A 57671-nucleotide genomic window follows, 5' to 3' on the forward strand; every position below is an offset into this window, starting at 1 on the left:
GTACAAGGTTCAGCAGAAGCATTATCTCAATCTTTAGAGAAGCAAAGTACTGATAGCGTTAAGGTAAGAGTTATACATTCAGCAGTTGGAGCTATAACAGAAACTGATATAAGTTTAGCTACTGCTTCAAATGCTATAGTAATAGGATTTAATGTAAGACCTGATAATAATGCAGCAGCATTAGCAGATAAAGAAAGTGTTGATCTTAAGTGTTATAGAGTAATATATGATGCTATAGAAGATGTTAGATCTGCAATGGTTGGATTATTAGAACCTGAATACAAGGAAGTTGTTCAAGGTAGAACTGAAATAAGACAGGTATACAAAATTTCTAACGTTGGTACAATTGCTGGATGCTATGTTTTAGATGGTAAAATAACTAGACACTCTAATATTAGATTATTAAGAGATGGAATAGTAATAGTTGAATCTACTTTAGCATCTTTAAAGAGATTCAAAGATGACGCTAAAGAAGTAGCAGCAGGTTACGAATGTGGATTAAATATAGAGAGATTTAATGATATTAGAGAAGGCGATATTATTGAGTCTTATATAATCGAAGAAATAAAACCACAAAAGCTATAATATAAGGAGAGTGTATTATGTCAAAATATAGAAATGGTAGACTTAATGAAGAAATAAAGAAATATGTAAGCGGCATAATTCAAAACAAAGTAAAGGATCCTAGAATATCAACTTTAGCAAGTGTTACTAGAGTAGATGTGACAAGTGATTTAAGTTATGCAAAGGTGTATATAAGTACTTTTGGTGATGAAAAGAGCAAAAAGGAAACAATTGATGCACTTAAAAAGTCTTCAGGGTTTATTAGATCAGAATTAGGAAAAGTTCTAAAGGTTAGACATATACCTCAAATAGTTATAGAGTTAGATCAAAGCTTAGAATATGGAATGCATATAGAATCTTTACTTAAAAAGATTGGAGAAGAATCTAAAAGTGAAGATTAGTGACATTGCTAATAAAATTAAAGAACTTAATGTTATAGGAATTACCTGTCATGTGTCTCCAGATGGAGATGCTATGGGTAGTTCCTTAGCATTATATGAAGCAATAAAAAAATTAGGTAAAAATCCATATATAATAAGTAAAGAAGAATTACCAAAGGGCTTTGAATTCTTAAAAAACTCAAATGAGGTATGTGAAGATAAACAGGAAGTATTAGAAGGTACAGAATGTGTAATTGTACTAGATTGTGCTAACAAAGAAAGAATAAATGGAAATATAAATTTTGAAGATAGAGATTACAAAATAATAAATGTTGATCACCATGTATCAAATGAATACTATGGTGACTACAATTATGTTGAAGATACTAGCTCTTCTACAAGTGAGATTATACACGAACTTATAGAGAATTTAGGAGTTGTTATAGATAGAGATATAGCTACCTGTATATATACAGGACTTTTAACTGATACGGGTTCATTTAGACATTCCGGTACTACGAAAAAAACTCATGAAGTAGCTGGTAAGTTAATTTCAACAGGTATAGACTTTTCAGAAATACATAGAATGATTTTTGATCGTAAAACAATAGAGAAGATAAAATTATACGGAAAAGTCATAGATACTATTGAACTAAGTTATAACAATAAACTTTGTATTATGTATATAACTAGAGCAATGTTAGAAGAATTAAATCTTTTAGATGAGGATACTTCCGATGTTTTAAGTTTTGGAAATAAAATAGAATCCGTAGAAGTGGTTGCCTTAATAAAAGAAAAAGAAGAGGGTGGAGTTAAAGCTAGCTTACGTTCAAAACAATATGTAGACGTAAATAAGGTATCTTCTCACTTTAATGGGGGAGGGCATGTAAGAGCTGCAGGATTTGCGACACCTATGAATATAGAAGAAACAAAAAATAAATTAAAGGAAATTTTAAGGGAAGAGTTGATATAATGAATGGAATAATTAATGTTTATAAACCCTTAGGAATAAGCTCCTTTGATGTGGTTCGTAAAGTGAAAAAAGTTTGTAATACAAAGAAGGTTGGGCATACAGGAACATTAGATCCTCTTGCTTGTGGAGTATTACCAATATGTATAGGTTCTGCAACAAAGGCTGTAGATTACATAATGAATGACTATAAGGTATACGTAGCAGAACTTAAGCTAGGTATTATAACAGATACCTATGATAGAGAAGGAAAGATACTTGAAGAAAATGAAGTAGATTTAAGTCAAGATGAAGTAAAAGAAGCTATATTATCTTTTGTGGGTAAGATAGATCAAGTACCACCTATGTATTCGGCATTAAAGGTAAATGGTCAAAAGCTTTATAAACTTGCAAGGGCTGGTATAGAAATAGAAAGAGTAGCAAGGCCAATAGAAATCTTTGATATAGAGATTCTTGAATTAAAGTTACCAGTTGCAAAAATAAGAATAAAATGCTCAAAGGGAACTTATATAAGAAGTTTATGTTACGATATAGGACAAAAACTTAATTGTGGTGCCATGATGTGGAGCCTTGAAAGGGAGGCTACAGGAACTTTTGTTAAAGAAAACTCTATTCATTTAGATAAATTAACAGAAGAGAATGTAGAACAATATTTAATTACATCAGAAAAGGTTTTTGAGGAGTATCCTTTCATAAGTATATCTGAGAGAGTAAAAAAATTATTATTAAATGGAGTGTCAATGAAAGATCCTGAGATTTTTTCTGAAACTCAATTTGATATAATATATAGAGTTTATTATGAAGATGAGTTTTTAGGTATTGCTAGTAAAACTTCAAAGGGATTTAAATTGCTTAAGTCTTTTAATTAGGAGTAAGGTCATGTTAGTTATCAGGGATAATTTCTGTGAAAATTTTAATGAGTCCACTATTGTTGCATTAGGAAGCTTTGATGGTGTACATAAGGGGCACATTGAGCTCATAAAAAAAACTAAGGAACTTGCAAGTAAAAATAATATTAAATCAATGGTATTTACCTTTGAAAACCATCCATTAAGTACTATAAATTATGAAATTATGCCTAAATTGCTTCAAAGCACGGAAGAAAAGATAAAGACTTTGGATAGTTTGGGAATAGATATATTAAATTTATGCCAGTTCAATAATGATTTTATGGAACTATCACCAGAAGAATTTATAAGAAAACTTGTTACACATTATAAAGTTAAGGGCATAGTGGTTGGATTTAATTATAGATTTGGGTACAAAAATCTAGGTGATGTAGAATTACTTATAGAGTTTTCTAAAAAGTTAGATTTTGAATTGCATATAGTTAGTCCTATAACAATGGATGGAGAAATTATAAGTAGTACTAAAATAAGAGCTTTAATTGCACAAGGAGAAGTTAAGAAAGCTAATGAATTATTAACAAGACCCTATTATGTGCATGGGAAAGTTATAAAGGGAAAGCAACTTGGAAGAACCTTAGGATTTCCAACAATTAATTTAGATTATGATAAAAAGTTTGCACTTCCTTTAGGTGGAGTATATTATACAGTAGTAGAATATAAGGATAAATTTTATAAAGGAATTACAAATATAGGGTATAATCCTACGGTAAATGGGAATAAATTAAGTGTAGAGACGCACATTATAGATTTTGAAGAAGTTATATATGATAAAGAAGTTAAGGTGTTTTTTATTGAAAGAATACGTAATGAAAAGTGTTTTAATTCTTTAGATGAACTTCAAACTCAATTGAATAAAGATAAATTATATGCGAAAAATAAAGAAATTAGAATGTAAATAATAAAAAATAATTTACATGAGTATCTTTATCTGATATAATCATTGATGAACCTTATACTAAGACTATCGAATGCCGGCGACTTCTTGGTATAACGGGGATAATTTTTGGAGGTGTATATTAATGGAAAAAGCTTTAAAAGAACAAATAATCAAAGAATATGCTATGCACGAAGGAGACACTGGATCTGCTGAAGTTCAAGTAGCATTATTAACTCACAGAATCAATCACTTAAATGAGCATTTAAAAATGCACAAAAAAGACCACCACTCAAGAAGAGGTCTTTTAATGATGGTTGGACATAGAAGAGGATTATTAAACTACTTAAAAGAGCAAGATATCGAAAGATACCGTGCAATAATTGCAAAATTAAATTTAAGAAAATAATCAATAGAGCGGCTTTGCCGCTCTATTCTTTTAAACAATTGTATTAAAATATTTACGAAAACATAATATATATATAAGTTTGAAGATTTTAAATTTATTAAGCGGAGGTACCAAATTATGAGTCATGTACTTGAAAGAGAATTTGGAGGAAGAACCTTAAAAATTGAGTATGGCAAGACTGGAAGGTTATCTGACTGTGCTTTATTTTTAAGCTATGGAGATACTGTTATAATGACAAATGTCAATGCTTCAAAGGAACCAAGAGAAGGAATAGATTTCTTTCCTCTAAGTGTTGAATATGAAGAAAGATTATATGCAGTTGGAAAAATACCAGGTGGATTTATTAAAAGAGAAGGAAGACCATCTGAAAAAGCTATATTAAGTGGAAGAGCTATAGATAGACCTATAAGACCACTATTCCCAAAAGGATATAGAAATGATGTTCAAGTTGTATGTACAGTTGTATCTGTTGAGCAAGATAACTCACCAGAAATTCTAGCTATGAATGCAGCATCAACAGCATTATCAATATCAAGCTTACCTTTTACAACTCCAATAGGAAATGTTTTGGTAGGATTAATCGATGGAGAGTTTATTTTAAACCCAACTACAGCTCAAAGAGAAGTAAGTGAGTTACACTTAGTTGTTAGTGCTACTAAAGAAAGAGTTATGATGATTGAAGCTGGGGCTAATGAAATAGATGAAGAAACAATGATTAAAGCCATAGAATTTGGTTTTGAAAAATGTCAAGAAATAATTGAATTCCAAGAAGAAGCAATGAAAGCTTTTGGAAAAGAAAAGCCAGAACCAGTTTTATATGTGGTAGATGGAACTCTTGAAGAAGAAATTAGAGCATTTGCAGCAGATATGATAAATGAAGCTATGCATATTACTGATAAAGATAAAAGAAATGAAGCTATGGATCTTGTAAATTCAAAGATTAATGAAGAATTTGGGGAGAAATATGCGGATAATAAAGGTGACATAGGTGACGTTGTATATAGAATGCAAAAAGAAGTAGTTAGACATATGTTACTTAAAGAAGGTAAGAGACCTGATGGAAGAGCCTTTAATGAAATAAGAAAAATTGACTGTGAAGTTGGATTACTTCCAAGAACTCATGGTACAGGATTATTTACAAGAGGATTAACTCAGGTTATGACAGTTGCTACCCTAGGAGCTTTAGGGGATATGCAAATGATAGATGGAATAGGTGAAGAAAGCTCTAAGAGATATATGCACCACTATAACTTCCCATCTTATAGTGTTGGAGAAGTAAGACCTCTAAGAGGACCTGGAAGAAGAGAAATAGGGCATGGAGCTTTAGCAGAGAGAGCTTTAGAACCACTAATTCCTTCAGAAGCGGAGTTCCCATATACTATTAGATTAGTATCAGAGGTTTTAAGTTCAAATGGTTCAACTTCTCAGGCAAGTGTTTGTGGTAGTACTTTAGCATTACTAGATGCAGGGGTTCCAATTAAAAGACCAGCAGCAGGTATAGCGATGGGATTAATCACTAATGAAGATTTAACTGAGGAAAAAGTTATTACAGATATCCAAGGAATAGAAGATTTCTTTGGAGACATGGACTTTAAGGTTGCTGGAACTGAAAAAGGAATAACATCAATACAAGTAGATACTAAGATAAAAGGTTTATCTAAAGATGTAATACATGACTCTATTCATGGAGCAAGAACAGCTAGATTGTTCATTTTAGATAAGATAAATGCTTGTATAGAAGAACCTAAGGAACTTTCACCATATGCTCCAAGAATGATAACATTAAAGATTGATCCAGAAAAAATAAGAGATGTTATAGGTGCTGGTGGAAAGACAATTAAGAAGATTATTGCTGAAACTAATGTAACTATAGATACTAATGATGATGGAACTATAGTAATTATGTCAGTTGATAGTGAAGCAGCAGCAAGAGCTCAGAAAATGATAGAAGATATAACTAAGGAAGTTGAAGTTGGAGAAATTTACTTAGGTAGAGTAACTAAGATTGCAGCTTTCGGAGCATTCGTTGAAATATTACCAAATAAAGAAGGCTTAGTTCATATCTCTAAATTAGATAATAAGAGAGTAAATAAAGTTGAAGATATAGTTTCAGTTGGCGATGAGATTTTAGTAAAAGTAACTGAAATCGATAATCAGGGAAGAGTAAATCTTTCTCGTAAAGATGCTATGCAAGAAGCAATTGAAATGGAAAAATAAGAAAGAGGCATGAAAATGCCTTTTTATTTATATAGGAGTAAATTTTATGTATGAGATGCTTAGCTTAAACAATGGGTTGAAAATTGCTCTTGAACATATTCCCCATGTGCAATCTATTAGTATAGGCATATGGATAAAAAATGGTTCGAGAAATGAAAGCAGAGAAAATAACGGTATATCACATTTTATAGAACATATGCTTTTCAAAGGAACTGATAAAAGAAGCGCTAAGGAAATTGTTGAATCTATTGAGGATATTGGTGGCCAATTAAATGCTTTCACTGGAAAAGAAGCTACGTGTTATTATGTAAAGGTTTTAGATAGTCATTTAGATTTAGCCTTAGATGTTCTTTCTGATATGCTATTTAATAGTAAGTTTGATGAGGAAGAGATAGAAAAAGAAAAATCAGTTGTTTTAGAAGAAATAAGTATGGACGAAGATAATCCAGAGGATGTTCTTTCTAATATACATTATGAAGGATTGTTCGGAAAGGACTCAATTGCATATCCAATTTTAGGTACTAAGGAAACTGTTAAGTCCTTTACTAGTGACGAATTAAAGCAGTTTTTGAAAAAACAGTATACACCTGAAAATTCAGTTTTATCAATAAGTGGTAATTTCAATAAATCAGAAATTTATAATTTGGTGAATAGATATTTTGGTCATTGGAACAATAGTGTATCTCATATAGATTATAATAAGCCTGATATAGTAAATAAGAATTATTTTGTTAAGAAAGATATTGAACAGGTACATTTAAGTGTAGCACTTAAGGGATTCCCTATAGGTCATGAGGATGTATACACATTGCTTATGTTAAGTAATCTTTTAGGTGGAGGCTCATCTTCTATATTATTTCAAAAGTTAAGAGAAGAATTAGGAATGTGCTATTCTATATATGCTTATCCTAATAGCATGGTTAATATAGGAAACCTATATATATACATGGGTTTAAATAAGAGATATGTGAAGGATGCTCTTGATGCTATTGAAGAGGAAATAAAAAAATTTAGTAATATAAAGTTATCACATGAAAAGCTTTTTAAAGCTAAAGAACAAATGAAGGGTAATTATATTTTAGGGCTAGAAAGTACTAGTAGTAGAATGTTTGCTAATGGGAAAGCTGCTTTATTTTTGAATAAAATAAATACTCCTGAAGAAATATTAAGTTATATAGAAGATATAAATCATGAGAGTATAGAGCGTGTTATGAAAGAGATATTTATACCAGGTATACAAAATATAGCTTTAGTTGGATCAGATTATGACTTAGTATTAAATGAACTAAAAGATAAATATGAAATTTTAAATTATAAAATATAATTTTAATAATAAATAAAGGTTCTTTATATAAGATTAAATTCAGTATAAAGAACCTTTATTTAACTTAATATTATATTCAAAACTATAGATTTTGTTACAATATAGTCATATACTTTATTTTAGCTGAATATATAATAATAAAAGGCTAAGGGAGGTACTTATTATGGAAAGTAGCATGAAATATTATAGTGACATGGAGAAATACGAGATAATTAACATAAATGACGGAGATCGATATAGCTTTTTAGGTAATAATGATATTATAATAGATAATGAAGGAAATTTAAAACTATTAGTTTTGAATAATAATAAATCAAGATTCACATTTTTTTCAAGAAACGACTATAATGAAATATCTTGGGATTCTATTAAAAAAATAGGATCTAAGACTATAATAATCGATGTGGATAATAATATTTACTAATAAAGTATTAGGATAAGGTGATATTGGATGAAAATAGTAGTACAAAAGTTTGGAGGAACTTCAGTTTCAACTTTAGAAAGAAGACAAAGAATTGTTGAAAAGGTTAAAAATTGTTTAGAAGAAGGTAATATGCCAGTGGTGGTAGTATCAGCTATGGGTAGAAAAGGTGAACCCTATGCAACGGATACTTTGCTATCTTTAGTAAGTGCAGATTTCACTAAAGATAATTTACATGCAACAGACTTATTGATGAGTTGTGGTGAGATATTAAGCACAGTTGTTATGTGTGATGAATTAAAAAAGGCCAATATTGAGGCAATGCCACTTACTGGTGGGCAGGCTGGAATAAGAACAGATAGCAATTTTGCTAATGCTGGAGTTCTTAATGTGAATACTGAGAATTTAGACGATTTAATTAGCAAAGGTATTATACCTGTCATTGCAGGATTTCAAGGTCAAGATAAGAATGGTTATATAACTACTCTAGGTAGAGGCGGAAGCGATGTTACAGGGGCTCTTATAGGTGCAGCTTTAAAAGCGGAGAGAGTAGAAATATATACAGATGTAGATGGTATGATGACTACAGACCCTAGAGTAGTACCAGAAGCATCCTTAATAGAAAAGATAAGCTATGAGGAAATATTCCAATTTGCTGATCAAGGAACTAAGGTTATTCATCCTCGTGCTGTAACTATAGCGCAAAAATATAATATTCCTCTTTTAATTAGAAACACAATGAACGATTGTGAAGGAACTTTAATTAGTAATGTAGTGGACTATGCAGATAGACCACCTGTTACAGGAATAGCTTGCATGAATAATAGAACTCAAATAAGAATTTCTTATAATTCAAATGAAAATTACTTTAAAATCTTAGAAAGCTTAGCAGAAAACAATATAAGCTTAGATTTAATAAATGTATTTCCAAAGGAAAAAATATTTACTATAGATTCTAAGGATTTAAGTAAGTTAAAAGAAATTTTTGAGGAATTAAATTTGGATTGCAGTGTTACAGAGCATTGTAGTAAACTTTCTATTATAGGTAGTGGAATGAAAGGAACTCCTGGAGTCATGGCTAAAATTTTAATAGCACTTACAAGAAGTAATGTGGAGGTTTTACAAACAGCAGATTCACACATGACTATTTGGTGTCTTATTAAGGAAGAGGATGCTACTAAGGCAATAGCTGCTATCCATAAGGAATTTAAACTTTAGTGTATAGATACACCTCTTAATGTGCAAAATAATTGCAGATTAGGAGGTGTTTTTCGTGGATAAAATAAAAAAAGAACAGAAGATAATTATAAATGAAGTAGAGGAAGAAGATAAAGAGGAAAATAAAGATTTAGAAAATTTAAAGGAACTAGGAAATACTGAAATACCAAAGGCTCAAGATGATATATTTGTACTTCCTATAATAGGGCAAATTGAAGGGCATATGGTGCAAAATCCACAAACTAAAACTACAAAATATGAGCATATGATTCCTCAACTAATAGCAGTGGAGAGAGATCCTAAAATAAAGGGAGTCTTAATTGTACTTAATACTGTAGGAGGAGATGTTGAAGCAGGGCTTGCAATTGCTGAGATGATAAGAAGTATAAGCAAACCTACTGTATCTTTAGTTATTGGAGGAGGTCATTCTATAGGAGTGCCATTAGCTACTTCAGCTGAATATTCATTTATATCTCCATCAGCAACAATGATTATACATCCCGTTAGAATGAATGGATTAGTTATAGGTGTACCTCAAACCTTTGAATATTTTAATAAAATGCAAGAAAGAATAAATGACTTTATTACACGAACTTCAAAGATTACAAATGAAGCTCTACATAAGCTTATGCTTCAGACAACAGAACTTTTAAATGATATGGGAACTATTCTCATAGGACATCAAGCAGTTGATATAGGGTTAATAGATGAGGTTGGTGGATTAAAGGAAGCTATAGAAAAATTAAATACCATGATAGATGAAAATGAAAAGGAACATAATAAAGAAGAAAAATAATATAAAACATCAAGATAAGCTTTATCTTGATGTTTTTATTTTGTGTAAATAAGTTAAAGTTTTAGTTTTTTAAAGAATCCTTAGGATTTTTAGCAATTTCATTCATAGCCTTTGTGAAAGCTAAACAAGCCTCTCTGCAAGTTGACTCTGAACCACCTAAAATTGCACCGCTGAAATTTGTGGCAGTAGGTGGTGCAAAATTATAGCGTAAATGTGCACTAGTTGCTTTTAAGGCAGCATCAATAGCATAAACAGCTTCTAATGGAGGAGCTATTAAAAAACATAAAGCTTCGTCATTAGAATTTGCTATATTTGAGAAATAAGAACCAGGTTTAGAAATAAGCTTACAGTAAAAAGGGATACCTTCATCATCATTAGCAAATTGAATTTCACCAGCGCCTCTATCCATATAATGAGAGATGAAATTCAAAGCATTTTTTATTTCATCTGGATTTTCTCCACATATAATACCTATAAATTCACCAGCTAATTTTGTAGTAGCACGTTGGTGACCACAGTAAGTAGATTTAGCATAAATTACTTCAACATCTAAGAACTTAGTTACTTCATCAAAGGCAGTGTAAGCTAATAAATCTGTTTCCACTGTCATAATTCCCATAGAGTTATGGCTCTTCTTAATATTTAAAAATTTCCTAAAGTCATAAGAAATATTAGTTATAATTTTTGAACTCAATATATTATTACTTAAAGTTAATAAATCCAATTTTACTCTCCTCAGTTTTGAAATTAAAGTATAGTTAATATTTATATTTGTTTATTATACAAGATTTAAGTATATAATTCCACAATAAGCCCTAAATAAACTGTAATACTTAATTATCTTTTATAAAAGTTTGAATTAAACTAAAAATATTGTATGAAAGTTAAATGGAATTAAAATATTGAATTTAAGTAATTAATGAAGAGAAATTATAAATAAAGTGTAAAAAATAACCATAATTTTCAAGAAACTTAATTTTGAATTTTTCTTTAAGGAGTTTTATGGTAATATATATTTATGCTATTAATGAAAAATAGTATATTGTATATTTTGGAGGTGTAGAAATGGGTAAAAAAACTTCTAAAGGGTCTAAGACGAAAAGTGTTAATAAAACTGGAATGAGAAGTGACCTTAAGGGGATTATATATATCACCATAGGAATTTTATTATTAGTTAGTATATTTTCAGCAGTATTTTCTCAATCGTCCGCTGGAATTTTAGGAAATGTTGTTAGAAAGACTTTGATAGCAATTATGGGAGCAGGAGCTATTCTATTTCCTTTCATAATAATTTATATAGGATTTAGATATATTGTTTACAATAAAAGTGGAAAGTTTGTAAGCTCTAAGTTCTATGAGATTATAGGGATAGTAATAAATACTCTTTTATTATTTCAAAATGTTACTATGCCTAAAATGATTAATATGGATATAGGTTTTATACCAGTTAGTTATTTTTATAATTTAGATTCTATATTTCATGGAGGAATTATAGCATATATAATAGATTATCCTTTATATAGTTTATTTGGAAAAGTGGGAAGTTACATACTTATAATAGCAATGTATTTTATATTAACAGTGTTGCTTTTAGATATTTCTGTTAAAGAGCTTATAGGTGCTATAATTGTAAGTTTTAATAAGAATAAAAGCAAAATGAAGAAGAAAACACCAAAAAAGGATAAAAAGGAAGGTGTTAATGTAGTTACCTTAGAGGATGAAGGAGAAACTATAATAGCTGATCCACAGGTTAATATAAATGATTTTTCAAAGGATGATAAGGCTTCAAATAAAGGAAACATAATAAATATAGATTTTGGTGAAGAGTGTGAAGTTGTAGCAGATGAAAGCACGGAAATAAGTAGTGTTTATGAAGAGGATCCTAGTATTTATAGTAAACCTAAGGGTACGAGATCTAAGGGGAAAAAAATAGAAAATGAAAATATAAAAAGAGAAGTAGAGGATGAAATAATAATAAACTCTTGCAATCAAAATAAGGGGATAGAGTATGAATTTCCTAAAATAGATTTTCTGAATGAAAATGAAAGCATAAAAAATAAAAAACTTGATAAAAAAGAATTATTAAGTAATGCTAATAAATTGCAAGAAACTTTAAGTAGTTTTGGTGTCAATGCTAATGTATTACAAGTAACTAAGGGACCCTCAGTTACAAGATATGAAATACAACCAGAAGTTGGTGTTAAGGTTAGCAAAATAGTGAATTTAGCAGATGATATAGCTTTAAATTTAGCTTCAGCAGGTATAAGAATGGAAGCACCTATACCTGGCAAAGCGGCTATAGGAATTGAAGTTCCTAATAGAGAATTAACTTCTGTGTGTGTTAGAGAGGTTATAGAGTCTGAGGAGTTTGTGAATACTAAAAAGAATTTAGCTTTTTGTTTGGGAAAAGACATTGGTGGTAAATGTATAGTTGGTGATTTAAGTAAGATGCCACATGTACTTGTAGCAGGGGCAACGGGTTCAGGAAAGAGTGTATGTATAAATACATTAATATGTAGCTTGCTTTATAAGTACTCACCAGAGGAAGTTAAACTTCTATTAATAGACCCTAAGGTTGTAGAGCTAAATGTTTATAATGGTATACCTCATCTTTTAATACCAGTTGTAACTGATCCTAAAAAGGCATCAGGAGCTTTGAATTGGGCAGTAAATGAAATGACGAGAAGATATAATACCTTTGCAGAAAATGCAGTTAAAAATATTGCTGGATATAATGAGCTTTATGATAAAGGATTAGTGGAAGAAAAGATGGCTTCAATAGTTATTATAATAGATGAACTTGCAGATTTAATGATGGTATGTCCTAAGGATGTCGAAGATTATATAGCAAGATTAGCTCAAATGGCAAGAGCTGCTGGTATGCATTTAGTAATAGCAACACAAAGACCTTCAGTAGATGTTATAACAGGTATGATTAAGGCTAACATACCATCTAGGATTGCTTTTGCAGTTTCAAGTCAAATTGATTCTAGAACTATAATTGATTCAGCAGGAGCGGAAAAGCTTTTAGGAAAGGGCGATATGCTTTATTATCCTTCAGGAGCGCCTAAACCTATAAGAATACAAGGAGCCTTTATATCTGAGATAGAAGTTGAGAGAGTTGTTGAGTTTATTAAAAATCAAAGCAATGAAATTGAATATAAGCAAGAAATTATAGAAGAGATAGATAAAGGTGCATCTAAAGAAGCTAATGAGTCAGGTGAATGTGATGAGATTTTAAGTGATGCTATAGAGTTTATAATCGAAAGCGGATATGCATCTACTTCAATGTTGCAAAGAAAGTATAAAATAGGATATAATAGGGCAGCTAGATTAATAGAAGAGATTGAAGAAAGAGGAATAATATCAGGTAGAAATGGAAGTAAGCCAAGACAGGTATTAGTTTCTAAAAATGATATTTAACAATAAATATATTTGTGGTAAAATAAAATTCTGCGGATAAAATTTATAAAAATGCTTTTTAATGCATAGGAGGAACATAAGTGAGTAAATTAAAATTGGGATTGGTTAATCTTGGTTGTGATAAAAATAGAATTGATGGCGAAATAATGCTATCTACTTTATACAATAAATATGACTTAGCTAAAGAACCAGAAGATGCTGATATAATATTAGTAAATACTTGTGGTTTTATTGAATCATCTAAACAAGAATCTATTGATACTATACTTGAAATGGCTAGATATAAAGAAAATAAGTGTAAGGTGTTATTAGCAACAGGATGTTTAACTCAAAGATATGGTAAAGAGTTATTAGAGCTTATGCCAGAGTTAGATGGAATACTAGGGGTTAATAATTATTCAGATATAGATAGACTTATAAAAAATGCCTTAAGCAAGGAAGAAAAATTATGTTGCTGCAATTACAGTGACACAAATATAAATGAAGGAGAGAGAATTTTAACTACAGATAGTCACTATGCTTACATAAGAATATCAGAGGGCTGCGATAATGCTTGTGCATATTGTGCAATTCCTAAGATAAGAGGTAAGTATAGAAGTAGAACTATGGAAAGTATTCTTAAGGAAGCTAATAGTTTAGCAAATCAAGGGGTTAAAGAGCTTATAATTGTAGCTCAAGATACTACAAGATACGGAGTAGATATATACGGAGAAAAAAATCTTCATGTGCTTTTAAGAAAACTTAGTGAAATAGAAAAGATAGAGTGGATAAGAATATTATATTGTTATGCTGAGGAACTTACAGAGGACATTATTAATGAAATAGCTGATAATGATAAGGTGTGTAAATACATAGATATACCTCTTCAGCATATAAGTGATGATGTTTTAAAGGCAATGAGAAGAAAAGGACGAAGAGCTCTTATAACTAAAAATATAGGTAAATTAAGAGAAAAAATAAAAGAAATTAATATAAGAACAACATATATAGTAGGTTTTCCGGGAGAGAAGGAAGCTAATTTTGAAGAACTTATGAAATTTACCGAAGAAGCTAAATTTGATAAATTAGGGGTTTTCAAGTATTCAAGAGAAGAAAACACTGCAGCATATGATATGGAAAATCAAATAAGTGAAGAAACTAAAGAAATAAGAGAAGCAGAAATTATGTTCCTTCAACAAAGAATTTCAAAAGAAATTAATGAAAAAAAAGTTGGAAAGGTATATAATGTGATTGTAGATAATTTCGATGGTGAAATGTACCATGGAAGAAATTATGAAATGGCACCAGAGGTTGATGGTGAAATAATATTTACTAGTGAAAATAATATAAAACTAGGTAGCTTCATAAAGGTGAGAATTACTGAAGCGCTAGAATACGATTTAATAGGAGTTGTGGAGAATGAACTTAGCGAATAAGCTTACAATGATTCGTATATTCTTAATACCTATATTTATAATTTTTATAACTTTCCCTATTTCAAATGGAGTTATAATAGCAACAGCTATATTTATAATAGCTTCACTTACTGATAAACTAGATGGATACATAGCTAGAAAAAGAAATGAAATAACCAACTTTGGAAAGTTCATGGATCCATTAGCAGATAAATTATTAGTTACAGCAGCACTTCTAGCTTTAGTTGACTTCGGGTTAATTAGAGGGTGGATAGTTGTAGTAATACTAGCTAGAGAATTTGCAGTATCAGGGTTAAGAACTATAGCAGCATCTAATGGAAAAGTCATAGCAGCTAGTATGTGGGGAAAAGTTAAAACAGTTATACAAATGGTAGCAACTATTGCAGGTTTGCTGGTTATGAGTTTTGAATCTTTGAGCATAAGTATACCTTATTTGAGAGAGTTAACATCTATATTAATGATGTTAGCTGTAATAATAACAATAATATCTGGAGTAGATTATTTTGTTAAGAATAGTGATGTAATAGATACAAAAAAATAAAAAATATTGAATTAAATTCTAAAAAGTGTAAATAATAAAAATATGGAAGTTCCTACAGAAAATGTAGGAACTTTTTATTAAGTATTGTTGACAACTATAAAAGATAAATATATAATTAAATAAGAACTTGTGTTCGACTTTCGGAAAGGATGGTGAACCCTAAGGGGATTTGTATGGATAACGAAAAATTAAAAGCCTTAGAGATGGCTATGTCACAAATAGAAAAACAATTTGGTAAAGGTTCAGTAATGAAGCTAGGAGAAAAAACTCAAACTAGCTTAGATGTAATATCAACTGGTAGCTTAAGTTTGGATATTGCCTTAGGAATTGGTGGAGTACCAAAAGGAAGAATCATAGAAATATATGGACCAGAATCATCAGGTAAAACAACAGTAGCATTACATATAGTTGCAGAAGCACAAAAAAACGGTGGAGTTGCAGCCTTTGTAGATGCTGAACATGCTTTAGACCCTATCTATGCTAAAGCCTTAGGTGTTGATATAGATGACTTAATAGTTTCACAACCAGATACAGGAGAGCAAGCACTTGAAATTACTGAAGCTTTAGTAAGATCAGGAGCTGTAGATATAGTAGTAATTGACTCTGTTGCAGCACTTGTTCCAAAGGCTGAAATTGAAGGAGAAATGGGAGATTCTCATGTTGGACTTCAAGCAAGACTTATGTCTCAAGCTTTAAGAAAATTAGCAGGGGCAATCAACAAGTCAAATTGTGTTGCTATATTCATAAACCAATTAAGAGAAAAAGTTGGAGTAATGTTTGGTTCTCCAGAAACAACACCAGGAGGAAGAGCGCTAAAATTCTATGCATCTGTTAGAATGGATGTTAGAAGAATTGATAGTATAAAACAAGGCGACGATTTCTTAGGTAATAGGACTAGAGTAAAAATAGTTAAAAATAAAGTAGCACCTCCGTTCAAACAAGCAGAGTTTGATATAATGTACGGGAAAGGTGTATCCAAGGAAGGTAACATATTAGATGTTGGTGTTAATGAGTCTATTGTTCAAAAGAGTGGGGCATGGTTCTCTTATGGTGATAAGAGACTTGGTCAGGGTAGAGAGAATTCTAAACAATACTTAGTTGAAAATGTTGATGTAGCACTTGACATAGAAAATAAAATAAGAGAAAAATACAGCTTACCTTTAGCTAAAGAAGTTAAAGCTGAAAAAGATACAAAGACTGCAAAAAAAGTAGAAGAATAATTTAATCGAAGACATAACATAATATAAGATGTTATGTCTTTATTTTGTATAAAAAATAAAGAAAAGTAAAAAATATAATATGAAGAAAAAATCGTATTAATGTAGTATAAAGTAAAGGTATAAAATATGTGCATTATACAATCCTTGCCATATTGACATTGTTGGAAAATTAATATAAAATAAATACAAATGCTGATTTAGTAAATGTAATTACTTACAATTTTTTAAATATGACACCTTTTCAAGCTTTTATTACAAAACTTTAAGTTATTTATACGACAAAAAAGGAGGTGTTATTACATGGAACTATCTATGATTTTAACTATATTAGCTAGTATCGTAGTAATTTGTGTAGTTATTTTTACAATTATTTATACTAGGAAAAATATTTCTCATGCCAATATAGCTAAAGCTGAGGAAGAAGCTGCAAAAATTTTAGATGATTCTAAGAAAAATGCAGAATCTATTAAAAAAGAAGCTATTATTGAAGCTAAAGAAGAAGTACATAAGCTTCGCTCAGATTTAGAAAGAGAGTCTAGAGAAAGAAGAAATGAAATTCAGAGATTGGAAAGAAGAAACATTCAAAGAGAAGAACTTTTAGATAAAAAAAGTGACGTCTTAGAGAAAAAAGAAGAAGCTCTTAATAAAAGACATCAAGATGTCCTTGATAAAGAGCAAAAGGTTGATGAATTATATTCACAACAAAGAGAGGAATTAGAGAAGATATCCAATTTAACTACTGAAGAGGCTAAACAAGTTTTATTAGATGAGATTGGTAAAGAAATAAAGCATGATGCCGCTATAATGATAAAGGATGTTGAAAGTAAAGCAAAAGAAGAAGCAGATAAGAAAGCGCGTGAAATTATTACTTGTGCTATTCAAAGATGTGCTGCTGATCATGTTGCAGAAACAACAGTGAATGTGGTAGCTCTACCTAATGACGAAATGAAGGGTAGAATAATTGGAAGAGAAGGTAGAAATATCAGAACTCTTGAAACTCTTACTGGTATAGATCTAATAATAGATGATACACCAGAAGCTGTAATTATTTCAGGATTTGATCCTATAAGAAGAGAAGTTGCAAAAATAGCCTTGGAGAAGTTAATTGTTGATGGAAGAATACATCCAGCAAGAATTGAGGAAATGGTTGAAAAGGCTAAAAAAGAGGTGGAAAATATCATAAGAGAAGAAGGAGAACAAGCAACCTTCGAAACTTGTGTTAATGGACTTCATATTGAACTTGTAAGATTATTAGGAAGACTTAAGTTTAGAACAAGTTATGGTCAAAATGTACTTAAGCACTCCATAGAGGTTTCTTACTTATGTGGCATAATGGCTTCGGAATTAGGAATTGACCCAACAATTGCAAAAAGAGCAGGATTACTTCATGATATAGGTAAAGCTGTTGATCATGAAGTAGAAGGACCACATGCTTTAATTGGTTCTGAAATAGCTAAAAAATACGGGGAATCTTCAGTTATAGTTAACGCAATAGCTGCCCACCATGGTGATGTGGAAATGCAATCTATAGAAGCGATTTTAGTTCAAGCGGCAGATGCTATATCAGCAGCTAGACCAGGTGCTAGAAGAGAAACTTTAGAAGCATACATCAAACGTTTGGAAAAATTAGAGGAAATAGCTAATTCATTTGAAGGTGTTGATAAGTCATTTGCAATTCAAGCAGGTAGAGAAGTCAGAATAATGGTAAAACCAGAAGAAGTTGATGATTTAGCTGCTGTAGAAATGGCAAGAACAATGACTAAGAGAATAGAAGATGAATTAGAATATCCAGGTCAAATAAAAGTAAATGTAATTAGAGAAACACGTGCAGTAGAATACGCAAAATAATTTATACCTTCTATATGTTACATATAGAAGGTATTTTAATTTACATTATTTTTTACTGTTTATATATTGATAGTAGTAACATTTAAGTCTTCCATTGTATAATTTTCTATTTTTATCAGAGTGCTTTCCAAAGTATTTTTCGAATTCCTCATAAGAAGTTATTATAAATTTATTCCATGTTGGGAAGTTAGAATAAACTTTGCCCATTTCCTTATATAAAGCTTGAATTTCAGCTAGTTCATTGAGTCTTTCTCCATAAGGAGGATTACAGATTATAAACCCATTTTTCTTTTTTGAACTAATTGTATTCATATCATTATGTTGGAAATGTATACAGTCATCAACCCCAGCTTCTATAGAATTTTCACGAGCTATAGATATAACTCTTTTATTTATATCAACACCAATTATATCTAGCTCGCAATTATAGTCTATTGCTGAATAAGCCTGTTTTCTTTCTTCTTTCCATAATTCATTAGGTATTAGGGCCCAATTTTCAGAGATAAACTTTCTGTTTAATCCAGGTGCTATATTGCGTCCGATTAATGCGGCTTCAATTGGAAGTGTACCTGATCCACAGAAAGGGTCTATAAGTGGCTTATCGGCAGTCCAACCGCTGATTTTAATTAAAGCTGCTGCTAATGTTTCTTTTAAAGGGGCTTCACTAGCTTTTTCTCTATAGCCTCTTTTATGTAAAGCATCACCACTTGTATTTATGCTTATGGTAACTATATCTTTTAATATAGATACATGTATTGGGTATTTTGCTCCATCTTCCTTGAACCAATCTACCTTATAAGTGTTTTTTAATCTTTCAACTACAGCTTTTTTTACTATGGATTGAATATCTGATAAACTAAAAAGCCCAGATTTTACGGATTTAGCATCAGCTACAGGGAACTCAGCATTTACTGGTAAATAATTTTCCCAAGGTAGAGCCTTTGTATTTTCAAATAATTCTTCAAAGGATGTGGCTTTAAATTCTCCTACTTTTATGTAGATTCTATCAGAACATCTAAGCCATAGATTAGACTTTACAATCCCTCTTTCATCAGTTAAGTAAGTTATTTTACCGTTTTCTACAGTAACATCATTATATCCTAAACTTTTTATTTCCTTAGCAACTATGGATTCTATTCCAAAGGCTGAGGTTGCAATTAATGTATAATTAGCCATGTGATCTCCTGCTTTCTATAAATAGTTATTTATTTAGTTATTTATTTATTATATACTAATAAGATTAATAATTAAAGTTAATAATATACTATATAAGAGTGAAATAATATGTTGTGAGGTATAATATAGAGTATAAAAAAGGAACTTGTGCTTAATTTGAAAGAAAAATCAAGTAATTAAGAATATTATATAAAATATTAAGAATAATAGGCCATAAAGTAAAAAAATGAAGCTATTTAATAAAATTTATAATAAAATCATCATATAATGTTGCATAATATAAAGAATACATATATAATTAATTAGTTAATTAAAATAAAATGAGATGAAATACTATGGCTAAAGTGAAAGGCAAGGTAATATATAAATATGAATAAAATGAAATTTGAAGAGTTAAATCTTTCTAATGAATTGCTACATGCAATTAAAGATATGGGATTTGAAGAAGCTACACCAATTCAATCACAGGCAATACCTATGATTTTAACTGGATGTGATGTAATAGGTCAATCACAAACAGGTACAGGAAAAACAGCGGCTTTCAGTATACCATTATTAGAAGGTTTAGATATTAAAAGTAAAGCAGTTGAAGCTTTAATTCTTTGTCCAACAAGAGAATTAGCAATTCAAATTGCAGAGGAAATGGGGAAGTTATCTAAATATAAAAAAGGTGTTAAGATGATCCCTGTATATGGTGGTCAATCAATAGATAGACAGATTAAATCACTAAAAAAAGGTGTTAATATAGTAATAGGTACTCCAGGACGTGTAATGGACCATATGCGTAGAGGTACATTAAAGTTAGAATCTTTAAAGACTATTATCTTAGATGAAGCAGATGAAATGCTAAACATGGGATTCAGAGAAGATATAGAAACTATTCTAAAGGATACAAACGAGGATAGACAAACAATCTTATTTTCAGCTACTATGGCGAAACCAATTATGGACTTAACTAAAAAGTTTCAACACAATCCAGAGATCATAAAAGTAGTACATAAAGAGTTGACAGTTAAGAATATAGAACAAATTTATTTTGAAGTAAAAGAAAAAAATAAATTAGAAATAATGACTAGACTTATAGATATGCATAACCCTAAGTTAGCTTTAATTTTCTGTAATACAAAAAGAAAAGTAGATGAAGTTGTAACACAACTTCAAACTAGAGGATACTTTGTAGATGGTTTACATGGAGATATGAAGCAAAGTCAAAGAGACAGAGTTATGGAGAAGTTCAGACGTGGTACTATAGAAATATTAGTTGCAACAGATGTAGCAGCTAGAGGTATTGATGTTGATGACGTAGAGGTTGTATTTAACTATGATATTCCTCAAGATGAAGAATACTACGTTCATAGAATAGGTAGAACAGGAAGAGCAGGAAGAACTGGTAAGGCATTTTCTTTTGTTGCTGGTAGAGAAATATATAAATTAAGAGATATACAAAAATACACTAAGACTAAGATAAGAAGAGAAGACGTACCAACATTAAATGATGTTGAAGAAGTTAAATCAGAATTAGTTTTAGATGAAATTAGAGAAGTTTTAAAAGAAGGTAATATTGCTAAGCAAAGAAACATACTTGATGATTTATTAGAAGATTATGCTTCAGTTGACGTAGCAGCAGCTCTTTTAAAATTATATGTTGGAAATAATGAAAGAGAAAATATAAAAGAAGAGTCAGAAGTATCTTTTGAAAACACTGGTGCAGAAGAAGGAATGGTAAGACTATTTATTAATATAGGAAGAAACCATAACATAAGACCAGGAGATGTTGTAGGAGCTATTGCTGGTGAAACAAGTATTCCAGGAAAATTAATAGGTTGTATTGATATATATGATAAATATACTTTTGTAGAAATTCCAAAAGAACATGCTAAAAAGGTTTTACAAACTATGAAAAACAACCAAATAAAAGGAAATAAAATCAATATAGAACCAGCTAATGGTAAATAAGATACTTATACTCCAAAGAACTTCTCTTTGGAGTATTCTTATGCAAAAAAATATATTGTAAGATAGGTGAAAGGATATGGAAGAAAGATTACAGAAATATATGGCTAGATGTGGAGTTGCTTCACGTAGAAAATGTGAGGAAATGATAAGTTCTGGTATAGTAAAAGTAAATGGTGAGGTTATTACAGAGTTAGGATTTAAGGTTAATGAGGAACTTGATAAGGTAACTGTTAATGACAAGATTATCAATATAGAAGAAAATAAGGTGTATTTTGCGCTTAATAAACCAAGAGGGTATGTATCTACTGTTAAAGATGAAAGAGGAAGAGAAACAGTACTTGATTTAGTTAAAGTAAAGGAAAGGATATATCCAATAGGAAGATTGGACTACGATACATCAGGCTTAATACTTTTAACTAATGATGGGGAGATCTTCAACAAAGTAATACATCCAAGAAAGGAAGTAAATAAAAAATACATAGCTGTAATTTCAGGAAAACCAACAGGAGATGAAATTAGAAAATTTTGCTCAGGTGTATATATAGATGGATATAAAACTGCAGAAGCTAAATTTAAGATTTTGAAAGAATTTGAAAATAAAACAGAAGTAGAAATAATAATTCATGAAGGAAAAAATCGTCAAGTAAGAAAAATGTGTGATGCAATAGGCCATAAGGTTATGTTTTTAAAAAGAATCTCTATAGGTGAAATAAGATTAGGGAAAATGCCTCTAGGAGAGTATAGAGAACTTACTTTAGATGAAGTTAATTATCTTAAAAATCTTTAGGGGGAATAGCTTATGTTTAAGTATGTTGGTGATTTAAGTAATATTGCGCAAAATGTAATAAATACTTATATAGAAGATAAAGCTATTGCTATTGACGCTACATTGGGCAATGGTCACGATACTGACTTTTTAAGTAAAGAATTTCAAAAGGTATATTCCTTTGATATACAAGAGATAGCAGTTGAAAATTATAAAAAGAAAAAGAGGGAAAATGTTGTTTTAATAAATGATTCCCATCATAAACTAAGAGATTATGTAAGAGAAGATGTGGATTGTGTTATGTATAATTTGGGATTTTTACCTGGGGGAGATAAAACTATAACTACAACATGGGAAACCACTTTAAAAAGTATAGAAGCTGCACTTGAGATGATTAAGTCCGGAGGAATAATAACAATAGGTATATATATAGGACATAATGAAGGAGAAAATGAAGGAAATAAAGTGCTTCAATTTCTTGAAAACTTGCCTAAGAATAAATATGGAGTATTATTGCATAAATTCATAAATAGAAGCAAGAGTGCGCCTATGCTAGCTATTATTGAGAAAAAATAATAAAAATTTAGACAAATGAAAGCAAAATTGTGAATTCATAAGAATATATCTATAGAAAAATGCAATTTGAACTTGATAAAAGGTGCAATTAATGATAAAATGATGAAATAGTTGCAAGAATTATGAAAGTGCAATGTTTTATTCAAAGAATTTTAAAGGAGTTTATATATGGAAAATAAGGATTTAATGAGAACCATTCAAGTTAAGTTTCCTAGATTAAGTAAGGGACAAAAACTAATTGCTGAATACATATTAAAACATTATGATAAAGCGGCTTTTATGACGGCAGCTAAACTTGGAGTTAGTGTTGGAGTAAGTGAATCCACCGTTGTTAGATTTGCAAATGAACTTGGATTTACTGGATACCCAAAATTACAAAAAGCACTTCAAGAGATGATTAAAAATAAGCTTACTACAGTGCAAAGAATAGAGTTATCTAATGATTATATAAGTCAAGAAAATGCTTTAAAGGGTGTTTTAAAGTCAGATATGGAGAATATAAGAGCAACATTAGAGAAGATAAGTTATAAAACCTTTGATAGTGTAGTAAACTCTTTATTTGGAGCTAAAAAGATTTATATAATTGGTTTAAGAAGCTCTTCAGCTTTAGCAGAATTTTTAGGATTTTATTTAAACTTAATTTTAGACAATGTTCAAGTAGTAGCTTATGGTGTTAGTGATATATTTGAGCAAATGTTAAATATATCAGAGGATGATGTTGTAATAGGAATAGGATTTCCAAGATACGCAATAAGAACCATAGAGGTTTTAAGTTTTGCACAGAGTAGAGGTGCCAAGGTTGTAGCAATAACAGATAGCTTATTATCACCTTTAGCTTCTAAAGCGGATTTTACGCTTATAGCACAAAGCAATATGGCTTCTTTTGTAGACTCCTTAGTAGCACCATTAAGTGTAATAAATGCTTTAATAATAGCAGTAGGATTGAGAGAGAAAGATAAGATATCAAATACTTTTACTAATTTAGAAGAGATTTGGCAAGAGTATGGAGTATATTCTTTGAAAGATAAAGAAAATAAATTCATATAAAATAATGTAATTTATTAATATGAAGTATAAAATTGCATAATATAAATTCAAGATTAAGGCATAAAAAAATAATATAAATTTTCTTAATTGAAATTTTGTATTATTTTTTTTATTTTGTAACAAAAAAAGGTTTGATTTTTTCTATAAATGTTATACAATAAGGGTAATACGTTAAACAATAGCACGAAAGTTCTAAATTTTGTGTTAACTTATTAACGAAACATTTTGAGTGTTATACATAAGGAGTTGAAAGTTAAACTTCAAAATCTTAAGTTATGACAGAAAAATGAAGGTCAATTAAAAATTATCTATTTTAAAAGTGAAACCAAAGTTTCATATTAGGGGGTTTTTGTAATGTCAAATACAGTAAATATCCAAGAGTACATTGCTAACGTACTTGAAAATGTTAAGAAAAGAAATTCAGGGGAGCCAGAATTTATACAAGCTGTTGAAGAGGTTTTAGGATCAATTGGACCAGTTTTAGAAAAACATCCAGAATATATAAATCAAAACCTTTTAGAAAGATTCTGTGAACCAGAAAGACAAATAATGTTTAGAGTTCCTTGGGTAGATGACAATGGAAGCGTACATGTTAACCGTGGATTTAGAGTACAATTTAATGGAACATTAGGGCCTTACAAAGGTGGTTTAAGATTCCATCCTTCAGTATATATAGGAATAATCAAATTCTTAGGATTTGAACAAATATTAAAGAACTCACTAACAGGTCTTCCAATTGGAGGAGGTAAAGGTGGTTCTGACTTCGATCCAAGAGGAAAATCAGATTCTGAAATCATGAGATTCTGTCAAAGCTTCATGACTGAATTATACAGACACATTGGACCAGATGTAGACGTACCAGCTGGAGATATCGGTGTTGGTGGAAGAGAAATTGGTTACTTATATGGCCAATACAGAAGAATCAAAGGAGCTTTCGAAAATGGAGTATTAACAGGTAAAGGTTTAAGCTACGGCGGAAGTTTAATAAGACCAGAAGCAACAGGATTTGGTGTTGCATACTTCTGTGAAGAAATATTAAAACATGAAGGAACAGACTTTAAAGGTAAAACAGTTGCTTCTTCAGGATTTGGTAACGTTGCATGGGGATTATGTAGAAAAGTTGCTGATTTAGGTGGTAAAGTTGTTACATTATCAGGACCAGATGGATACATCTATGATAAAGATGGTGTTGCAACAGATGAAAAAATTAATTTCTTAGTTGAAATGAGAAACTCTGGAAGAGATAAGGTTCAAGACTATGCTGATAAATTCGGTTGTGAATTCCACGCTGGTCAAAAACCATGGGGCGTAAAAGTTGATATTATAATACCAGCTGCTATGCAAAATGACATACATTTAGAGCATGCTAAACAAATCGTAGATAACGGAGTTAAATTCGTTTGTGAAGCTGCTAATATGCCATGTACAAATGAAGCTGTTGAATACTTCCAATCTCACGGTATAGTAGTTGGACCAGCTAAGGCTGCTAATGCAGGTGGAGTTGGTGTATCAGCTCTAGAAATGGCTCAAAATAGCATGAGATTAGCATGGACAGCAGAAGAAGTTGACCAAAAATTACACCAAATTATGGTTACAATTCACCAAAATGCTATGAAAGCTGCTGCTGATTTTGGATTTGGATATGACTTAGTTAAAGGTGCTAACATAGCTGGTTTCGTAAAAGTTGCTGAAGCTATGCACGCTCAAGGAAACTATTAATAAATAAAAAAAGAGAGGTGGTAACACCTCTCTTTTATAATATTTTTATAGAATCTGAACTCATATTATAAATAGTATCCTTACGCTCAACTATGAAGTTTATCTTTTCTTTTACTATAGGATCTTCAAGGATTTTATTTATCAATTCTTTTGTAGGATTTATTGCAGTAGGGAATTTAACACTTTTCATCATTGAAAAGTCACCAGTAGTATCACCATAGGAATAAGAATTTTCTAAATCTAGGTTATATTTTTCAACAAAGTTATTTATAGCTTTCTTTTTATTAACGCTATCCCACATTGCTACAACTTCGCCAGTATACATATCATTTTCATTTAATGAGTATACAGTTCCTATATAATCATCAAATCCATGCCTTACAGCCATTTCCTTTACAAGTTCTATAGGGCTTCCTGAAATTGTTATGAGTACGTGTCCTTGAGCTTTATGCCACTTAATCCTATCTCTTGTGTAAGTATAAACTCTATCACCCTTTTGAGTTACAACATTTTTAGCTATGAATTCAATTTGAGATCTATGAAGACCTTTTATAGCTTCAGTATATATGTCAGCCATTTTTAATAAATAGTGATCATAGTTTCCAATACGTTTATCCCATTTCACATAATATGGTTTAACCTCGTTATACCATCTTTCTTGGTCTATTATTTCGCTCTTAATTAATTTTTTAAAAACTTCAGTTATTAATCCTTCTCTATATAAAGTTCCATCAATATCAAAAAAAGCTGCGATTTTCTTTTCCATAACATCACTCCTAATATAAATAATTCTTCACATTATATAATATTTTGCATTAAAATTAAAGAAGAATACAAAAATTTATTTAAATTTGAAAAAAATATTTTAAAATGAGGGAAAATTAGAAAGTAATAAATTTAATAATTGTATAAAATATTTTATGCATCATAATAAGAAAGGTGATATAATAGTGTAGAATTTACAAGTATGAGTATAAAAGGACGTTGTTTATAAGCTTAGAAGTTTCATTTAACTTAAATATGATATATAAACTATGTTATTTAATATAGGAGGGGATAAGATGTACAAATTAATAGCTTTAGATATTGATGGTACTTTAGTTACGAAAAAAGCTAAAATTACAGAGGAAAATCTTTTGTGCATAAAAGAGGCTAAGGAAAAGGGTATTAAAGTCGTATTGGCTTCAGGAAGACCTTTAAAGGGATTAAATAGATTTTTAAAGGAACTTGATTTGGTAAATAAGGGGGATTATGCAGTTGGGTACAATGGAGCTATTGTGCAAGACACATATACAGAAGAAATAATTAATATCACACCCTTAGATATTGACTGCTATGAAGAATTATATAAAATTAGTTTAGAAATGGGTGTTAATATACATGCACTTACAAAGTCTAAGGTTATAACACCTAAGATTAATAAGTATTCTCAGCTAGAAGCAGATTTGAATGGAATAGAAATAGAAGAAATAGCTTTAAAAGATATAAAACCAGAAGAGACTATAGTTAAGGTTATGATGATAGATGATCCAGAGTTACTTGATAATGTAGTTCGAAATTTATCACAAGAAATAAAGGATAAATACACTATAGTTAAAAGTGCACCTTACTTTTTAGAGTTTTTACATAATAAGGCTAATAAATGGTCTGGTGTTTTTGGATTGGCAGAAAAACTAGGAATAAAAAGTCAAGAAATCATATGTGTTGGTGATGAAGAAAATGATATACATATGATAGAAAATGCTGGATTAGGTGTAGCTATGGGGAATGCAGTTCCTAAGATTAAGGAAGTAGCAGATTATATCACTTTAAGTAATGAAGAGAGTGGAGTAGCACATGTAATAAAAAAATTTATATTAGAAGATAAAGAAGAACATAGTGCGTAAAAACAAAGTAGTGGGACTTGCTCACTACTTTATTTATTATAAATAGTAAAAAATAATACAAATTTATCACTTAAAACTCACTAAAGTAATTATTTTATATACATTAATAATAAGAAAAATATTAATATATATAAGGAAGTGAGTTTATGGACATGTATGAAATTTGTATAAGATTGTGCTTAGCAGTTGCTATTAGTGCTATAATAGGATTTGATAGAGAACAAAAAAACAGACCTGCAGGTCTAAGAACTCATATTCTGGTTTGCTTAGGTGCTACAATAATATCTATTTTAGAGGTTTACTTAATATATGATGCAAAAAACCTTATTATTAATTATCCTGATATATATAATAGTATAAAAATAGATATGAGTAGAATTGGAGCGCAAGTAATAACAGGAGTAGGGTTTTTAGGTGCTGGCTCTATAATTCAGGAAAAGGGTAACGTAAAAGGCTTAACTACTGCTGCTAGTTTATGGGTGGTGGCATGTCTTGGTTTAGTAATAGGAAAAGGATATTATATATTTTCAATAATATGTAGTCTTATAGTTTTTGTAGTCTTAGCTTCTATGAAAAATTTTGAAAATGGACACTTTGAAAAGATCTATACTATGGATATAGAAATTGCATCTAATGACATTAAATCACTAAAGGTGCTTAATGAATTAATAGAAGAAGATGAAGTTAGAGTAAAGTCTATTTCTGTAAAATATAATGATAAATTAAAGGGCTATATATATAAATATAGTATTGAAAGTGGGAAAAACACAACTATTAATAAGATATTGGAAAAAGTATATAAATAAAATTAATTAAATAGAGTTAATTTGCAAATAAAAATAAAATATGGTACAATTTGGTAAGAATATAAAGTAGATTATGAGGAGGGTATATGAAGAAAAATAGTAAATTTCTAATTCTAGGGCTTTTATCAATTATGTTGATATTATCATTAGCAATTCCTCAAAATAAATCAGGAGCAGTAAGTAGTAAAGAAGAGCTATTAAGCACTAGTAAAGAGGAATTTAGAAAAAATACTGATGATGAAATAGTTTTGAGTTTTATGGGGAATATCATATTAAAGAATAAAGATCTAAAGTCTTATGACATGGAAAAGCTAAAAAGTTATTTTGAAAATATAAATTACTTTACCAAGACATCAGATGTTGTATCTGCTCAAGTAGAGGGGAAAGTAGTTGAAAATATAGATGGTTCAGATGAAAACCTAGTTATTCCGCAGAGCTTTTTACAGAGCATGAAGGATTCAAATATTAATTATGTTCAAACAGCAAATGGGGTAAATATTAAAGAATCTACAACAGAGCTTTTTAAAATGCAAGAAGTTTTAAGTTTTAATAATATGAAAAACTTAGGTAGTAGATATAGCTTAGATGAAGAACCTTATATTATTGAAGAGGTAAAAGGTAAAAAGATAGGGATAGTAAACTTTTCTAACTTAATTGCGAAGGATGGAAGATTCTATATGGATAATATGGAGGTTAGCAAGCAAGCAGCTAGTTTAGTAAATACTATAAATTATGAAGCTTTAGGAGAAGATACTAAAAAAATAAAATCTATAATTAAGGAAATGAGTACTCAATGTGATTTTATTATATCCTATGTTAATTTTTTAGATGATAAGTCTAATTTAACAAAAGAAAGAGAAAATACAATTATAAAAACTTTTAATGAATCTGGGGTTGATATAATTGTGGGTACTGGAAAAAGCAAAATATCTCCTATAAAGAAAGTTAAAAATGAATTTAACAATAATGAAACAATAGTAATATACTCTTTAGGTGATATAAAAATGTGTGATAATGAATTTAATATAGAAAACAGTAGTATAATGGCAACAATTTCTTTGAATATAAAGGATGAAAATATAAAGATAAAAGATATTAATTATGTTCCCTTATATGTTTATAGATTTGGGGAGAAAGATTCAGGTGAATATAAAATATTACCCTTAAGTTTTATATCTTCAGGAAAAAATAATTATAATGTAAAAAGTGATGATTTATTAAGACTAGATGACTTAAAAAGAGATGTAATAAAAGTAGTTGAAAATAGAGAAGAAAAAGTTTATTTATATAAAAAATAAAAGGTAGACAGTTTACACTGTCTACCCAAATCTTTTACTACATGCAATTAGCTTTGAAGTATGTAGTATTGATTTAGTAATCTTATCTTACAAGATAGCTTATTTTAAGCCATTTTCGTAAGCAGAAACCATTTTCTTTACCATTTCTCCGCCAACTGATCCACATTCTTTACTTGTAAGGTTTCCATTATAATCTGAGAAATTTACTCCTAATTCTCTAGCTGTTTCCATTTTTAAATTATTTAAACCTTGTTTTGCCTCTGGAATTAAATTTTTTGCCATAATAATATCCTCCTTACAGGACTATTCAATAGTCTGTGTTCATTGTAGTAAATTTAGTAATAAGTTTGGTTTAGATCTCATGATTTAAATTATAAATTTTTTTCATAAGATTCAACCATTTTTTTAACCATTTGGCCACCAACAGAACCGTTTTCTTTACTAGTTAAGTTTCCATTGTAACCTTGGTTTAATGTAACGCCAACTTCTTTAGCAGCTTCCATTTTAAATTGGTTTAATTTTTCTTTAGCTTCTGGTACTAAATTCTTTGCCATGTTTCTCACCTCCTTCGTTGCTTTGTAATACTATTATGACTCGAAATGAAAATTATATGCGTAGTTTGTTTTAGGCATTTTAGAGAAAGCTTTCACATATTTCCAAAATAATGAATAATCATATCAAGATAATGGAAAAATAAAAAATAGCTACATTATATATATAAACAAAAAATAGCTATAAAAAAGATTAAAAAATTTATAAAATAATATGATTTTTTTTGAATATAGGCATTAAAACTCTAAATATATTAAAATAAAAGGTCAATTTTAATGGCTAAATCAATAAAAATATATATAATAGAATTAAGGAATATAAAAAGAATTAAATGGTGGTGGAAACTTTGAGTAAAAAGATAATAATGACAGGTGGAGGATCAGCAGGACATGTAACTCCTAATCTAGCCTTAATACCAAGATTAAAAGAAGAAGGCTATGAAGTTCAGTATATAGGTACAAAGGATGGAATAGAAAGAAAAATTATAGAAGATGCAAAAATACCATATCATGCAATAGAAAGTGGAAAGCTTAGAAGATATTTTGATATAAAAAATTTTTCAGATCCTTTTAAAGTTATAAAGGGTGTTTTTCAAGCTAAGAAGATAATAAAAAATGAAAAACCTGATGTAGTTTTTTCAAAGGGTGGTTTTGTTGCAGTTCCGGTTGTAATAGGTGCATATTTAAATAAAATACCTGTACTTACACATGAATCTGATATGACTCCAGGCTTAGCAAATAAGTTAGCTACACCTTATTGTACTAAGGTTTGTGTTACCTTTCCTGAGTCAGTAGAGAAGGTTAAAAATAATAAGGGCGTTTTAACAGGTACTCCAATAAGAAGTGAATTATTTAAGGGAAGCAAAGAAAAGGGAAAAAGCTTCTGTGGATTTAAAAATAATAAGCCTGTAATAATGTTAATGGGTGGAAGTTTAGGTTCAAAGGTTTTAAATGACTCTCTAAGAGGTGTTTTAGATAAACTTTTAAAATCTTATAATGTAATTCATATATGTGGAAAAGGCCATATAGACGAAAGTTTAAATAATAAAGAGGGATATAGACAGTTTGAGTATATAAGTAAGGAACTTCCGGACTTAATGGCTTTAGCTGATATGTTTATATCTAGATCGGGTGCTAACTCTATTTTTGAATTTTTAGCGCTTAAAAAACCAAATATATTAGTACCACTTTCAATTAATGCAAGCAGAGGAGATCAAATTCTAAATGCAAAGTCTTTTGAGAAGAGTGGATATAGCGTTGTTATACAAGAAGAGGATTTAAATGCTGATATACTTTTAACAAAGATTGAAGCATTATATAGAGATAAAGAGAAATATATTGAGAGTATGGAGAATTCTAAGGTGAAAAATGGGGTTGAACAAATAATTTCACTAATAAAGAAATACTCTAAATAATTATAACTGAATTTATAAATATATTTCATATGAAATATTATAAGTTCTTTTATTCAAAATTTAATAATTATAATTTATAAAGAAACTATTTTAAGCTTAAATTAAACATAAGTATTTTAAATTTATGTTATTTATATTAAGTTTAATAGTTTCTTTATTCCTTTTTTGTATAAGAGCATATAATATATTGCAAACAGAATAATTTATTATATAGCTATGAAGATTTCATATAGGGTCAGCATATAATAAAAGAAAGTAGTTTTAATTTGGAGGTAGACAGTGAAAATTAAATTTTTAGGAGCTGCTGGGAGAGTAACAGGATCTTGCCACATGTTGATAGTTAATGGTAGAAAGGTTTTATTGGATTGTGGCTTATTTCAAGGCAAGGATGAAAGTGTAATAGGAAATGAAAGATTTAATTTTAATCCTAAAGAAATAGAATTTGTTATATTGTCACATGCCCATATAGATCATAGTGGTAGAATTCCTCTTTTATACAAGCAAGGATTTAAGGGACAAGTCATATGTACAGAGGGTACCAATGATTTATGCAAAGTTATGTTGCCAGATAGTGGATATGTACAAGAAACTGAAATAGAGTGGAAAAATAAGAGAAGGAGAAGACAGGGTTTGGCTGCTGTAGAACCTCTATATACTGCTAAAATAGCTCAGTTATCCACATATTTATTTACAGGATTTCCTTATGATGAAATAATAGAAGTGTTTCCGGGTTTAAAGGTTAGATTCAAGGATGCAGGGCATTTACTTGGCTCAGCTATAGTTGAATTATTTATAAAGGAAGAGGGTAAAGAAGAAATTAAAATTGTCTTTAGTGGAGACTTAGGTCATAAAGATATTCCTTTAATTAAAAATCCAACGAATATAGATTATGCTGATTATGTAATAATGGAGACAACCTATGGAAACAGATATCATTCTCCTATTGATAAAGAACTACAACAATTAGTTAAAATAATAAAAGAGACTTTTAGAAATGGTGGTAATGTAGTTATACCATCCTTTGCTGTAGGAAGAACTCAAGAGGTATTATATGCTTTAAATAATTATATAGAAAGTAATTTGCTAAATAATATAAAAGTTTATGTTGATAGTCCACTAGCTTCAGAGGCAACTAGTATTTTTAAGGATTATGAAGAATATTATGATGATACTGCAAGAAAGTTAATTGAGGAAGGTAAGCATCCCCTTGATTTTAAGGGATTAATGTTCACAAAGACCTTAGGAGATTCAATGGCTGTAAATAAAATTCAAAATTCAGCTATTATAATTTCTGCAAGTGGTATGTGTGAAGCGGGAAGAATAAAACACCATCTTAAGCATAATCTTTGGCGTGAGGAATGTTCTATAGTATTTGTTGGATATCAAGCAGAAGGTACTTTAGGAAGAGCTATATTAGACGGAAATAAGAAGGTAAATATTCTAGGAGAAGAAATAGCAATAAATGCAAAAATATATAATTTACCAGGATTATCAGGACATGCAGATAGAGAGGGGTTATATAGTTGGTTAAGAGCATTTAAGAAGAAACCAAAGGAAGTTGTCTTAGTACATGGAGATGTAGATGAAAGAGAAAGCTTCAATGAACTTCTAAAGAGCAATAATTATAAAACTAGAATGGTTAACTTAGGTGAAAGTTTCATAATAAATGAAAATCATATAAATGATACAACACTTAAACAACGAATTATTAATTTTTTAGATGATTATGAGGAAGTTAATGAGATAAATAAGATGGTAGTACTTGAGAAAATAAAGGATATAATAACTGAAGATTAAAAAAGCGAGTATATTTTATATAAAACTACAAAGAATATAGGAGTTATGTTTACTTTGAGAAACATAACTCCTATATTCTTTTATGTTTATAAATAGAGATATAATTATATAAAAAGATAAAAATAAAAGTTAATTATTCAATATTCAGTATATTTTAAAAAATAAAGATAAAAATTAATGAGTGTAAAAGAATTTCAAGAGATTATTATTTTTTTAACAATCTAAGAATGCAAATAAAAAAAGCAGGTTACATATGGTCATAAAAGGCATATAAGGACTTTACATAATCGGATTTTAAGTGTATATTATAAGTGTAAATTGTGGGGCCTTGTAATAGATTTTTACAATGAAAAATTTGCTATTACATACTCAAATAAAAAGATTATGTTTACTATAAGATACTTAAGTTGTGGTAAAAGAATTATCATAATATTAAGTAAAAAATAGATTGAACTATTAAATTAAGAAGGAAGGGTTAGCCATGTTAAGAAAAATGAAAACTATGGATGGTAACACTGCAGCTGCGTATGTTTCATATGCATTTACAGACGTTGCAGCAATTTATCCTATTACTCCATCATCAACTATGGGGGAAAAAGTTGACGAGTGGGCAGCAGCTGGTCAAAAAAATATTTTTGGTCAAACTGTAAAAGTAATGGAAATGCAATCAGAAGCTGGAGCAGCTGGAGCAGTTCACGGATCATTACAAGCAGGTGCATTAACAACTACTTATACTGCATCTCAAGGTCTATTACTTATGATACCTAATATGTATAAAATAGCTGGAGAATTATTACCAGGTGTTTTCCATGTAAGTGCAAGAGCATTAGCAACAAATGCATTATCAATCTTTGGAGATCACCAAGACGTAATGGCATCTAGACAAACAGGATTTGCTTTCTTAGCATCAAATAGTGTTCAACAATCAATGGACTTAGCACCAGTAGCTCACTTAGCAGCAATCAAGGGAAGAGTTCCATTTGTACACTTCTTTGACGGATTTAGAACTTCTCATGAAATTCAAAAAATCCAAATCTGGAGCAATGAGCAACTAGCAGAGTTAGCAGAACCAGTTATGGATGATATTAAAGCATTCAGAAAGAAAGCTTTAAATCCAGAGCACCCAGTAACTAGAGGTACTGCTCAAAACCCAGATATATACTTCCAAGGAAGAGAAGCTTCTAACAAATTCTACATGGAGTTACCAGAATTAGTAGAAGAATTCATGGGTAACATTAATAAGATGATAGGAACTGACTACCACTTATTCAACTACTATGGAGCACAAGATGCTGACAGAGTTATAGTTGCTATGGGTTCAGTTTGTGAAACAATAGAAGAAACAATCGATTATTTAAATGCTAGAGGAGAAAAAGTAGGTCTTTTATCAGTTCATTTATACAGACCATTCTCAATAGAGCATTTCCATAAATTTATTCCTAAAACAGTTAAGAGAATTGCTGTTTTAGACAGAACAAAGGAACCAGGATCAACTGGTGAACCATTATACTTAGACGTTAGAGATGCATTCTATGACGTTGAAAACAAACCAGTTATAGTTGGTGGAAGATATGGATTAGGTTCAAAAGACACTACTCCAGCTCAAATTATAGCTGTATACAACAACTTAAATACTGCAGAACCAAAACACAACTTCACAATTGGTATAGTTGATGATGTTACTTTCACATCTTTACCAACAGGAGAAGAAGTAGATGTAGCTGCTAAAGGAACAACAGCTTGTAAGTTCTGGGGATTAGGTTCAGACGGAACAGTTGGAGCTAATAAATCAGCAATAAAAATTATCGGAGACCATACAGATATGTATGCTCAAGGATATTTCTCATATGACTCTAAAAAATCTGGTGGTATAACTGTATCTCACTTAAGATTTGGTAAAGAGAAAATAAAATCAACTTACTTAATCAATAAAGCTGATTATGTTGCTTGCCATAACCAATCATATGTATATAAATATGACGTTTTAGCAGGTATTAAAGATGGTGGTACATTCTTATTAAACACTATTTGGAACAAAGAAGAAGTAGAAGCTCACTTACCAAATAGTATGAAAAAATATATTGCAGAGCACAACATTCATTTCTATACATTAGATGCTGTTGGTATAGCTCAAGAAATTGGTTTAGGTGGAAGAATTAACATGATAATGCAATCAGCATTCTTCAAGTTAGCTAACATTATTCCAATGGAAGATGCAGTTAAATACTTAAAAGACGCCGTTGTTACTTCTTATGGTAAAAAAGGTGAAAAAGTAGTTAAAATGAACCATGATGCTATTGATAAAGGTATAAACGCAGTAGTTAAAATTGATGTTCCAGAAAGCTGGAAATCAGTAGAATGCTGTAAAGCAGAAGAAACTATGGAAAAACCTGCATTTATAACTGAAATAGTTGATGTAATGAATAGACAAGAAGGAGATTTACTTCCAGTAAGCTCATTCTTAGAAGGTGTTGATGGTACATTCCCAGCAGGAACTGCTGCTTATGAGAAGAGAGGAATAGCTGTTAACGTACCAGAATGGCAAATGGATAAGTGTATCCAATGTAACCAATGTGCGTATGTTTGTCCACACGCTACAATAAGACCAGTTCTTATGACAGAAGAAGAAGCTAATAATGCTCCAGCAAGCATGAGACATAAGAAAGCTGCTGGTGGAGCAAACTTTGCAGGATATGAGTTCTCAATTACAGTTAGTCCATTAGACTGTACAGGATGTGGAAACTGTGCTGAGGTATGTCCAGCTAAAGAAAAAGCTCTTATTATGAAACCAATTGAATCTCAAATGCCAGAACAAGAAGCATTTGACTATGGTGTAAAAGTACCAGTTAAGAAAAACCCAATGAACGCTGAAACAGTAAAAGGAAGTCAATTTGAAACTCCATTACTAGAGTTCTCAGGTGCTTGTGCTGGATGTGGAGAAACACCATACGCTAAATTAATCACTCAATTATTTGGTGATAGAATGTATGTAGCTAATGCTACAGGATGTTCTTCTATTTGGGGAGGAAGTGCACCTTCAACTCCATATACTAAAAACCAAAAGGGTCATGGACCAGCTTGGGCTAACTCATTATTCGAAGATAATGCTGAATATGGATTAGGTATGTTCTTAGCAGTATCTCAAATGAGAGATAAGTTAGAAGAATTAGCAAAAGAAGCTCAAGATAGCAACTTAAGTGCTGAATTAAAAGCTGCTTTAGCTAAATGGGTAGAAAACAAAAACTGTGCAGAAGGTTCAAAAGCTGCTAAAGCTGAATTAATGCCATTATTAGAAGCTGAAAAAGCTAACCCAATTGCAGCTGCAGTTTTAGAAAAAGAAGAATTCTTAGTTAAGAAATCTCAATGGATCTTTGGTGGAGACGGTTGGGCATACGACATCGGATACGGCGGAGTTGACCACGTTTTAGCATCAGGTGAAAATGTAAATATATTTGTATTTGATACAGAAGTTTACTCAAATACAGGTGGTCAATCTTCAAAATCTACTCCAACAGCTGCTATAGCTAAATTTGCTGCTGCTGGTAAGAGAACTAAGAAGAAAGATCTTGGAATGATGGCAATGAGCTATGGTTATGTATATGTTGCTCAAATAGCTATGGGTGCTGATAAGAACCAAACTATTAAAGCTATAACTGAAGCAGAAAAATATGATGGACCATCATTAATAATTGGTTATGCTCCATGTATCAACCACGGAATTAAGAGTGGTATGGGAACAACTCAATTAGAGCAAAAGAAAGCTGTTGATTCAGGATATTGGGCATTATATAGATTTAACCCAATGTTAAAAGAAGAAGGTAAGAATCCATTTACTTTAGATTCTAAAGAACCTACAACAAACTTCAGAGACTTCTTAAGAGGAGAAGTAAGATATGCTTCTTTAGAAAAAGTTGCTCCAGAGTTAGCTGAAAAGTTATTTGAGAAAACTGAAAAAGATGCAATGGATAGATTAGAAAGTTATAAAAGACTTGCTAAAGACCTATAATAGTATATAAAGAGAGGGGGAGAAATCCCCCTTTCTTTTTTTGAAATAATAAAGAATGGTTATCTTTTAAATAAATTTATTAAAAGTACTTTTAAAATTTGTGATTAAAGGGTATTATTATACTATAACCATTTTAGGAGGGAAATAATATGTGTAAAGAAAAAAAATGTAATTGCGAAGAAGAAGTAACAACTAGTAGTTGTGGATGTCATGACCACGGATGTGGATGTGGAGATCACACAGAGCATGATGCATGTGGATGCGGATGTGGATGTGGTGATGAAATAGCACCTTTAATAGTTGAATTAGAAGATGAAAATGGAAATGTAGTATCTTGCGAAATCGTTGATGGTTTTGAATATAAGGATAAAGAATATGCAGTAGTTGTTAATCCAGAAGATGAAAGTTACTATATCTTTGAAGTTGTTGCTGATGAAGAAGATGAAGAATCAGGAGAATTAGTAGTACCTTCTGAAGAAGAGTTTGATGCAGTAAGAGAGTACTATGAAGAGTTATTAGCAACTGACGAAGAAGAACAATAATAATCTTCTAAAGTGGTTAAGCAAGTGATAAATAGTTAATATTCTATTTATTACATGTTTAAAGAATAATGAGAAGTATACATTGAATTATAAGAAACCGATGCGAAAGCAACGGTTTTTTATAATTAGTAAAAATAAAGAAATTTAGGATGGAAGAAAAAGTGGAAAGATTAGCGATATTTGATGTGGATTTTACATTAACAAGTAAAGAAACCTTAGCAGAATTTTATCTATTTGTATTAAAAAAGAACCCTAAGTATATAAAATATTTGCCAGGAATCTTAAGCTCTTCATTACTTTATGGATGCAAGATATATGATGAAAGAAAAGTTAAGGAAAGAGTTATAGCCTTTATCAATGGAATAGAGGAAAAAGACATACAAAGAACAGTAAAGGAATTTTATCATAAAGTATTAAATAAAATTTTATATAAGGATGCTTTAGATATTATAAAGAAAATGAAGAAAGAGGGATATAAGATAATTTTAATTTCTGCTTCACCAGAATTATACCTAAAGGAATTATATAATATAAAAGAAGTTGATTTAGTTATGGGAAGCAAGTTCCATTGTAATGATGGTAAATATGTAAATAAGATGATGGGTGAAAACTGTAAGGGAGAAGAGAAGGTAAGAAGATTAAAAGCTTACTTGAAAGAAGAAAATATAGAAGTAGATTTTAAGGAATCACATATGTTTTCTGATTCTTTAGCAGATGCGCCATTATTAGATTTAGTAGGGCATCCACATTTAATAAACTTTAAAAAGAAACACAATAAGTATGAAATTCTAAATTGGAAATAAATTAAGCCTAGAGAGGGTGAAGAGTATGAAAGGTATCTTTAATGGTAATGTATTAGAAGAGCTTGAAGTAAAAGAGTTATCTAGTAGTAAAGAAAAATTAATATATGAAGTGATTAGAATAATAGAAAAGAAGCCTCTCTTCTTTTCTAGTCATATAAAAAGATTACTTAATAGTGCTAATATGATGAAGGTTAATATTCCATTTACAGAACATGAAATAAAAGAGTTTATCTTAAAATTAGTGGAGATTAATCAGGTTAAAGAAGGAAATATAAAAATAGTTTTTAATAGTAAAACTTCAGATTTAGGAATGTATTTTATACCTCATAGCTATCCAAGTAAGGAAGATTATGAAAATGGTGTAAGAACCATCTTATATTATGGAGAAAGAGAAAATCCTAATGCTAAAATAGTGAATAATAGTTTTAGAGAAAAGGTAGATAATGAAATAAGAAAAAACAATGTCTATGAGGCTATTTTAGTAGATAATAATGGATATATAACGGAAGGAAGTAAGTCTAATATTTTTTCAATCAAAGGTGGCGTTTTATATACTGCACCAGTAGAAAAAGTTCTTCCTGGAATAACAAGGGAGTTTATAATACAGGCTATAAAAGAATTGGAATATGAAGTAGTGGAAAAAAGGATTCAAGTAGAAGAATTTTTATATATGGATGGAATGTTTATTTCAGGAACCTCACCAAAAATACTTCCAATATGTAAAGTTAATGATAAAGAATTTAACTCTAGTAGTAATGAAGATATAGTAAAATTAATTAAGAAATTTAATGAGTTTATAGAAGAGGATATAAGAAATTTTATATAAACAATTACTTAGAAAAGATGCTGTTACCTTAATAAATTTATATACCATATATAGTATTTATAATGAAATTATAAACTCTATATGTTGTAAGATTTATTATTAGTGTAATGGCTTCTTTTTTTATTGAAGAAAAACTTAAGAAATAGTCTTGAAATTGTAAATAAAAGTATAATACTTCATATAATAAATTGGAGGTGATTATATGGGGTTGGGTATGTAGTAGGTGGTTTACTTGCAATGTTAATAGGTAAAATAAGTTTGCAGGGTGCTTTAAAGAGAATTTTAAATAAAACTAAGATAAAGAATAAGATACAAAATCAATTCATAGCCTTGATTTTGATGATAGTACCTTGCTGTGTAATGATTGCATGCTTGGATATTGTTTCATCTCAATATAGGGTAATCAGAGAAATATACAATGCTATTACAGTTTTCTTTTCTATAAATTTATATGAGGAGGAATATGAACTCTGCAAATATTATAGCAGAATAAAATTATATAGAGTTTTTCAGAGTATTTCTGTAGTTTTAATAAGATCTTTTATAACTCCCTTTCTTTGTATAATTATTTTTGGAAATTCAGTTGCTTTAATATATTTATACATTGCGGTTATTCATAGCTTATATAAAAATAATGTTCTGAAAAATATAGTGAAAATATTTGATGTAATTCCAGGTATAATAGGGTCATTTATTTTATACTTAGTATATGTATATAAAACAAGATCTTTTAAAATTAATTTTAAGAATAGATTTTTTACCAATGCAATAAAGAATCCTTATCTTAATATAAATATAATAGGTGCAGCTATAGAAAATGTAAATATGTATTATTGTGAGGAAAAGAAACATCAGATAAGTTATATTGAGAGCTATGGAGAGTATAAAAAGAAAATAAATATATACTATATAGAGGAGTATAGAGAACTTATAGACATTCTTTGTTTTTTAAGTTTTATTATCTTTTATCTTGTGAATTATTTATTATGCAAATATTAAAGGGAGGATAAATTTATTTACCTCCCTTTATATAAAAAATATTTACATTTCAGCTGCGGTAGTTAATGGTGGCACAACTTGTTTCTTTCTTGATACAACACCTTTTAAATATACAGTGTTATCTTCAGGAGTAACTCCAAAGGCTTTAGTTACTAAATCAACTCTAGAACCTGCAACAAGTGTTTCAGATCCACCTTCTAAAATATCAGTTGCTAAGAAAATAAGTAAATCGTAATTAGCACTATCTATTTTAGAATTCATTAAATCTAAGAACTCACCTTTTTTAGCTCTTACACTATCTACATCTAAAGTATTTATTTGAGATATTCCTATTTTTAATGAGTTTAAGTTGAAGTTCTTAAAATCAGTGTGGAATATTTCATCAGCTGTTTTTCCATCTAAAGATGAACCAGCTTTAAACATATCCTTAGCAAATAGATCAGGAGTAATTTCAGCTATTTCAGCTAATCTAGATAAAATTAATTTATCTACAGGTGTAGTTGTAGGAGACTTAAGCATTAAAGTGTCTGAAATTATTGCTCCACAAAGTATACCCGCTATACTTTTACTTGGTCTTACACCATTTTCAAAGTACATAGAACCGATAATAGTAGAAGTACTACCTACAGTTTCATTTCTGAAGTAGATTGGATTAGCAGTTTCTACATTAGCAACTCTATGATGATCTATAATTTCAAGAATTTCAGCATCTTGAATTCCATCTATTGTTTGAGATCTTTCATTATGATCTACTAATATAACTTTCTTTTTGTTTTTAGATAATAAGTGATAACGAGAAATAGTTCCTAAAACCTTATTATTCTCATCAACTACTGGATAAGATCTAAATTTGTTTTCAATCATAGTTTCTTGTACTTCATCAAGAAAATCTGTAATAGAAAAACTTACTAAAGATCCTTTTGTCATAACGTAGCTAAGAGGAATACTTTGAGTTATTAATCTAGAAGTAGTATATGTATCATGTGGAGTTACTATAACAGAGCAAGAAATTTCCTTAGCTTTATTTAGTATATCCTCGCTAACTGCATGATTTCCAGTAACTATTAATAAAGCTGCTTTAGAGTTAAGAATAATAGATTGAGCATCTTCCCTATCTCCACAAATTACTATATCTTTTTCATCTATTAATTTTTCAGCACTTTCAGGTTTCATAGCAGTTACAACTATTTTACCTTCAAAGGTTTCTTCGGTATCTTTTATGTACAAAGCTTTAGCTGATAAAGTTTCAACTATGTGTCTAATTTTAGTGTTACTTCTTGATAAAATTTTATTATCCCAAGCATCCATAGAATGAGATGCTAAATTAGATAGTGAAGTTACACCGATTAGTGAATCATTATCATCTACAATTGGTAAAGATGTATTTTCTTGCTTTTTTATTATTTCCCAAGCTGTTTTTAATGTTACATCAGAAGATACTGAGATAACAGGGTCGATGTTTAAATCTTCAACTTGAGATTTAACAGTTGTCATTAGTTTAGGTGCTTCAACATTAAAGTAGTCTAAAACGTATTGAGTTTCACTACTAACCTTTCCTTGTCGTATAGCTATTACGTCTTTCATGCCTAATTTTTGCTTTAAATTAGCATAAGCAATAGCAGCGCATATTGAATCTGAATCAGGATTTTTATGTCCTGTTATATAAATATTGTTATTCATAAAACTTCTCCTTCTTTTCCTATCTATATTAAAAACCTAAATATTAATAATAAAGATTTTATTTTATAAATATAAAATCATTTTACAATACAAGTGAAGTTAATGCAAATATCATAGCACAAATTTAATAAAATAATATATATATTTCAAGAATCAGTAATCATGAGCTCTAGAATAGCTTGTGATTAAATAATTTTAACTTTAAATATGAAGGATAGTATATATTAGAACATATTATTTAGAATTTAAAGCAATTAATTTAGTAATGAGTTAAAACAAATTTTCATATTAATAAATATATGGTCATATAATTCAATATATGGAAAAATAAATAGTAAAAGGAGGAGTTGAGGTGTTAAAAGAAAATATGAACAATGGATACACTTCAGTTAATGTTGGGTTAACTCGTGAAGAAGCTGAAAAGCGACTAAAAAGTTACGGGTATAATCTAATAGAAAATAAAAAAAAGGTGTCACCATTAAAGATTTTTTTATCTCAATTTAAAGATTTAATAATATGGGTTCTTATAGGAGCAACCATAATCTCAGGGCTTATGGGAGATAAAGCAGATGCTATAACAATTTTAATTATTGTATTTATGAATGCTATTTTAGGGTTTATACAAGAATACAGAACAGAAAGGTCTCTAGAGGCTCTTAAGGAATTAGCAGCTCCTACTTGTAAAGTTGTAAGAAGTGGAAAGATAACAGTTATAAATGCAGAATACTTAGTTCCTGGTGATATAGTTGTTTTGGAAACAGGTGATAGGGTGCCAGCTGATTCAGTAGTAATAGAAGAATCTAATTTATTAGTAGATGAGTCTTTATTAACAGGTGAATCTTTAGGGGTACAAAAAAGTGCCAGTGGAAAGAATAATAATCTTTATATGGGTACTAATATTCTTACTGGTAAAGCTAAGGTTAGAGTTACCCTTACTGGTATGGATACGGAAATGGGCAAAATTGCAAATATGCTAGATAACATAGAAGTTGAAAAATCTCCATTAAGAGAGAAACTTGATAACATAGGTAAGGTATTGATTGTTCTTTGTTTAGCAATATGTGTAATAGTAACAGTTTTGGGAGTAATGAGAGGACAAGATCTTGGTGAAATGTTCTTGTTAGGGGTTAGTTTAGCTGTTGCAGCAATTCCAGAAGGATTGACTGCCATAGTAACTATAGCCTTAGCTTTAGGTGTTTCTAGAATGCTTAAAAGAAATGCATTGGTTAGAAAACTTCCTGCTGTTGAAACTTTAGGATGCACATCTATAATATGTAGTGATAAAACAGGTACATTAACACAAAATGATATGACAGTAAAGGCAGTTTATTTTGGAGGAAAATTATATAAAGATGGTTTTGATAAAATACCACAGGGTGAAATACTAAAGAAAGCTTTTGTATATTGTAATGATTGTAATTATGATTTTAAAGAAAAATCTTTGAAAAAGGCCTTGTTAGGAGATCCAACAGAAACAGCTTTATTAAAAGCATATTTTAAAGACACAAGATCTTTACAAGAGTTTGTCAATAATGAAAAAAGAATATACGATATTCCTTTTGACTCAGATAGAAAAATGATGTCTGTAATAAGCAGAGGAGGCAATGGGGATGTATGTTATGTTAAGGGAGCACCTGAAAGAATAATAAATAGATGTAACTATATACTACTTAATGGTGAAAAGGTTCCATTCCAAGGAGCTATAAAAGAAAGAGTGCTAAAAGCTGTAGAAGATATGTCTTTCCAAGCATTAAGATGTATTGCAGCAGCGTATAAAGATAAAGAATTAGATAAAAGGGGAAATTTGGAAGAAAGTTTAACTTTTTTAGGTGTAGCTGGTATGATAGATCCACCAAGAAAAGAAGCTAAGGATGCAATATTTAAATGTCATACAGCTGGAATAAAGGTTGTTATGATAACAGGGGATCACAAGAATACAGCCTTTGCTATAGGTAAAGAACTAGAGATATGTAAGGATATGAAGCAAGTAGTTACTGGTGAAGACTTAGACAGATTAAATGACGAAGAATTAACTAATAAAATTGAGCAATTAAGAATTTTTGCTAGGGTTAGTCCAAAGCATAAATTAAGAATTGTAAAATGCTTTAAAAAGTTAGGATATATTGTATCAATGACAGGTGATGGTGTTAATGATGCTCCAGCAGTTAAAGAGGCTGATATTGGAGTATCTATGGGTATATCAGGAACAGATGTAACTAAGGAAGCTTCTTCTATGATACTACTAGATGATAACTTCTCTACAATTGTATCAGCAGTTGAAGAAGGTAGAACAATATATGATAATATAAGAAAGTTCATAAGATACTTATTATCTTGTAATTTAGGGGAAGTATTAACAATGTTTTTAGCTACTATATTATCATTAAAGACACCCTTACTTCCAATACAAATATTATTTATTAATTTAGCTACAGATGGATTGCCAGCTATAGCATTAGGAATAGATCCAGGTAGCGATGATATAATGTATAAGAAGCCTAGAGCTAAAAATGAAAGTGTATTTGCACATGGGTTAAAAGATAAAATATTATTAAGAGGGTCATTAATAGGTATTTGTACAGTTTTATCCTTCTTAGTTGGTGGATATTACGGTATGTCCTTAGAGACATGTAGAACTATAGCCTTAGGAACTTTAGTAATGTCTCAATTGTTACATGTATTTGAATGTAGATCTGAGAGTAAATCTTTATTTGAAATAAATCCATTTACTAATGTAGCTTTGCTTGGGGCTGTAACTATATCAGTTTTAATGCTAGTATCAGTTATATACGTACCTTTCTTAAGTGAAGTATTCCATACAGTAGCATTAAATTTTGGACAATGGATGATAGTATTATTTTTCTCAGGTATAATTGCATTTATAAATAGTGTATATATGTTTATATCTAGAAAACATTAATTAAGATAAATAAAAAACAATGCAAAATTAATTTGCATTGTTTTTTTATTTATCTATATCTTCTGTCTTGTCTAACTCTTTGAACTTTAGGTGCACCTTCAACAGGCACTAGATCACGTTTAGTTGTAAGGTTACGTATGTTCATTATTTCTATATTCTCACGGTTATCTTTACCCTTTTTACCCTTTAGACCTTGTATAACTACATTATGTCCTTGTAGTACAGAAATAAAGGTTACCTTTTTAAACCAACGATTTTTCTTATAAACACATTTAGTAATTGATTTACTTCCTTCAGGCTTCACAACTATTGTAGCAAGTAATTTGTGGAAAATCCAAAGGATTGCTTTTTCTTCTACTTTAATTGATAGAACTTTACCTTGAACTTGAGTAAGTCTATCACCATATTTGTTCATATAAGTTTGAGCATATTGTTGTTTGAACTTATCTTTAAATCCCATTTATATAACTCCTTTTTGATAAAATTTCTAATAATTTAATAATGTCCTTATATTTTAAGGTTATGTATTTAAAAAAGTATTATTCCAATAATTCATATACTTTAAATACTTACTTAGAATATTATATATTAACTTTAAAATTATAACAAGTATTGAGTAAAAGAATTAAAAGTACTTATAAAAAGTTTAGGGTAAAATTTTAATTATAGTATAATTTTTTAAATATAATTCTACAATAAGTTATAAAAAGTGCTATAATAAAAAACAAGTAATATGTAATTTAAGTAAATTAATAAAATGTTAACTTACGCTTTATAGCTTAAGTATGGAGGAATAAAAATGAAAAAAGAACAATTAAGCAAATTTATAGATCATACAATATTAAAGGCAGAAGCTTCAAAGGAAGAAGTAACAAAGTTATGTGAAGAAGCTAAAGAGTATAAATTTATGTCTGTTTGTATAAATCCAAGCAACATAAGTTTAGCTAAAGAAATTCTTAAGGATTCAGAGGTTAAGGTATGTACTGTAGTTGGTTTTCCTTTAGGGTCAACAACTACAGAATGTAAGGTTTTTGAAACAGAGGATGCCTTAAATAAAGGTGCAGAAGAAATAGATATGGTTATAAATATAGGAAGATTAAAAGATAAGGATTATGATTATGTGGAGTCAGAAATAAAAGCTATATCAGATTTATCTCATAAACATAATGCAATTACAAAGGTTATAATAGAAACTTGTCTTCTTACAGAAGAAGAAAAAGTAATGGCATGTAAACTTTCTAAAAAAGCAGGTGCAGATTTTGTAAAAACTTCAACAGGTTTTTCAAAGGGTGGTGCAACTAAAGAGGATATTAAGCTAATGAGAGAAACTGTTGGAGAAAATATGGGAGTAAAGGCATCTGGTGGAGTTAGAACTTATGAAGATGCAATGACCATGATAGAAAATGGAGCTAGTAGAATTGGTGCATCAGCTTCTATAAGCATAGTTTCTAAGTGTAAATAATATTTATATTTAATAATAGTAACTTTTTATTTATAAAAATATATAATGATTTAAGAGAATAAAAGCTTCTAAGATAAGTAATATACAATAATACTTATGTTTAGAAGCTTTTATTTTTTATTATTTATAAAATTTTGTTACTAATTTTTTAGTTTTAGAATATTTATATAATAAGGCGAAGGGGGGATACAATGTATAGAGAACTTTTTTCAAATGAAATTAAGTATAGATTTAATATTTCAGATATTGATCTTAATAATTTAAATAGAGATTATTTAAGCGAGTATGATGAAGTTTATAATAAGTTAGACCAAGCAATTAATATTAAGGGAAAGGGTTATAATTTATATATATTAGATGATAGCAATGAAGATAAAATAAAAAATATAATAGATTATAGTAATAATAAATTAAAGGATATTGAAGCGCCCAAAGATATATGCTTTGTTGTTGAAGAGGATAAGTATTGCCCTAAGGTATTATTTACTAATGGTGGAAGTGGAATAAAATTTAAAGAGACTTTAGATAAAATAAAAGAAGATTATTTAGATGAAATATTTGATTTTTACAATACCTCAGTTTGTGAAGAGAAAGAAGAGATACTAAATGAAATTATTTTAAATAAGGATAAGCTTTTAAATGAGTTAATAGAATTATCTGAAGAAAATGGATTCCACATTAAAACTAAAAAAAGAAGCTTTGTATTTTCACCAATTAAGGATGGGGTACCTTTAACTGATGAGGAGTTTGAAGCTTTAGATAATGAGGAGAAAAACTCCTTAATAAAAAAATTAAGTTTATTAAAATCAAAAAGTAAAGAGTTAGTTAAGAAGTTAAAAGAAAATGAACTAGAAAGCATATTGAGAGTAAGAGAAATATTAAGTGAGTTTTTAAAAACTCAAATGCAAGAACGAAAACTTCAGTTAATTGATGAATTTATGGATGAGGATGAAGTTTGTGGGTATATAAACTATGTTTGTAGCAATATAGAGAGTAAAATTGCAGATAACTATACAAGCAAATATGATGATGATGAGCCTATAATAAATGAAATAGTATATAGTTACCAAATCAATATTTTACTTGATAATTCAGGAATTGATCATCCTAGGGTTATATATGAAAATGAACCAAGTGTACAAAGATTAATTGGAAAAATAGAATATGAAAATTATAATGGAATTTATAAATCAACAGCAAAGGATATAAAACCTGGTGCTATTATAAAAAGTAGTGAAGGTGTATTGATTTTAAGAGCCATGGATTTATTAAATTACCCACAGAGCTATAATTATTTAAAGAAAATTTTATTGAATGGATATGTAGATTTTGAGTTTAGCAAAAGTTATTTAGATGCACTTTCAATAAAGTGTGTAAAACCTGAGCTTATAAAAGTAAAACCAAAGGTAATTATTATAGGTGATTATAGAGTTTATAACATTCTATATAATAATGACGAAGATTTTAAAAATGTTTTTAGATTAATGGGTGAAAGTGATTATATAAAGGATAAGAATGAAAAGGAAAAAGAAAATCTAACTAGCACTATATTGAATATATGTAAAGGCTATAAGTGCAAGCCATTAAGCAATGAAGCACTAAAAGAAGTTGCAAGGTATTTATCAAGGCAATGTGAGGATAAGAGAAAGTTATGTTTTGATAATTTGAAATTAACCAATTTAATAGTAATGGCAAATGATATAGCAACCTTAGAAGAGAGAAAACAAATTGAAAGTGAAGATATAATACAGAGTTATAGTAAAGAAAGTCTCTTAGAAAAAAATTATCTGCAGCAGTATAAGGATAAAAAGGTTCTTCTTTCAACAACTGGCAAAGTAGTTGGCTGTGTAAATGGGTTATCTGTAATTGATACAGGATATTGTAGCTTTGGAAAACCTATAAGAATAACTTGTACATGCTACAAGGGAAATGGATCAATAGTTGATATTCAAAAGGAAAGTGATTTGAGTGGAAAAATTCATAATAAGTCTATAAATACATTAAAAGGCTTGATAACTACTTTGTTTGATGGTTATGAAGATTTACCAATAGATTTTCATTTGAACTTTGAACAGATATATGGATTAGTTGAAGGTGATAGTGCCTCTGCAGCTGAAGCAGTAGCGATGATTTCTGCATTAAGCAAGGTTCCTGTAAAGCAAAATATAGCTATAACAGGATCTGTAAATCAATTTGGAGAAATACAACCCATAGGAGGAATTAATGATAAAATAGAAGGATTTATTAAGGTTTGTGATACCATAGATAATTCTATGGGCAAAGCCGTTATAATTCCAAGTGCAAATGTAGACTCTCTTGTTTTAAGTAAAAAAGTAGAAGAGCTAATAGAAATGGGTAGCTTTAAAATATATGCTGTTGATACAATATATGATGTAATAGATGTAATAATGGGAGATGTGTATGTAACCTATAAAGATGTATTAGAACAATGCAAAAAAGAATTTAAAAGGTATTTATCAAGAGGTAAAAAATAAGAGGTGTTTTTGAAATTTCTTAAAGACGCTTTTGAAATTATAAAAAGGATAATCTTAAAGTACTTTAAGATTATCCTTTTCAAATTTAAAGTAGTTATTAAACATTAAATCTAAAATTAACAACATCTCCATCTTGCATTATATACTCTTTGCCTTCTAATCTGTAGTGTCCTTTTTCTTTAGCAACAGATTCAGAACCACATTCAACTAATTTATCATAAGAAATAACCTCAGCTCTTATAAATCCTCTTTCTATGTCAGAGTGGATTTTACCAGCAGCAGCAGGTGCCTTAGTGCCTATTTTAATAGTCCAAGCACGAACTTCTTGTACTCCTGCAGTTAAATAACTCATTAAGCCAAGAAGCTTATAACTAGCTTTTATTAACTTATCTAAACCAGATTCTGAAAGACCATATTCACCTAACAGTTCAGCTTTTTCTTCTTCCTCTAATCCTGAAAGTTCTTCCTCTAATCTTGCACATACTGTTATTACACCAGAGTTTTCAGCTTCAGCAAAAGCTCTAACTTTTTTAACAAAATCATTTTCTATATTTCCCTCAGCTAAATCGTTTTCAGATAAATTAGCTGCATATAATACAGGTTTTGAAGTTATCAAAAATAATCCTTTTACGAAATTTTGCTCATCATCTGTTAACTCAAGAGTTCTAGCAGGTTTGTTTGCTTCTAATTGAACTTTAATTTTTTCCATAATAGAATATTGTTCTTTAGCAACTTTATCACCAGAACGAACTAATTTAAGAGCTTTTTCCATTCTTCTTTCTAAAACCTCTAAATCAGATAATATAAGTTCAAGGTTAATAGTTTCAATATCTCTTATTGGATCTACAGAACCATCTACGTGAACTATATTTTCATCTTCAAAACATCTAACAACATGAACTATAGATTCAACTTCACGAATGTGAGAAAGAAATTTATTACCTAAACCTTCACCGTTACTAGCACCTTTTACTAAACCAGCTATATCATAAAACTCTATTGCAGTGTGTACTTGCTTTTTAGAATTATAGATTTCTTGAAGTTTATCTAATCTTTCATCAGGTACACTTACAACACCTACATTAGGCTCAATAGTACAGAATGGATAGTTAGCTGATTCTGCACCAGCTTGAGTTATTGCATTAAATAAAGTACTTTTACCTACATTTGGTAGACCTACTATTCCTAATTTCATTTATTAAAACAACCCTTTCTAATATTTATTAATAATTTAATTATTTTTAACACTATGTATTCTTATAGATTATACTCTATGAAGCTTAGTATTTCAAGAAAAGAAGACTTTTACCATAGTATTATCATATTTTAAAAATAAAAATCAACAACATAAGTTATATAAAAATGAAAGTTTAAGCAAATATAAACTTTTGCTTTATAATTATATTAATAGGTAAATTAAACTTTATTTTGTACCATATTTATGATATATTTAAAGGTAAAAAGAGTAAATAAATCTCTATAAGTAAATATTAAACTTATAAGGGCAAAATTTCGACCAATAAGGTGAAATTTCATAAAAATCATGCAAAAATATAATTTTATATGACTGAAAATGTTTTGCGAAAGTTAAGTAAAATTTAAAGGATATATAGAAGGAAAGTAGAATTATAAAGGGTACGACTTTTATGAGTAACTTTAAACTAAAAAATTAAACTGAAGAGGAGAAAGATATGGAATTTAAACATGTTTCGGTATTACTTAATGAAACCATAGAGGGTTTAAACATTAAAGAAGATGGAATATATGCAGATGGAACAATGGGAGGTGCAGGACATTCAAGTGAGATAGCAAAAAGGCTTTCGGACAAAGGTAGATTAATAGGTATAGATCAAGATTTGGATGCACATAAAGCAGCGAGAGAAAGATTAAAAGAATTTAAAAATGTAACTTTTGTACATGATAATTTTTATAATGTCAAGAACATATTAGATGAACTTAACATAGAAGGCATAGACGGAATTATGATGGATTTAGGAGTATCCTCTTATCAATTAGATGAAGCAGAAAGAGGATTTAGTTATATGAACGATGCGCCTTTAGATATGAGAATGGATAGAGAAAGAGAATTCTCAGCATATAATGTAGTTAATGAGTACGAAGAAGAAGAGTTATATAAAATAATAAAAGATTACGGAGAAGAAAGATTTGCTAAGAAAATAGCACGTTTAATCGTAAAAGCTAGAGAAGAAAAGCCAATAGAAACAACTTTCGAATTAGTTGATATTATAAAGGGAGCTATACCAGCAAAGCTTAGAAGAGAAGGGCCTCATCCTGCGAAGAGAACTTTCCAAGCTATTAGAATTGAAGTTAATGCTGAGTTAAGTATATTAAATGATGCTATAGAAGATAGTGTTAGTAAGTTAAATAAGGGCGGAAGAATTGCTATAATAACTTTCCATTCTCTTGAGGATAGAATAGTAAAGCAAAAGTTCAGGGCATTAGAGAATCCTTGTACGTGTCCTAAGGAGTTTCCTATTTGTATATGTGGTAAAGAGCCTTCAGTAAAGGTTATAACAAGAAAACCTATTATACCTAGTGAAAGAGAAATTGAAGAAAATCCAAGAAGTAGAAGTGCGAAATTAAGGGTTGCTGAAAAGCTATAAAAATGTTCTAAAAATATAGAGGGGTGAATAAAGTGATAGTAGTAGATAAAGAAAAAGTTGTTAATGGAAGCAATGCTATGTCTACAGTAGTAGAACCACAGAGACAAAGAAGCAAAACAGAAGCTCCAAGAAAAAGAACTAGTACGAAGACAACAAGAAAAACAGAACTAAAGAGTAAATTGAGGGTTATGAGCACAGTGAGCATATGCTTTATGGTTGGGGTATTATTAATAGGGAGATATACTACTATCTATAAAAATCAAAATGCTATAAGAAACTTAAAATCAGAAATAGAATCTTTAAAATATAATAATGATGACTTAAAGGTTCATCTATTGAAGTTTGAAGATATAAATGCTGTAGATAAAGAAGCAAGAGAGAAGTTCACAATGATTACACCGGGAGTTAACAATGTGATTTACTCTGACTTAAGTAAGAATAACTTTGGTGAAAAAACTGAGTCTAAATCAAGTAAGACAAAGGAAGTTTTTGAAAAAATTAAAAATATACTTTTTTAATGGAGGTATATAAGTGGGAATACGAAAATTACGTGATAAGACTACTATAAGAAAAAGAGGGACACTAATGATTTTAGTGTTTGGTGCGGTATTATTAGGTCTTGTTGGACGTTTATGTTATTTAATGGTGGTTCAAAGTGATGACTTAAAAGAAAGGGCACAAGAGCAATGGACAGGAGAGGTTGTAATAGCTCCTAAAAGAGGAAAAATTCTAGATAGAAATGGCAAGGAACTGGCAATAAGTGCTAATGTTTATAGATTAGATGTAGACCTTAATGCTTTAAGAAGAGATATTGATGATAAGAAAAATATCTCTATGGAAGAAATAATAAAAAATCTATCAGAATTAACAGGTGTTAGCATAGAAACACTAAATAAAAAAATGGTTGAACCTCTTCCAAATGGAAAGCCAAAAGGTTCAGCAGAAATCAAAAGAAGTATGGAAAAGGAACAAATAACTAAAATAGAAAATTACTTAAATGAAAATAAGATTTATGGATTTTTAATATCACCAGATACTAAAAGGTATTATCCAAATAACAACTTTTTAGCTCATGTAATTGGTTCAACAAACTCCGATGGAGATGGATTAATGGGAATTGAGCAAGTTTACAACGAGGTATTAGCGGGAATACCTGGACTTAAAATTTCTGAAATGGATAAAGATAGGCAAGATATGCCTTATGTACTTACAGATTACACAAAACCTGTAGATGGTAAAAATGTAGTCTTAACCGTTGATGAGAACATACAATTTTTTGCTGAAAAAGCAGCAGATCAAGCATTAAAAGATAATAAAGCTAAGGCTGTATCAGTTGTTGTAATGGACCCTAATAATGGAGAAATTTTAGGGATGGCCAATAAGCCAGATTTTAATCCAAATAACTCTTATAACAATGATTTATCCTTAGAAGATAACCAAAAGTTATGGAGAAATAGATCCGTAAGTGATACCTTTGAGCCAGGATCTATTTTTAAGGTTGTTACAGCTACTGCAGCTTTAGCTGAAGGAAAGGTAACAAGAGAAGATAGCTTTAACTGCGGAGGTTCTAAATTAATAGGTGGAAGAACCATACGTTGTTGGAAGACATCTGGACATGGAAGTCAGAGTTTTACTGAAATCCTAAAAAACTCTTGTAACGTTGGGTTTATGGATCTTGGAGAAAGACTAGGTCCAGAATTATTAAATAAATATATAAAATTATTTGGTCTTGGAGAAAAAACAGGAATTGACTTGAATGGTGAAGCTAGAGGAATTATAAAAGCTACTGAAGATATATCTGTAACAGACCTTGCAACAATTTCATTTGGACAAACTAATACATTATCAATTGTTCAATATTTAAGAGCTTTCAATGCAATAGCAAATGGGGGAAAATTAATTACACCTCATTTAATGAAAGAAGTTACGCATTATGATGATGAAAATAATATGGTTATAGATGCTGCTTATAATAATTACAATGAGAAGCAAAATCTAGATGAGAATGTTGTAAGAGAGTTAAGAGGAGACTTGGAAAAGGTTATCTCAGAAGGTGGAGGAAAGAAGGCTTCTATACAAGGATATAGAATAGCAGGTAAAACAGGTACAGCTCAAAAAATAGATGCTGAGCATGGTGGATATGGTACTGGAAAATACATATCTTCCTTTGCAGGTATGGCACCAGCGGATAATCCAAAGGTTACAGTTATGGTATCTATAGATGAACCTGATCCATCTAACTACTATGCTGGACAAATTGCTGCACCAGTAGGGCAACAATTATTCAATGATATCTTTAACTACTATGCCTTAAAACCAGAAGGAAATCCAGAAGATGCAGCACAAAGTCTTCTAAAGGATGTAATAGTACCAGAGGTTAGAAATCTAGAGTTAAAGGATGGATTAAATCAATTAACAGAGCAAGGATTAAAATATAAGGTTGAGGGTGATGGTAAGCAAATTCTTGATATTAACCCTAAACCAGGTTCTAGTGTTAAAGAAGGTACAGAAGTGGTTGTATATACAATTCCTTCTCAATATCAAGATGATACAATAGTAGTTCCTAATGTATCAGGTTACAGTCCAGAAAGGGCTGAAAGGATACTTAATAGTTTGGGATTAAAGCCTACCTTTGTAGGAAAGGGTATGGTATCCTCTCAAAGTATTAAAGAAGGAACACGGATTAAAAAAGGTGTTGAGATAACCTTACATCTTGAAGTGATAGGAGATTAAAAAGTATTAGTTGGTTGGTCGGCAGGAGGATATCATACCTGCCGATTTTTATGAGGTTTTATAGAGAAAATTAAAATTAACTTTTAATTGTTACAACTTATATAAAGTTTGGTATAATCATAAAGGGAAAAAATATAATTTAATAAACAGAGAATTAATAACTTTTAAATAAAGGAGTTGTTTTAAGTGGAGAAATTAACTTTAAAGGAAATTGAAGTTGCTATAAAAGGCAAGATAATCCAAAAAGGAACGGAAGAGGAGTTTTATAATGTATCTATAGATACTAGAAACTTAAAAGATGGTGATATTTATTTAGCTATTCGTGGAGAAAACTTCAATGGAAATGATTATGTAGTGGAAGCTATGAATAAGGGAGCTAAACTATGTATAGTTGATGAAGTTAAATTTGAATGTAGTGATATAAAGGAAGATGTTTCTGTATTATTAGTGAAAAATACAAGAAAAGCTATACTAGATTTAGCTAGATACTATAGAGAAACATTAGATATAAAGGTAGTTGGAATAACTGGTTCTACAGGTAAGACTTCTACAAAGGATTTAACAGCAGCTGTTTTAGGCTCAAAATACAAGGTTTTCAAAACTAAGGGTAATTTTAATAATGAAATAGGATTGCCACTTATGATCTTTAGTTTAGATAGAAGTTACGATATAGCGGTTCTTGAAATGGGCATGAGTAATGAAGGAGAAATTCATAATCTTGCTTATGCTGCAAAGCCTGATATTGCACTTATAACTAATGTTGGTATTTCACACATTGAGAACTTAGGAACTAGAGAAAATATTTTAAAAGCAAAGATGGAAATTACTGATTTCTTTAATGAAAATAACGTATTAATAATAAACTGTGATAACGATATGTTAAGCACTGTAAAAGAAAAAGATTACAAAATTGTAAAAATTGGCACTGAAAATGAATTAAATTACAAGGCAAGAGGTATAATTAGTAATGAGGATAGTGTTAAATTTCAACTAAAAGAAGATAATACCTGTGATTTGGTACAATATGTTATAAATATGCCAGGAAAACATAATGTTTTAAATGGAATGTTAGCAATAGCTTGTGGGAAAGAACTAGGATTAAGTGTTGAAGAAATTCAAAGAGGTTTATTGAATGTTGAAGCTACTTCAATGCGACTAGAAGTAATTAAGAGTGAAAAGTTAACTATAATTAATGACTGTTATAATGCGAGTCCAGATTCTATGTTTGCGGCTTTAGATGTATTAAAAAACTGCAATGGAAATAAGAAAATAGCAATATTAGGTACTATGAAGGAATTGGGAAATGAAGCTAAGAATGCTCATTTTAAGGTTGGAGAATATGCTAAGGAATGTGGAGTGGATTTATTAATATGCATAGGTGATAACAGTGAGGATTATAAGTTAGGATTTGCCCAAAATTCCGACTCTATGGTTTTTGATGATAAAGATGAAGCCATAAAATATTTAGAGAATTTCATTAGTTTAGGTGATGTGGTTTTGGTAAAGGCATCTAGATCCATGAAATTTGAACATATAGTGAATAAATTGATAGAGTATAAATAACTAAAGTGAGGTATTATTCATGAATAAAATTATCTATTGTGTACTACTAGCATTTGTAATAGCCTTAATTCAAGGACCTATTTTAATACCAGTATTGCATAAGTTGAAATTTGGTCAAAATATTAGAGGAGAAGGTCCTCAAAGTCATAGGAAAAAAGCAGGTACTCCAACTATGGGAGGAGTAATATTTATTTTAGCAACTATTATTACTTTTTTAATAGTAGAAGGAAAACCTAATAGTGAAGCTCTTGTATTATTAGGATCTTTAGTTGGATTTGGTATTATTGGCTTTTTAGATGATATGTTAAAAATAGTTAAAAAACAAAATGAAGGGTTAAAAGCTTATCAAAAAATGGGCTTGATTATAGTTATATCTGTTATTTTAGCTATATATGGTCAAAAACAATTAGGAACTGATATGTTTGTACCATTTTTAAATACTACAATTGATTTGAAAATGCTTTATATTCCATTCATAGTATTTTATTTTGCAGCATTTAGTAATGCAGTGAATTTAACTGATGGATTAGATGGTTTAGCTACTTCTATAACTTTATTAGTAATGACATTCTTTGCATTAGTAAGTTTTGCTCAAGGAAGATATGACTTAGCTATATTCTGTGCAATTTTAGCTGGAGCTTTATTAGGGTTCTTAAGAAATAACACTTACCCAGCTAAGATTTTTATGGGAGATACAGGTTCCTTGGCTCTTGGTGGAGTTGTAGCAGCAGTTGCAATGCTTTTAAAACTTCCATTAGTCCTTGTAATAGTTGGTGGAATTTATGTGGCGGAAACTGTATCTGTTGTATTACAAGTAGCTTCTTTTAAATTAACAGGAAAAAGAATTTTTAAGATGGCTCCATTACACCATCATTTTGAATTGTCAGGATGGCATGAAAGCAAGATAGTTGTAGTATTTTCAATGACAACAGTTATTTTGTGTTTAATTGGATTTTTAGCATTATCCCTATAGTATTAAATAGGAGGGGGTAAAATGGTTCAACCCGTAAAAACAAAGAAAGACTCTAAGAAGAAATTAGGAAAAGTTGATTTTGCTTTATTTTTTATAATAATGTTATTGGTATCCTTTGGTGTTATTATGGTTTATAGTGCAAGTTCTTATTCAGCATTTTTCTCTGCTAACTATAATTATGATAGCTATTTCTTTTTGAAAAAGCAAGGTATGTGGGCTATACTTGGAACAGCAGGAATGATTTTTTCAATGCAAATAGACTACCATAAATATAAAAAGCATATACCTTGGGTATTAGTTGTTATTTTTACAATGCTAGGAGCTGTTTTTGCATTTCCTGAGATAAATGGTGCTCATAGATGGATTGGATTTGGAGGAGCATCAATACAACCTTCGGAAATAGCTAAATATGCTATAGTAGTATTTATTGCTATTGCTATTGATAAAAAGGGAGATGGAATAAAAAAATTCTCAACAGGAATTTTGCCTATTCTATTAGTAGTAGCTTTATTTGCAGGAATAAT

48 protein-coding genes (2 of these 48 cut by a window edge) are annotated in these 57671 nt (G+C 29.8%); 40 read left to right on the forward strand and 8 right to left on the reverse strand.

All coding sequences use genetic code 11. The features are described 5' to 3' along the window. The 11 genes from infB to BUA48_RS01730 all read left to right on the forward strand — a co-directional run. On the forward strand, nucleotides 1-585 hold the final stretch of the coding sequence (gene infB, locus BUA48_RS01680) for a translation initiation factor IF-2 (RefSeq protein ID WP_072829437.1). It extends 1494 nt beyond the left edge of the window; the window shows 585 of its 2079 coding nt (coding positions 1495-2079); its start codon lies beyond the left edge, outside the window; it ends in the stop codon at nucleotides 583-585. A gap of 17 nt (nucleotides 586-602) precedes the next feature. Continuing rightward, the gene (gene rbfA / locus BUA48_RS01685) at nucleotides 603-965 is read left to right on the forward strand and encodes a 30S ribosome-binding factor RbfA (protein ID WP_072829439.1); all 363 of its coding nucleotides are present in this window, start codon (nucleotides 603-605) and stop codon (nucleotides 963-965) included. Next, nucleotides 955-1917 (forward strand): DHH family phosphoesterase, encoded by a 963-nt coding sequence (locus BUA48_RS01690; protein ID WP_072829441.1) that lies wholly within the window; start codon nucleotides 955-957, stop codon nucleotides 1915-1917. The genes rbfA and BUA48_RS01690 overlap by 11 nt, the downstream gene beginning before the upstream one ends. Continuing rightward, nucleotides 1917-2783 carry a tRNA pseudouridine(55) synthase TruB gene (truB, locus tag BUA48_RS01695; RefSeq protein WP_072829443.1) on the forward strand — a complete coding sequence of 289 codons (867 nt, stop codon included), beginning with the start codon at nucleotides 1917-1919 and terminating at the stop codon, nucleotides 2781-2783. Before BUA48_RS01690 ends, truB begins: the two co-directional genes overlap by 1 nt. Nucleotides 2784-2793: 10 nt before the next feature. Next, entirely contained in the window at nucleotides 2794-3717 is a 924-nt protein-coding gene (locus BUA48_RS01700) for a bifunctional riboflavin kinase/FAD synthetase (protein ID WP_072829445.1), read from the forward strand. Between the two features lie 124 nt (nucleotides 3718-3841). Next, complete coding sequence (gene rpsO / locus BUA48_RS01705) at nucleotides 3842-4105, forward strand: 30S ribosomal protein S15 (protein WP_072829448.1); 264 nt, start codon at nucleotides 3842-3844, stop codon at nucleotides 4103-4105. A gap of 117 nt (nucleotides 4106-4222) precedes the next feature. Continuing rightward, nucleotides 4223-6322: a polyribonucleotide nucleotidyltransferase gene (locus BUA48_RS01710; protein ID WP_072829450.1), complete on the forward strand. Its 2100-nt coding sequence runs from the start codon at nucleotides 4223-4225 to the stop codon at nucleotides 6320-6322. A gap of 46 nt (nucleotides 6323-6368) precedes the next feature. Next, on the forward strand, nucleotides 6369-7646 hold the full coding sequence (locus BUA48_RS01715; protein WP_072829452.1) for a M16 family metallopeptidase: 1278 nt from the start codon (nucleotides 6369-6371) through the stop codon (nucleotides 7644-7646). Nucleotides 7647-7809: 163 nt separating this feature from the next. Continuing rightward, entirely contained in the window at nucleotides 7810-8070 is a 261-nt protein-coding gene (locus BUA48_RS01720; RefSeq protein ID WP_072829454.1) for a YlmC/YmxH family sporulation protein, read from the forward strand. A gap of 27 nt (nucleotides 8071-8097) precedes the next feature. After that, the gene (gene dapG, locus BUA48_RS01725) at nucleotides 8098-9285 is read left to right on the forward strand and encodes an aspartate kinase (RefSeq protein WP_072829456.1); all 1188 of its coding nucleotides are present in this window, start codon (nucleotides 8098-8100) and stop codon (nucleotides 9283-9285) included. Nucleotides 9286-9340: 55 nt separating this feature from the next. Further along, nucleotides 9341-10081, forward strand: a complete 741-nt coding sequence (locus BUA48_RS01730) for a ClpP family protease (RefSeq protein ID WP_423231106.1) — start codon at nucleotides 9341-9343, stop codon at nucleotides 10079-10081. Between the two features lie 61 nt (nucleotides 10082-10142). Here BUA48_RS01730 and eutL read toward each other — a convergent pair whose 3' ends face one another. Next, nucleotides 10143-10805, reverse strand: coding sequence for an ethanolamine utilization microcompartment protein EutL (gene eutL / locus BUA48_RS01735; protein ID WP_143147652.1), 663 nt, complete (start codon nucleotides 10803-10805; stop codon nucleotides 10143-10145). Nucleotides 10806-11146: 341 nt separating this feature from the next. Here eutL and BUA48_RS01740 point away from each other — a divergent pair, with 341 nt between their 5' ends. The 5 genes from BUA48_RS01740 to rny all read left to right on the forward strand — a co-directional run bounded on the left by BUA48_RS01740 (nucleotide 11147) and on the right by rny (nucleotide 18528). Continuing rightward, the gene (locus BUA48_RS01740; protein ID WP_072829460.1) at nucleotides 11147-13504 is read left to right on the forward strand and encodes an FtsK/SpoIIIE family DNA translocase; all 2358 of its coding nucleotides are present in this window, start codon (nucleotides 11147-11149) and stop codon (nucleotides 13502-13504) included. An 80-nt stretch (nucleotides 13505-13584) separates the two neighbouring features. After that, nucleotides 13585-14919, forward strand: coding sequence for a 30S ribosomal protein S12 methylthiotransferase RimO (gene rimO, locus BUA48_RS01745; protein WP_072829462.1), 1335 nt, complete (start codon nucleotides 13585-13587; stop codon nucleotides 14917-14919). Further along, complete coding sequence (pgsA, locus tag BUA48_RS01750; protein ID WP_072829464.1) at nucleotides 14903-15460, forward strand: CDP-diacylglycerol--glycerol-3-phosphate 3-phosphatidyltransferase; 558 nt, start codon at nucleotides 14903-14905, stop codon at nucleotides 15458-15460. The genes rimO and pgsA overlap by 17 nt, the downstream gene beginning before the upstream one ends. 173 nt (nucleotides 15461-15633) lie before the next feature. Next, nucleotides 15634-16680: a recombinase RecA gene (recA, locus tag BUA48_RS01755; RefSeq protein WP_072829466.1), complete on the forward strand. Its 1047-nt coding sequence runs from the start codon at nucleotides 15634-15636 to the stop codon at nucleotides 16678-16680. A gap of 312 nt (nucleotides 16681-16992) precedes the next feature. Then, nucleotides 16993-18528: a ribonuclease Y gene (rny, locus tag BUA48_RS01760; protein WP_143147659.1), complete on the forward strand. Its 1536-nt coding sequence runs from the start codon at nucleotides 16993-16995 to the stop codon at nucleotides 18526-18528. Between the two features lie 45 nt (nucleotides 18529-18573). Here the strand turns inward: rny and BUA48_RS01765 are convergent, their stop codons facing one another. Beyond that, nucleotides 18574-19704, reverse strand: coding sequence for a THUMP domain-containing class I SAM-dependent RNA methyltransferase (locus tag BUA48_RS01765; protein WP_072829470.1), 1131 nt, complete (start codon nucleotides 19702-19704; stop codon nucleotides 18574-18576). 369 nt (nucleotides 19705-20073) lie between these two features. On the opposite strand from BUA48_RS01765, the gene BUA48_RS01770 reads away from it, so the two are divergent. The 5 genes from BUA48_RS01770 (at nucleotide 20074) to gdhA (ending at nucleotide 25768) form a co-directional block, all read left to right on the forward strand. Continuing rightward, nucleotides 20074-21660, forward strand: a complete 1587-nt coding sequence (locus tag BUA48_RS01770; RefSeq protein ID WP_072829472.1) for a DEAD/DEAH box helicase — start codon at nucleotides 20074-20076, stop codon at nucleotides 21658-21660. A gap of 76 nt (nucleotides 21661-21736) precedes the next feature. Beyond that, complete coding sequence (locus BUA48_RS01775) at nucleotides 21737-22447, forward strand: pseudouridine synthase (protein ID WP_072829474.1); 711 nt, start codon at nucleotides 21737-21739, stop codon at nucleotides 22445-22447. A gap of 12 nt (nucleotides 22448-22459) precedes the next feature. Continuing rightward, nucleotides 22460-23002 carry a tRNA 5-(aminomethyl)-2-thiouridylate-methyltransferase MnmM gene (gene mnmM, locus BUA48_RS01780; RefSeq protein ID WP_072829477.1) on the forward strand — a complete coding sequence of 181 codons (543 nt, stop codon included), beginning with the start codon at nucleotides 22460-22462 and terminating at the stop codon, nucleotides 23000-23002. Nucleotides 23003-23170: 168 nt separating this feature from the next. Beyond that, a complete protein-coding gene (locus tag BUA48_RS01785; protein WP_072829479.1) occupies nucleotides 23171-24049 on the forward strand; it encodes a MurR/RpiR family transcriptional regulator in 879 nt (292 codons plus the stop codon). Nucleotides 24050-24403: 354 nt separating this feature from the next. After that, complete coding sequence (gene gdhA / locus BUA48_RS01790) at nucleotides 24404-25768, forward strand: NADP-specific glutamate dehydrogenase (RefSeq protein ID WP_072829481.1); 1365 nt, start codon at nucleotides 24404-24406, stop codon at nucleotides 25766-25768. Nucleotides 25769-25802: 34 nt separating this feature from the next. Here gdhA and BUA48_RS01795 read toward each other — a convergent pair whose 3' ends face one another. Then, nucleotides 25803-26534 (reverse strand): HAD-IB family hydrolase, encoded by a 732-nt coding sequence (locus BUA48_RS01795; protein WP_072829483.1) that lies wholly within the window; start codon nucleotides 26532-26534, stop codon nucleotides 25803-25805. 295 nt (nucleotides 26535-26829) lie between these two features. Between BUA48_RS01795 and yidA the strand changes: the two genes are divergently transcribed. The 3 genes from yidA to BUA48_RS01810 all read left to right on the forward strand — a co-directional run bounded on the left by yidA (nucleotide 26830) and on the right by BUA48_RS01810 (nucleotide 29758). Next, nucleotides 26830-27654: a sugar-phosphatase gene (gene yidA, locus BUA48_RS01800; RefSeq protein WP_072829485.1), complete on the forward strand. Its 825-nt coding sequence runs from the start codon at nucleotides 26830-26832 to the stop codon at nucleotides 27652-27654. A 146-nt stretch (nucleotides 27655-27800) separates the two neighbouring features. Beyond that, on the forward strand, nucleotides 27801-28460 hold the full coding sequence (locus tag BUA48_RS01805; RefSeq protein WP_072829487.1) for an MgtC/SapB family protein: 660 nt from the start codon (nucleotides 27801-27803) through the stop codon (nucleotides 28458-28460). A gap of 86 nt (nucleotides 28461-28546) precedes the next feature. Further along, nucleotides 28547-29758: a CapA family protein gene (locus BUA48_RS01810; protein WP_072829489.1), complete on the forward strand. Its 1212-nt coding sequence runs from the start codon at nucleotides 28547-28549 to the stop codon at nucleotides 29756-29758. A 99-nt stretch (nucleotides 29759-29857) separates the two neighbouring features. On the opposite strand, the gene BUA48_RS01815 is transcribed toward BUA48_RS01810, so the two are convergent. Further along, nucleotides 29858-30040 (reverse strand): alpha/beta-type small acid-soluble spore protein, encoded by a 183-nt coding sequence (locus BUA48_RS01815; RefSeq protein ID WP_072829491.1) that lies wholly within the window; start codon nucleotides 30038-30040, stop codon nucleotides 29858-29860. Nucleotides 30041-30129: 89 nt separating this feature from the next. Beyond that, nucleotides 30130-30312 carry an alpha/beta-type small acid-soluble spore protein gene (locus BUA48_RS01820; RefSeq protein WP_072829493.1) on the reverse strand — a complete coding sequence of 61 codons (183 nt, stop codon included), beginning with the start codon at nucleotides 30310-30312 and terminating at the stop codon, nucleotides 30130-30132. A gap of 329 nt (nucleotides 30313-30641) precedes the next feature. Here BUA48_RS01820 and BUA48_RS01825 point away from each other — a divergent pair, with 329 nt between their 5' ends. From BUA48_RS01825 to BUA48_RS01855, 7 genes are all read left to right on the forward strand, one after another. Beyond that, nucleotides 30642-31724 carry an undecaprenyldiphospho-muramoylpentapeptide beta-N-acetylglucosaminyltransferase gene (locus tag BUA48_RS01825; protein ID WP_072829495.1) on the forward strand — a complete coding sequence of 361 codons (1083 nt, stop codon included), beginning with the start codon at nucleotides 30642-30644 and terminating at the stop codon, nucleotides 31722-31724. 279 nt (nucleotides 31725-32003) lie between these two features. Further along, a complete protein-coding gene (locus BUA48_RS01830; protein ID WP_072829497.1) occupies nucleotides 32004-33521 on the forward strand; it encodes an MBL fold metallo-hydrolase RNA specificity domain-containing protein in 1518 nt (505 codons plus the stop codon). A 481-nt stretch (nucleotides 33522-34002) separates the two neighbouring features. Then, complete coding sequence (nifJ, locus tag BUA48_RS01835) at nucleotides 34003-37527, forward strand: pyruvate:ferredoxin (flavodoxin) oxidoreductase (protein WP_072829499.1); 3525 nt, start codon at nucleotides 34003-34005, stop codon at nucleotides 37525-37527. A 149-nt stretch (nucleotides 37528-37676) separates the two neighbouring features. Then, a complete protein-coding gene (locus BUA48_RS01840; RefSeq protein ID WP_072829502.1) occupies nucleotides 37677-38069 on the forward strand; it encodes a DUF1292 domain-containing protein in 393 nt (130 codons plus the stop codon). A 161-nt stretch (nucleotides 38070-38230) separates the two neighbouring features. Beyond that, entirely contained in the window at nucleotides 38231-38872 is a 642-nt protein-coding gene (locus tag BUA48_RS01845) for an HAD-IB family hydrolase (protein ID WP_072829504.1), read from the forward strand. 25 nt (nucleotides 38873-38897) lie between these two features. Beyond that, nucleotides 38898-39698, forward strand: a complete 801-nt coding sequence (locus tag BUA48_RS01850; RefSeq protein ID WP_072829506.1) for an aminotransferase class IV — start codon at nucleotides 38898-38900, stop codon at nucleotides 39696-39698. Nucleotides 39699-39935: 237 nt separating this feature from the next. Then, the gene (locus BUA48_RS01855) at nucleotides 39936-40697 is read left to right on the forward strand and encodes a hypothetical protein (protein ID WP_072829508.1); all 762 of its coding nucleotides are present in this window, start codon (nucleotides 39936-39938) and stop codon (nucleotides 40695-40697) included. 42 nt (nucleotides 40698-40739) lie between these two features. Here BUA48_RS01855 and BUA48_RS01860 read toward each other — a convergent pair whose 3' ends face one another. Continuing rightward, nucleotides 40740-42377 (reverse strand): putative manganese-dependent inorganic diphosphatase, encoded by a 1638-nt coding sequence (locus BUA48_RS01860; RefSeq protein ID WP_072829510.1) that lies wholly within the window; start codon nucleotides 42375-42377, stop codon nucleotides 40740-40742. 367 nt (nucleotides 42378-42744) lie between these two features. Between BUA48_RS01860 and BUA48_RS01865 the strand changes: the two genes are divergently transcribed. Continuing rightward, on the forward strand, nucleotides 42745-45297 hold the full coding sequence (locus BUA48_RS01865; RefSeq protein WP_072830531.1) for a calcium-translocating P-type ATPase, PMCA-type: 2553 nt from the start codon (nucleotides 42745-42747) through the stop codon (nucleotides 45295-45297). A gap of 49 nt (nucleotides 45298-45346) precedes the next feature. Here BUA48_RS01865 and BUA48_RS01870 read toward each other — a convergent pair whose 3' ends face one another. Then, complete coding sequence (locus BUA48_RS01870) at nucleotides 45347-45757, reverse strand: hypothetical protein (RefSeq protein WP_072829512.1); 411 nt, start codon at nucleotides 45755-45757, stop codon at nucleotides 45347-45349. Between the two features lie 339 nt (nucleotides 45758-46096). Between BUA48_RS01870 and deoC the strand changes: the two genes are divergently transcribed. Further along, nucleotides 46097-46759, forward strand: coding sequence for a deoxyribose-phosphate aldolase (gene deoC, locus BUA48_RS01875; RefSeq protein WP_072829514.1), 663 nt, complete (start codon nucleotides 46097-46099; stop codon nucleotides 46757-46759). Nucleotides 46760-46950: 191 nt separating this feature from the next. Continuing rightward, nucleotides 46951-49254: an AAA family ATPase gene (locus BUA48_RS01880; RefSeq protein ID WP_072829516.1), complete on the forward strand. Its 2304-nt coding sequence runs from the start codon at nucleotides 46951-46953 to the stop codon at nucleotides 49252-49254. 97 nt (nucleotides 49255-49351) lie between these two features. Here BUA48_RS01880 and ychF read toward each other — a convergent pair whose 3' ends face one another. Continuing rightward, nucleotides 49352-50449 carry a redox-regulated ATPase YchF gene (gene ychF / locus BUA48_RS01885; RefSeq protein WP_072829518.1) on the reverse strand — a complete coding sequence of 366 codons (1098 nt, stop codon included), beginning with the start codon at nucleotides 50447-50449 and terminating at the stop codon, nucleotides 49352-49354. Nucleotides 50450-50945: 496 nt separating this feature from the next. On the opposite strand from ychF, the gene rsmH reads away from it, so the two are divergent. The 6 genes from rsmH to spoVE form a co-directional block, all read left to right on the forward strand. Next, the gene (gene rsmH / locus BUA48_RS01890) at nucleotides 50946-51878 is read left to right on the forward strand and encodes a 16S rRNA (cytosine(1402)-N(4))-methyltransferase RsmH (RefSeq protein WP_072829520.1); all 933 of its coding nucleotides are present in this window, start codon (nucleotides 50946-50948) and stop codon (nucleotides 51876-51878) included. A gap of 32 nt (nucleotides 51879-51910) precedes the next feature. Next, the gene (locus BUA48_RS01895; protein WP_072829522.1) at nucleotides 51911-52396 is read left to right on the forward strand and encodes a septum formation initiator family protein; all 486 of its coding nucleotides are present in this window, start codon (nucleotides 51911-51913) and stop codon (nucleotides 52394-52396) included. A 13-nt stretch (nucleotides 52397-52409) separates the two neighbouring features. Further along, nucleotides 52410-54611, forward strand: a complete 2202-nt coding sequence (locus BUA48_RS01900) for a stage V sporulation protein D (RefSeq protein ID WP_143147653.1) — start codon at nucleotides 52410-52412, stop codon at nucleotides 54609-54611. Between the two features lie 186 nt (nucleotides 54612-54797). Next, on the forward strand, nucleotides 54798-56174 hold the full coding sequence (locus tag BUA48_RS01905) for a UDP-N-acetylmuramoyl-tripeptide--D-alanyl-D-alanine ligase (protein WP_072829524.1): 1377 nt from the start codon (nucleotides 54798-54800) through the stop codon (nucleotides 56172-56174). Between the two features lie 19 nt (nucleotides 56175-56193). Then, nucleotides 56194-57147: a phospho-N-acetylmuramoyl-pentapeptide-transferase gene (gene mraY / locus BUA48_RS01910; protein ID WP_072829526.1), complete on the forward strand. Its 954-nt coding sequence runs from the start codon at nucleotides 56194-56196 to the stop codon at nucleotides 57145-57147. Nucleotides 57148-57168: 21 nt separating this feature from the next. After that, a protein-coding gene (spoVE, locus tag BUA48_RS01915) for a stage V sporulation protein E (protein WP_072829528.1) crosses the window boundary here: on the forward strand, nucleotides 57169-57671 show its 5' portion. Its footprint extends 640 nt past the window's final position; only the first 503 of its 1143 coding nucleotides appear in the window; its start codon is at nucleotides 57169-57171; its stop codon lies beyond the right edge, outside the window.

The sequence above is a fragment of the Clostridium collagenovorans DSM 3089 genome (assembly GCF_900130005.1).
GTDB classification, from domain to species: Bacteria; Bacillota; Clostridia; order Clostridiales; family Clostridiaceae; genus Clostridium_D; species Clostridium_D collagenovorans.

Excerpts from the sequence above, each read along its gene's own strand:
- rbfA (WP_072829439.1), top strand. The coding sequence starts at position 603 with ATGTCAAAATATAGAAATGGTAGACTTAATGAAGAAATAAAGAAATAT.
- truB (WP_072829443.1), top strand. The coding sequence starts at position 1,917 with ATGAATGGAATAATTAATGTTTATAAACCCTTAGGAATAAGCTCCTTT.
- BUA48_RS01700 (WP_072829445.1), top strand. The coding sequence starts at position 2,794 with ATGTTAGTTATCAGGGATAATTTCTGTGAAAATTTTAATGAGTCCACT.
- rpsO (WP_072829448.1), top strand. The coding sequence starts at position 3,842 with ATGGAAAAAGCTTTAAAAGAACAAATAATCAAAGAATATGCTATGCAC.
- BUA48_RS01710 (WP_072829450.1), top strand. The coding sequence starts at position 4,223 with ATGAGTCATGTACTTGAAAGAGAATTTGGAGGAAGAACCTTAAAAATT.
- BUA48_RS01715 (WP_072829452.1), top strand. The coding sequence starts at position 6,369 with ATGTATGAGATGCTTAGCTTAAACAATGGGTTGAAAATTGCTCTTGAA.
- BUA48_RS01720 (WP_072829454.1), top strand. The coding sequence starts at position 7,810 with ATGGAAAGTAGCATGAAATATTATAGTGACATGGAGAAATACGAGATA.
- dapG (WP_072829456.1), top strand. The coding sequence starts at position 8,098 with ATGAAAATAGTAGTACAAAAGTTTGGAGGAACTTCAGTTTCAACTTTA.
- BUA48_RS01740 (WP_072829460.1), top strand. The coding sequence starts at position 11,147 with ATGGGTAAAAAAACTTCTAAAGGGTCTAAGACGAAAAGTGTTAATAAA.
- pgsA (WP_072829464.1), top strand. The coding sequence starts at position 14,903 with ATGAACTTAGCGAATAAGCTTACAATGATTCGTATATTCTTAATACCT.
- recA (WP_072829466.1), top strand. The coding sequence starts at position 15,634 with ATGGATAACGAAAAATTAAAAGCCTTAGAGATGGCTATGTCACAAATA.
- rny (WP_143147659.1), top strand. The coding sequence starts at position 16,993 with ATGATTTTAACTATATTAGCTAGTATCGTAGTAATTTGTGTAGTTATT.
- BUA48_RS01765 (WP_072829470.1), bottom strand. The coding sequence starts at position 19,704 with ATGGCTAATTATACATTAATTGCAACCTCAGCCTTTGGAATAGAATCC.
- BUA48_RS01770 (WP_072829472.1), top strand. The coding sequence starts at position 20,074 with ATGAATAAAATGAAATTTGAAGAGTTAAATCTTTCTAATGAATTGCTA.
- BUA48_RS01775 (WP_072829474.1), top strand. The coding sequence starts at position 21,737 with ATGGAAGAAAGATTACAGAAATATATGGCTAGATGTGGAGTTGCTTCA.
- mnmM (WP_072829477.1), top strand. The coding sequence starts at position 22,460 with ATGTTTAAGTATGTTGGTGATTTAAGTAATATTGCGCAAAATGTAATA.
- BUA48_RS01785 (WP_072829479.1), top strand. The coding sequence starts at position 23,171 with ATGGAAAATAAGGATTTAATGAGAACCATTCAAGTTAAGTTTCCTAGA.
- gdhA (WP_072829481.1), top strand. The coding sequence starts at position 24,404 with ATGTCAAATACAGTAAATATCCAAGAGTACATTGCTAACGTACTTGAA.
- BUA48_RS01795 (WP_072829483.1), bottom strand. The coding sequence starts at position 26,534 with ATGGAAAAGAAAATCGCAGCTTTTTTTGATATTGATGGAACTTTATAT.
- yidA (WP_072829485.1), top strand. The coding sequence starts at position 26,830 with ATGTACAAATTAATAGCTTTAGATATTGATGGTACTTTAGTTACGAAA.
- BUA48_RS01805 (WP_072829487.1), top strand. The coding sequence starts at position 27,801 with ATGGACATGTATGAAATTTGTATAAGATTGTGCTTAGCAGTTGCTATT.
- BUA48_RS01810 (WP_072829489.1), top strand. The coding sequence starts at position 28,547 with ATGAAGAAAAATAGTAAATTTCTAATTCTAGGGCTTTTATCAATTATG.
- BUA48_RS01815 (WP_072829491.1), bottom strand. The coding sequence starts at position 30,040 with ATGGCAAAAAATTTAATTCCAGAGGCAAAACAAGGTTTAAATAATTTA.
- BUA48_RS01820 (WP_072829493.1), bottom strand. The coding sequence starts at position 30,312 with ATGGCAAAGAATTTAGTACCAGAAGCTAAAGAAAAATTAAACCAATTT.
- BUA48_RS01825 (WP_072829495.1), top strand. The coding sequence starts at position 30,642 with ATGGTGGTGGAAACTTTGAGTAAAAAGATAATAATGACAGGTGGAGGA.
- nifJ (WP_072829499.1), top strand. The coding sequence starts at position 34,003 with ATGTTAAGAAAAATGAAAACTATGGATGGTAACACTGCAGCTGCGTAT.
- BUA48_RS01840 (WP_072829502.1), top strand. The coding sequence starts at position 37,677 with ATGTGTAAAGAAAAAAAATGTAATTGCGAAGAAGAAGTAACAACTAGT.
- BUA48_RS01850 (WP_072829506.1), top strand. The coding sequence starts at position 38,898 with ATGAAAGGTATCTTTAATGGTAATGTATTAGAAGAGCTTGAAGTAAAA.
- BUA48_RS01855 (WP_072829508.1), top strand. The coding sequence starts at position 39,936 with ATGTTAATAGGTAAAATAAGTTTGCAGGGTGCTTTAAAGAGAATTTTA.
- BUA48_RS01860 (WP_072829510.1), bottom strand. The coding sequence starts at position 42,377 with ATGAATAACAATATTTATATAACAGGACATAAAAATCCTGATTCAGAT.
- BUA48_RS01865 (WP_072830531.1), top strand. The coding sequence starts at position 42,745 with ATGAACAATGGATACACTTCAGTTAATGTTGGGTTAACTCGTGAAGAA.
- BUA48_RS01870 (WP_072829512.1), bottom strand. The coding sequence starts at position 45,757 with ATGGGATTTAAAGATAAGTTCAAACAACAATATGCTCAAACTTATATG.
- deoC (WP_072829514.1), top strand. The coding sequence starts at position 46,097 with ATGAAAAAAGAACAATTAAGCAAATTTATAGATCATACAATATTAAAG.
- BUA48_RS01880 (WP_072829516.1), top strand. The coding sequence starts at position 46,951 with ATGTATAGAGAACTTTTTTCAAATGAAATTAAGTATAGATTTAATATT.
- ychF (WP_072829518.1), bottom strand. The coding sequence starts at position 50,449 with ATGAAATTAGGAATAGTAGGTCTACCAAATGTAGGTAAAAGTACTTTA.
- rsmH (WP_072829520.1), top strand. The coding sequence starts at position 50,946 with ATGGAATTTAAACATGTTTCGGTATTACTTAATGAAACCATAGAGGGT.
- mraY (WP_072829526.1), top strand. The coding sequence starts at position 56,194 with ATGAATAAAATTATCTATTGTGTACTACTAGCATTTGTAATAGCCTTA.